Below are 55,857 nucleotides of genomic sequence, written 5' to 3'. Positions count from 1 at the left end.
CGACTTCAGGGCGGCGAACGTGGAGGGCACGTTGTGGATGGCGTTGGCGAAGGAGACGACGGCCTCGGTGTCGGTGGTCAGGTACTTCACCAGTTCCCAGGCGGCGTTCTGCTTCTCGCTCTGCGGGGCTATGCCGATGATCGTGCCGGAGAGGAATCCCTTGCCGTACTCGTCGGCCTCGTCGTCGGCGACGGGCATCGGGGCGGTGCCGATCTCGAAGTCGACGCCGGCGTCCTTCGCCATCCCGAGCCGCCACTCGCCGTCGAGCTGCATGGCCACCTGGCCGGTCTGGAACGGGTGCTTGGCGCCCCACTCGTCACCGAAGGTGTTGCGGTACTTCTCCAGCTTCGCGAAGCCGCCGAGGTCGTCGATGAGCTTCTTCTGGTACGTGAACATCTCGGCGAAGGCCGGGTCCTTGGCGATGTTGGACTTGCCGTCCTTGTCGAAGTAGGCGTGGTCCCACTGGGACATGTAGTGGTCCACGACCGTCTCGTAGCCGTGGTACGTCGGCATGAAGCCGAGCTGCTCGTAGCTGTCGCCCTCGGTCTTCGTCAGCTTCTTGGCGTCCTTCGCGAACTCCGACCAGGTCTTCGGCGGCGACTTGATGCCCGCCTTCTCGAAGGCGTCCTTGTTGTAGTAGAGGCCGTAGGCGTCGCCCAGCAGCGGCAGCGCGCAGCGGGTGCCCTCGAACTGGGTGTAGTCCAGCATCGGCTTCGGGACGATCTTCTCGAGATCGAGCTTCGACTTCTCGATGAAGGGCTTCAGGTCGAGGAAGGCGCCGGAGGAGCAGAACTTGCCGACGTTGGAGGTCGTGAACGACGACACCACGTCCGGTCCGTTCGAACCGCCCGCGCGCAGCGCCTGGTTGAGCTTGTCGTCGTTGATGTTGCCGACGACCTTCACGGTGATGTTCGGGTGGGCCTGCTCGAAGCGGTCGACGTTCTCCTGGATCGCCTTGACCTCGGCGGGCGCGCTCCAGCCGTGCCAGAAGGTGATCGTCGTGCTGGCGTTGGGGTCGTCGTCGGCAGCGGACTCCGACTGGCCCGTACAGGCCGTGGCGAGCAGGGCCAGGGAGGCGGAGGCGGCGAGTGCGGCAGCGGTCTTGCGGGATGCTGAGGGTATGACTTTCCAGGACTTTCCGGGCATGGCGAGGTCTCCCAGGGGCGGGACGGGGTGGGTGAAGGGAAGGCGGGGGGGGGGTGAGCTGAGGTGTGGGTGAGGAGATGAGTCGGCGGGGCGGGCGGTCAGCCTGAGGTGTTGAAGACCTCGTCGCGTGTCGTCGCGAGCGCGCTCTCCAGCGCGCCCCGCAGCACGGGGTGTTCACGGACGTCGCCGACCACGAGCCGGGGCCGGGACGCGGCCAGTTCCTCCAACTCGGCCTGGACCAGGGCGCGCAGCACCTCACCGCCGTTGGTGAGGGAAGCGCCGCTGAGGACGACCAGTTCGGGGTCGAGGACGGAGACCAGCGAGGCCAGACCGGTGGCCAGCCGGGTCGCGTAGGTCTGCAGGAGCAGCCGGTGCAGGACGGTGTCCTCGGCGGCGGCCCGTGCGACAAGGGTGGCGGCGGCCTCGGCGTACGGCGTCGACGGGATGCTCGTCATGCCGATCTGGCGTGCCAGCCGGGGGATGGCCTGGGAGCCGGCCAGCTCCTGATAGCCACCACTGTTGGCTTTCCTGACCTGCCGGACCAGGGGCGTGCCCGGAACCGGCAGGAAACCTACCTCGCCCGCGCCGCCGGTCCAGCCGCGGTGCAGCCGGCCGCCGAGGACCAGGGCGGCACCCAGGCCGCCCTCGTTCCACAGCAGCACGAAGTCCTCGTGGCCGCGGGCCGCGCCGAGCCGCTGCTCGGCCACCGCCACGAGGTTGACGTCGTTCTCGTACTCGACCGGCATAGGCAGGGCGGCGGCGAGTTCGTCGAGCAGCGCGGGGGTGTGCCAGCCGGGGAGGTGGGAGGCGTAGCGCAGCCGGCCCGTGTTGGGGTCGAAGGCGCCGGGGGTGCCGATGACGAGTCGGTGGACGTCGTCGCGGGCCAGGCCCGCCGCCTTCACCGCGCCGTCCAGGGCGTCGGTGACCTGCCGGACGACGGGCTGGGACGGGCGTCTGCCGGGGGTGGGCAGTTCGTACGACCCGACCGTGCGGCCCGTGATGTCGGAGACGGCGGCGAGGATGCGCTCGGGGGTGACGTCGAGCCCGGCGGCGTACGCGGCGGTCGGATTGACCTCGTACAGCTGGGCGTTGGGGCCGGGGCGGCCCTCCGTCGTGCCGGTCGCCAGGACGAGGCCGGCGGCCTCCAGGCGGGCCAGCAGCTGGGAGGCGGTCGGCTTGGACAGGCCGGTGAGCTTGCCGATCCGCGTGCGGGACAGCGGCCCGTGCTCCAGGAGGAGGTCCAGGGCGGCACGGTCGTTCATGGCGCGCAGGACGCGCGGGGTGCCCGGCGTACCGGCGGTTCCTGCCATGAATCGACACCTGCCTCTCAGCTGACCAGCTTCTCAGTGATCTACGACCGAAGTCCATCCAGGCACCTCTGTCGATCACCGTTGGGAAAGTCGTCGGGAAAGTTGTTGGGAAAGTGGTTGGAAGTGAGTTGTTAGGAAAGTTTCCTATTCGCTGCGGAGGAACGTAAGCCCGGCGAGAAGGTGACGTCAAGAGAAGGCCGGCAGGCAACAGAGTCGTTACTTGAGGGCGTCGACCCGCGTTGCGTGCTCGTGCCACGGGAGCAGGAGCGGCGTCGCCAGCAGCAGGAGCCCGGCGAGGGCGATCGCGGCGCGCGGGCCGGCCGCCGTCGCCAGCAGGCCCCACAGCGCGGTCATGGCCGCCGTCGTCATCCGGACGGTGATCGTCCATGCCGACAGGGTGCGGGTCACCCGGTCCGGTGGGGTCTGGTCGAGGCGGTGGGTGGCGAGCACCGGGGTGAAGACGCCCGCGCAGGTGATCAGGCCGAACTCGACGGCCATGACGAGGACGAGGCCGGGTGTGCCCGGGCCGACGAAGGCCAGGCCGACGGGCCAGCAGGCGCGCAGGGTGCCCGCGACGAGCAGGATCCGGTGCCGGCCGTGCCGGGCGGTCAGGCGCCGGGACAGGCGTGAGCCCAGCAGACCGCCGAGGCACGGCACGGCGAACGCGAGGCCGTACTGCCAGGGGGCGAAGCCGAGTCGGCCGAGCATGAGGACGGCGAGCAGGGGGGCTTGCGCCATGATCAGGGAGTTGACCAGGGCCGTGTTGAGGAAGAGCGGACGCAGGGTGGGGTGGGTGAGGATGTGCCGCCAGCCCGCCCGGAGGTCGGCCGCCCGCAGGCCGCTCGCCCGTGAGCCCGAGGGTGTGTCGGCGGGTGTGTCAGCAGGGTTCTGTTGGCCTTCCTTCCCCTCGATCGCCCGGATCCCCAGCGCCGACAGAAGGAAGCTGACCGCGTTCGCCAGCACCGTCGCCATCGGGCCGAACACCCCGACCGCCGCCCCGCCGAGCGGTGGGCCGAGCGCCGTGGCCGTCCACATCGTGGCCTCGAAGCGGCCGTTGGCCACCAGCAGGTCCTCCGGCGGCACGAGGGACTTCACATACGCCCCGCTCGCCGCGTTGAACGTGATGTCCGCCGCGGCGACTGCCACCGACACCACCAGCAGCTGACCGAGGTCGAGCGCGTCCAGCGCGAACGCGACGGGGAGACTGAGCAGCGCCGCGCACCGGACCAGATCCGCCGCGACCAACACGGGCCGCTTCGGGCGGAACTCCACCCACGCCCCGAGCGGCAGCGCCAGCGCCGCCCCCACCGCGAGCCCCGAGGCCGACAGCAGCGCCACCTCGGTCGCACCGGCGTGCAGCACGACGACCGCGATCAGTGAGAACGCGTCGAAGGCCAGCCAGGTGCCGAACGCGCTGACCGCGTAGGCCGCCCACAGCCACCCGAACCGCCGCCCCAGCGACCGCCCGCCCGCCCCCGCCACGACCCCGCTCGCCTCGCCTCTGCTCCGCTCCGTACCGCCCGGCCGTGCGCCGTCCTGCTCATGCGCGACGGCCTGACGTCGACCCGAGCATCCAAGCCAGCCAGGAGCGGCAGATCAAACAACCGCTGCGCGGCCCCACCACAACCGCCGGTTGTGCGCGTACGAAGCCCGGCCGCGGTGGCTCGACTGAGGCTCGCCTACTTCGTCACGCTCGGTGGCGTCAGTGGCGTGGCCGCCTGGGACTGGGGCGAGGTGGTGCTGGCGTAGGCCGAGGGGGCGGCCATGCCCGCCGTCGGGTCGGTCGTGGCCTCCTCGTCGATCATCAGCGGGGTGCGGCCGACGATCGGGATGTCCGCGGCGTCGAAGGCGCGCTTGATGCGCCAGCGCAGTTCGCGTTCCACCGTGAGGGCCTTGCCCGGCATGGTCTTGGCCGAGACGCGCACGACCATCGAGTCCAGCAGGACACTGTCCAGACCGAGCACCTCGATCGGGCCCCACAGGAGCTCGTTCCAGGGCTCTTCCTTGCTCATCTTCTCGCCGACCTCGCCGATGGCGCTGCGGACCTTGTCCAGGTCCTCCGAGGAGCGGACGGTGACGTCCACACCGGCCGTCGACCAGCCCTGCGAGAGGTTGCCGATGCGCTTGACCTCGCCGTTGCGGACGTACCAGATCTCGCCGTTGTCGCCGCGCAGCTTGGTCACGCGCAGGCCGACCTCGATGACCTCGCCGGAGGCCACGCCCGCGTCGATCGAGTCACCGACGCCGTACTGGTCCTCCAGGATCATGAAGACGCCGGAGAGGAAGTCGGTGACCAGGTTGCGGGCGCCGAAACCGATCGCCACACCCGCGACACCGGCGGAGGCCAGCAGCGGAGCCAGGTTGATCTCGAAGGTGGCCAGGACCATCAGCGCGGCCGTGCCCATGATCAGGAAGCTGGCCACCGAGCGCAGCACCGACCCGATCGCCTGCGAGCGCTGACGACGGCGCTCGACATTGACCAGCAGGCCGCCCAGAGCCGTGCCGTCCACCGCCTGGGCGGTGCGGTTCATCCGGTCTATGAGCTTGGTGATCGCCCGCCGCACGGCCACTCTCAGCACCGCCGCTATCACCAGGATCAACAGGACCCTGAGGCTGATCGCGAGCCAGGTCGACCAGTTCTGCTCGACCCAGCTGGCGGCCTGTGTCGCGCTCTCGTGGGCGTCCTGGAGCGAGGGGACCGCAGGGGTCGTCGTCTCCGAGGGTGTCGGGGACGGCGACGAACCGGCGGCCAGTAGGACGGCGGGCAGGGACACGGCAGGTACCTCCAGTGCAGCGGCCCGCCCCACCGGTAGGCGGTCAAGGTCGGTCAGGGTCACGAAAAGGTCACCGGCGGGGCAGGCCCACCACACTATCGGGGCATCGTGTGTGGGTCGTCGCGATGTTCGAGGGAGGAATCGTGCCCACGTGGGGATGAACTGGAGGGATGAACCGTTCATCGCCCAGGGGATGAATCAGATGTGGTTGAAAACACTCCCGGCCCGTTACCGGGACATGGTGGCGCTTTCACCAGGTGAGAGTGGAGACTGACTACAGATCGTCCCGGCGCGAGCCACGCGCCGCCGACGCCCAAGGAGGCATCCGTGCCGCATGTCCTGGTCCTCAACGCGTCGTACGAGCCGCTCGGCGTCGTACCGCTCCGCCGCGCGCTCGTCCTCGTCCTCGAGAACAAGGCCGTATGCCTCGAGGAGACCGGCGCCTTCATGCACAGCGCAACCGTCACAGTCCCCGCACCCAGCGTGGTCCGGCTCAAGCGATTCGTTCGGGTTCCCTATCGGGGGCCCGTTCCTCTTACCCGCAGGGCGCTCTTCGCGCGCGACGGGGGCCGGTGCATGTACTGCGGTGGCGTCGCAACCAGCGTCGACCATGTCATTCCGCGCAGCCGCGGGGGCAAGCACGTCTGGGACAACGTGGTGGCGTCCTGCCGCCGCTGCAACCACGTGAAGGCCGACCGACACCTCTTCGAAATCGGCTGGCGGCTGCGCCACAAACCTGCCCCACCCACCGGTCTCGCCTGGCGCATCATCGGCACCGGGCACAGGGACCCGCGCTGGCTGCCGTACTTGCAGCCGTTCGGCGCGGAGGACGCCATGGCCCGGATCGACGGCATTTCCGCCTGACGATCCGGGCCTTCGCACACCCGGCGTACGGCATGTGCGCCACCCGGCCCCGAGGATCCCCCGTGCCCTCGGGGCCGGACGGCTGCCCGGGCACCCGAGCGGGGTGTCGAGCAGGCCGTACACCCTGCTCACCCGTACCGCAGGCGCCGCGGGCCGCTCAGACGTACCGCAGCTCCGCCGGCCGCAGCGCCCGCCGCAGCAGCGGCAGTGACGTGGCCGAGGCCAGCAGACAGGCGGCGTAGACGGCGACCGGGACCAGCAGAGTCAGGTACGGCACGTCCGGCGTCGTGTGCTCCGTGGTGATCGCGGCGTACCACGCGCCGATCGTCATGCCGCCGAGGCCCGCCACCGCGACCGCGGGTGCCAGCGGCAGCGCGGTCTCCAGCAGCAGCGCCCGCCGCAGCACCGCGCTCGGCACCCCGGCGGCGAACTGCGCGGCCAGCCCCCGGCGCCGGGTGGCCAGCGACTCGGTGGTGCCGACGGCCAGCGCCGACAGGACGAGGGCGAGGGCGACGAGGATCGCGGCGCCCGTCAGGCTCATGCCGAGTCGACCTCCGCGGTCAGGGTGGTGAGCCGGGCCGCCGTGGTCGTCATCCAGCGGAGGTCGGCGTCGAGGTGGTTGAGGGCGTAGTCCGCCGAGAGCACCGTCGCGAGATCGGCGCCGGGCGCTGTCTTGACCGCCGTGAGCTCCCGCATGCGCTCCATGTGGGCGGCGCGCTGGGCCCGTAGATAGGCCTCGGGGTCACCGCCGGACAGGATCGACACGACGACCTTGGCGAAGATCTCGTTCGTCACGAACGGCGCCGGCGGCGCGATCTCCCCGGCCCACTCGGCCAGTTCGCGCGTCCCGTCGTCCGTCGAGCGGTACATGGTCCGTTCCGGCCCGCCGTCCGAGTCGATGCCGTCGACCTCGGCGAGCCCGTCGCGGACCAGCCGCTGCAAGGTCGTGTAGACCTGCCCGTAGGCCAGCGGACGGGCCTGCGGGAAGCGTTCGTCGTGCCGCCGCTTGAGGTCGTAGCCATGGCTCGGCCCCGTGGCGAGCAGGCCCAGCAGAATGTGGCGGGTGCTCATGCCGATCATTATGCACTCAGTACATGTACTGAGTGAATAGTGACGACTGAATCGACCTCTGCAAAGGCGCGGCGACGGAAAATATGCGGAACGGAATGTGATGACACGCACGTTGTTCCCATCCGTACGTCTGCCGACGCTCCCGCTGGGTAGGGCTGCGGTTAGCCGTGATGCCGTACTCGAAGAGGAGGCCCCGTGCCCACAGCATCGGCCCTTTCCAAACCTGAGGCGCCCATCGAGCCGGAGATGCACGCCTGCGTCTTCAGCGCCGAGGGCGCCTGCGTCGAAACCCCCCTCACCAGCGAACCTCCCCACCCCGACGCCGAGCCCCTCACCAGTGAGCCGCCGCTCGCCGACGCCGCGCCGCTGACGAGTGAGGCAGCGACCTGGGACATGGGTATGGACATCGGTATGGACATGGACATGGACTCCCTGAGGTCGTAGATGACAGGACAGCGGTCGGCCGAAGCCCCTGCCGAGGATCCGGAGGGCCCCGAAGGCCTCCCCTCCGACGACCTGTCCCGGCTCGCCGAGCTGCACGGCGTGGCCACCTCCTACCAGCCGTCCGCCGACCGCACGGTCACGGCCTCCGCGACCGCACTCACCCGCGCCCTGACCGCCCTCGGCGTCGACACGAGCACACCCGCCGCCGTCGGTGCCGCGCTCGCCGCTCGGGAGCGGGAGCTGGCCGAACGGCTGCTGCCGCCGACGTTGGTGTGCTGGAGCGGGGCCGAGCCCGAGGCGCTGGCCGCACTGCCGTCCGGCACCCGGCTGCACATCGAGACCGAGCAGGGCGAGACCCGCGCCGCCGCCGACCAACTGCCGCCGGGCGTCCACCGTTTGACGGTGACCACCCCCGGCGGCCGTACGGCGACCAGCCACCTGGTCGTCGCCCCGCCCCGCCTGCCCGCACCCCCCGGCCGCTCCTACGGTCTGCTGGTCCAGCTCTACTCACTCCTCTCCCGTCGCTCCTGGGGCATGGGCGACCTCGGTGACCTCGCCGAACTCGCCGACTGGGCCGGCCGGGCGCTCGGCGCCGGATTCGTCCAGGTCAACCCACTGCACGCGGCCGTACCCGGAGCCCCGACCGACCCGTCCCCCTACCGCCCGTCGTCCCGCCGCTTCCCCGACCCCGTGCACCTGCGGGTCGAGGACGTGCCCGAGTTCGTGTACGTCGAGGACCGCGAGCGCGTGCGGGGGCTGCTGGAGCGGGCCGGGCGGCTGCGGGAAGCGGTGCTGGAGAAGGGGGCGCTGATCGACCGGGACGCGGTGTGGGAGGCGAAGCGGGAAGCGCTGGAACTGGTGCGCGAGGTTCCGCTCGGGCCGGGGCGGCGGGCCGCCTACGCCGACTTCCTCGCGCGGGAGGGACAGGCCCTGGAGGACCACGCCACCTGGTGCGCGCTCGCCGAGGTGCACGGCTCCAACTGGCGGCGCTGGCCGGAGGGGCTACGGGATCCCCGGTCGCCCGAAACCGCCCACGCGCGGCGCGAGTTGATGGACCGGGTCGACTTCCACTGCCGTCTCGCCTGGCTCACCGACACCCAGCTGACCGCCGCTCAGCGGGTCGCCCGGGAGGCCGGGATGCCGGTGGGGATCGTGCACGACCTCGCGGTCGGCGTGCATCCCGAGGGCGCCGACGCCTGGGCGCAGCAGGAGTACTTCGCGGCCGGGATGTCGGTGGGCGCCCCGCCGGACGCGTTCAACGCGCGCGGCCAGGACTGGGGGCTGCCGCCCTGGCGGCCGGACCGGCTGGCCGAGTCGGGGTACGAGCCGTACCGCCGACTGCTGCGGGCGCTGTTCCGCTACGCCGGCGCCCTGCGCATCGACCATGTCATGGGGCTGTTCCGACTGTGGTGGGTGCCGCAGGGGCAGCCGCCGACGGAGGGGACATACGTCCGCTACGACGCCGAGGCCATGCTCGCGATCCTGGTGCTGGAGGCCTCCTTGGCCGGGGCGGTGGTGATCGGGGAGGATCTCGGCACCGTGGAGCCGGGGGTGCGGGAGAGGCTGCGCTCGCGGGGCGTGCTCGGCACCTCGGTGCTGTGGTTCGAGCGGGACTGGGACGGCGACGGCCGTCCGCTGCCGCCGCAGTCCTGGCGCGCCGACTGCCTCGCCACCGCCACCACCCACGACCTGCCGCCTACCGCGGCCCGCCTCACCGGCGAACACGTCGAACTCCGCGACGGCCTCGGCCTGTTGACCCGGCCTCTGGAGCAGGAGCGCGCGGAGGCGGCGGCGGACACCGGCGAGTGGCTGGAGCTGCTGTCCCGGCTGGAGCTGCTGCGGGGAACGCACGGCGGGCACTGCGCCTCGGAGGAGGAGGCCGAGATCCAGGCCGTCCACCGCTTCCTGCTGCGCACCCCGGCCCGGATGGTCGGCGTCTGGCTCCCGGACGGCGTGGGCGACCGACGGCCGCAGAACCTGCCCGGGACCTGGGACCAGTACCCGAACTGGCGGCTGCCGATCGCCGACGCGGAGGGGAGGCCGGTGACGCTGGAGGAGTTGGCGGAGTCTCCGAGGGTGCGGGCGTTGGTGGAGGTGCTGCGGGGGGAGGCCGGCCGGCAGGGCTAGCCCGTTCGCGCACGGCGTCCGGGCCGCCCGGTGCGCCTACGGCACCCCCGGACGCGCGGCCCTCGGCGGCGTTCGGTACTTTTGGCCCCGTGGACAAGAAGAACGCCCTGCGCGCCGGCGCCCTGGCCGCCGGTACGACGCTGATGATGCTGCTCATGTCGTCCCCTGCGCTCGCGCTCGCGCGTGACGACGGCGACGACCCCGGGCAGGGCCTGAGCGTCATTGAGACGCTGGCCCAGTTCGTCATTGCCCCGACCGTGATCTTTCTGGTGATCGCGGGTCTGGTCATGGTTCTGGACAAGTCACACAAGCAGCGGGACACGACCAGCTCCAACATCAGCACCAAGGCTCAGGCGAAGGCCTGACGCACGGCTCTTCGAGCCTGCCGCGCGCTTTCCGAGGGCGCCTGCCCCGTCGTGCGTACGCGCATCCGCCGCCGTACGTACGCCGAGGTCGGTGCCCTCTGCGTTTTTCTGTCGGCGCCCTCCGTGTTTTCCATGGGCGGGCGACCTATCCCCGTTCCGGGTACGGCGCCGTCAGATACCGCTGCACCGTGGGCGCCATCCAGGCCACGATCTCCTCGGGCGCCAGTGCCACCGTCGGCGGAAACCGCAGCACGTAGCGCGTGAGCGCCAGCCCGAGCAGCTGGGACGACGCCAGTGCGGCCCGGGTCGGGGCCTGCTCGGGATCGGGGCACACCCGGCGGGCCAGCGGCAGCAGCTGGTCCGCGAAGACGCCCTGCATCCGCTCGGCCCCGGCCTGGTTGGTCGCGCCCACCCGGAGCAGGGCCGTGAGCACCTCGTTCTCCTCCCACATGTCCAGGAAGTGCGTCACGAGCGCCCGGCCGGCCTCTTCGCGGGACACCGACGCCGGGGCGGGCAGCCGCAGATCGATGGCGACGGCCGCCGCGAACAGGCCCTCCTTGTTGCCGTAGTAGCGCATCACCATCGACGGATCGATGTTCGCGTGCTTGGCGATGGCGCGGATGGTGGCGCGCTCGTACCCGTCGGCAGCGAAGCGCTCGCGCGCCGCGTCGAGGATCGCCGTGCGCGTGGCGTCGGAGCGGCGGGGCGGGGCGGGCGGTTCGGGCGGTGCGGGTGGCTTCGGGCTGCTCTGGTTCATGCCCACAAGCGTAGGTCAACACATGTAGGCCAACAACTGTTGACTCCGGTGGTGTGCCGTCCTATGGTTGCCAACAAGCGTTGACCAACAAGCGTTGGCAAACAAATGCTGGCCAACAAGTGTTGGCGAACAGCTGTTGGCACCCAGGAGGCCCTCCATGAACGGCACCGGCACCAACAACTCCGTGACCATCGTCGGCTCCGGCCCCACCGGCCTCCTTCTGGCCGGTGACCTCGCCGCCGCCGGCACCCCGGTCACCGTCGTCGAGCGGCGCCCCCGCGAGATCAGCAACCTCTCCCGCGCCTTCGGCGTGCACGCCCGCACCCTGGAGCAGCTCGACGCCCGCGGTATCGCCGACGAGCTGATCGCCACCGGCAGCACCATCACCCGGCTGCGTCTGTTCCGCCGCCTCTCCCTCGATCTCGGCACGCTTCCGTCGCGCTTCCCGTTCCTGCTCATCACCCCGCAGTACGAGGTCGAGCGGCTGCTGGAGCGGCGGGCGCGGGAACTCGGCGTGGAGTTCCGGCACGAGAGCGAGGTCGTGGGCCTGCGGCAGGACGACGACGGGGTCGACCTGGATGTACGCGGCCCGGACGGGACGGTCGTCACCCACCGCTCGGCCTACGTCGTCGGCACGGACGGCCACCGCAGCGCCGTACGCCAGGCCCTCGGACTGCCCTTCCCCGGCGTCGCCGTCATCAGGTCCCTGCTCCTCGCGGACGTCCGGCTCGCCGAGCGGCCCGACAGCGTGCTCACCGTCAACGGCGCGGGCGACGCCTTCGCGATGATCGCCTCCTTCGGCGACGGCTGGTACCGCGTCATGGGCTGGAACCGCCACCACGAGGTCCCCGACGACACCCCGCTCGACCTCGACGAGGTCAGGGAGGTCACCCGGCGCGCCCTGGGCACCGACTTCGGTATGCACGACGCCCGCTGGCTCTCCCGGTTCCACAGCGACGAGCGCCAGGTGCCGCGCTACCGGGTCGGCCGGGTCTTCCTGGCCGGTGACGCCGCGCACGTCCACTCGCCGGCCGGCGGCCAGGGAATGAACACCGGCCTCCAGGACGCGGCCAACCTCGGCTGGAAGCTCGCAGCGGTCCTCAAGGGCCGGGCGCCCGAGGGCCTCCTCGACAGCTACCAGGCCGAGCGCCACCCGGTCGGCAGGTCGGTACTGCGCAGCAGCGGCGGGCTGGTCCGGCTGGCCCGGGCACAGAACCCGGCACTGCGCGCCGTGCGCGGCCTGGTCTCGGCCCTCGTCAACGCGGCCCGGCCCGCCCGGACCAAGGCCCTGGCCCAGATCTCGGGCATCGGCTACAAGTACCCGGCTCCGGGCGGCTCCCACCGCCTCGTCGGCACGCGCGTCCCGGACGTGGCTCTGGAGAGCGGACGGCGCCTGTACGAGGCGCTGCGCGGCGGACGGTTCGTACTGATCACGCCGAAGGCGCTGGAGGCGGCGGGGCGCGAGGGTGCCGGTGAGGACTGGCTGACCGTGGAGCGCTGGGCGAGCGACCGCCGTACGGCCCTGCTGGTGCGGCCCGACGGATACGTGGCGTGGGCGGCGGACGACGCGGACGCGGCGGCGATCGAGACGGCCCTCACCTTTCAGCTCTCCTGACGGGGAACGCACCTTTCAGTTCTTCTGAAGGGAATGGTCGAAAAGATTCGATGGACGTGACAGGTGTGCCGCTGCGACGGTGGATCCACCGAGATCACCGACCAGCGAAGGGACCTGAGTGACCGTCGTCCTCGAAAGGACCGCACCCCGCACCACCCCGATCCCGAAGGCAGCCGCCCTCGGGATCGCGTTTGCCGCCGTCGCCACCATCGCGAGGGCGGGGCCGCGGTGGGGAGGGTGCTGTCGGCTTTGGAGGGCGTCGCTGCCGGGCTCGCCTGACGGCGACCGGCGCTGAGACCGGCCGGGGGCGCGAGCACCCGTCCCGCAGGCCAGGTACGGAAAGAGGGCGCCCGGTGCAGACCGCACCGGGGCGCCCCCCCACTACTCACGTCCTACGACGGCTACTGCCCCGCCGCCGCATCCGCCTCCTGTGCCCTGAGCGCGCGCTCCACGCCCGCCCGGGACTCCGAGACCAGGCGTCGCAGCGCCGCGTTCGGCTGCGCCGAGGTCAGCCAGTCGTCCGTCTTGCGGAGCGTGTCCTCGGAGATCTGGAGTGCCGGGTAGAGGCCGACCGCGATCTGCTGGGCGATCTCGTGGGAGCGGGAGTCCCAGATGCCCTTGACCACCTCGAAGAACTTGTCGGTGTAGGCGGCGAGCAGTTCGCGCTGGTCGGTCTGGACGAAGCCGGAGATCACCGCTTCCTGGACGGCGTTCGGCAGCTTGTCGGAGTCGATGACCGACGACCAGGCCTCGTCCTTGGCCTCGGCGGTCGGGCGGCCCGCGCGGGCCGTGGCGGCGTGACGCTCGCCGGCCGCGGTCTTGTCCCGCTCGTACTCGCCCGCGATCTCGGTCTCGTCGTAGCGGCCCACCGCCGCGAGGCGCTGCACGAACGCCCAGCGCAGCTCCGTGTCGACGGCCAGGCCCTCGATCGACTGGGAGCCGTCCAGCAGCCCCTCCAGCAGATCGAGCTGCTCAGGCGTGCGGGCCGCCGCCGCGAACGCCCGCGCCCACGCCAGCTGATGGTCACTGCCCGGCTCCGCCGCACGCAGATGGGCCAGCGTGGCGTCGGTCCAGCGGGTCAGCAGGGCCTCGCGGGTCGCCGGGGCGGCGTACAGCTCGATCGCCAGCTTCACCTGGCGCTGCAGCGACTGCACGACGCCGATGTCGGACTCCTTGCCGATGCCCGACAGGACCAGGGAGAGGTAGTCGCGGGTGGCGAGTTCGGCGTCGCGGGTCATGTCCCAGGACGAGGCCCAGCACAGGGCCCGCGGGAGGGAGGCGTCGAAGTCGCCGAGGTGCTCGGTCACGAACGCCAGCGACTGCTCGTCCAGCCGGACCTTCGCGTACGACAGGTCGTCGTCGTTGAGGAGGATCACGTCAGGGCGGCGCTTGCCCACGAGCTGCGCCACGGCGGTCAGTTCGCCGTCCACGTCCAACTCGATGCGCTCGTCGCGCAGCAGCTTGCCGGTCGCGTCGTCCAGGTTGTAGAGGCCGACGGCGATCCGGTGCGGACGCAGCGTCGGCTCGCCCTTCGCGCCGGCCGGCAGCGCCGGGGCCTCCTGGCGGATCGCGAAGGACGTGATCACACCGTCGGCATCCGTCTCGATCACGGGACGCAGGATGTTGATGCCCGCCGTCTCCAGCCACAGCTTCGACCAGGTCTTCAGGTCACGGCCGGAGGTCTCCTCCAGGGCGCCCAGCAGGTCGCTCAGGCGTGTGTTGCCGAACGCGTGCCGCTTGAAGTACGCCTGGACGCCCTGGAAGAACTCGTCCTGGCCGACGTACGACACGAGCTGCTTGAGGACGGAGGCGCCCTTGGCGTAGGTGATGCCGTCGAAGTTGACCAGGACGTCGTCCAGGTCGCGGATCTCCGCCATGATCGGGTGCGTGGACGGCAGCTGGTCCTGGCGGTACGCCCATGTCTTCATCTGGTTCGCGAACGTCGTCCACGCGTGCGGCCAGCGCGTCCCCGGGGCGTGCGCCTGGCAGGCGATGGAGGTGTAGGTGGCGAACGACTCGTTCAGCCACAGGTCGTTCCACCACTCCATGGTGACCAGGTCGCCGAACCACATGTGGGCCAGCTCGTGCAGGATGGTCTCGGCCCGGCCCAGGTACGCCGCGTCCGTCACCTTCGAGCGGAACACGTACTGGTCGCGGATGGTCACCGCGCCGGCGTTCTCCATCGCGCCCGCGTTGAACTCCGGCACGAACAGCTGGTCGTACTTCTTGAACGGGTACGCGTAGTCGAACTTCTCCTGGAACCAGTCGAAGCCCTGCCGGGTGACCTCGAAGATGGCGTCCGAGTCGAGGAACTCGGCGAGCGAGGGACGGCAGTAGATGCCGAGCGGGACCGACTGGCCGTCCTTCTCGTACACGCTGTGCACGGAGTGGTACGGGCCGACGATGAGCGCCGTGATGTACGTCGAGATGCGCGGCGTCGGCTCGAAGGACCAGACGTTGTCCTGGGGCTCCGGGGTGGGCGAGTTGGAGATGACCGTCCAGCCCTCGGGCGCCCTCACGGTGAACTGGAAGGTGGCCTTCAGATCGGGCTGCTCGAAGGAGGCGAAGACGCGCCGGGCGTCGGGCACCTCGAACTGGGTGTACAGGTACGCCTGCTGGTCGACGGGGTCGACGAAGCGGTGCAGGCCCTCGCCGGTGTTGGTGTACGCGCAGTCGGCGACGACCCGCAGGACGTTGGGGCCGTCAAGCAGGCCCGGCAGGGCGATCCGGGAGTCCTTGAACACCTGGTCCGGGTCGAGCGAGTCGCCGTTGAGGGTCACCTCGTGGACGGCAGGTGCCACGAGGTCGATGAAGGAGTCGGCGCCGTTCTCCGCGACGTCGAAGCGCACCGTGGTCACGGACCGGTAGGTGCCGCCCTCCTGCGCGCCGGAGAGGTCGAGATCGATCTCGTACGAGTCAACGGTCAGCAGCTTCGCCCGCTGCTGCGCCTCTTCGCGAGTCAGGTTTGTGCCAGGCACGCGGTCATCTCCTCGATATGTGTGGGTTCGGTCATCCTTCCATGGGACGCGTCCACAGCGCGATGTCCGTTTACCGCCGGTGGCCGGGCCGTGCGCGGGTGAGGCTGGGAGCATGACGACTCATCTCGCACGTGCCATCGAACCGACGGTCCTGAAGGAGCTGCGTTCCGCCGACGACGCGGGGCGCCGCACGGTTCCCGTGACCGACGACGAGGGCGGGGCGCCCCTGCGCTGCTGCCTGCGCCGCAGCGCTCCCGGCGAGCGGATCGCGCTCGTCTCGTACGCCCCGCTGCGTCGGTGGGCGGCGGAGAACGGGGTCGACCCGGGGGCGTACGACGAGCAGGGGCCGGTGTTCGTCCACGCCGAGGAGTGCGGCGGCCCGCACGGGGACGCGCTGCCCTTCGCCCACGCCCACCGCACCGTCCGCCGCTACTCGGCCGACGGGCGGATCCTCGGGGGCCGGCTCGTGGACCCGGGGGCTTTCGAGGAGGCCTTCGCACAGGCCTTCGCCGACCCCGCGGTGGCGGTCGTACATGTGCGGGCCGTGGAGTACGGGTGCTTCCTCTATGAGGTGCGCAAGGGTTAGCTCCCGATCGGCACCGTGCCCCGCCAGCGCATGGCCGAGATCGACGTGGCGCTGCGGCGGCACCTGGCGCTGTGAACGCCAGAAGGGGTGCCCACCGGTGAACGGTGGGCACCCCTTCTCGCGCGTGCGGGCGTCAGCCCTTCAGCTCCGCCGCCACCAGCTCCGCGATCTGCACCGCGTTCAGCGCGGCGCCCTTGCGGAGGTTGTCGTTGGAGACGAACAGGGCCAGGCCGTGCTCGACCGTCTCGTCCTGGCGGATACGGCCCACGTAGGACGGGTCTTGGCCGGCCGCCTGGAGCGGGGTCGGGACCTCGGTGAGGGCCACGCCGGGGGCGCCGGCGAGCAGCTCCTTGGCGCGCTCCACGCTGATCGGGCGGGCGAAGCGGGCGTTGATCTGGAGGGAGTGGCCGGAGAAGACCGGGACGCGTACACAGGTGCCGGAGACCTTCAGCCCGGGGACCTCCAGGATCTTGCGGGACTCGTGGCGGAGCTTCTGCTCCTCGTCGGTCTCGTGCAGGCCGTCGTCGACGATGGAGCCGGCCAGCGGAAGGACGTTGTACGCGATCGGCGCGACGTACTTGTTCGGGGCGGGGAACTCCGCCGCCGAGCCGTCGTGGGTCAGGTTGGGCGCGTCGTCGCCGACCTTCTTGACCTGCTCGAACAGCTCGTCCACGCCGGCCAGACCGGAGCCGGAGACGGCCTGATAGGTGGCGACGACGAGGGCCTCCAGGCCCGCCTCGGCGTGCAGCGGCTTCAGGACCGGCATCGCGGCCATCGTCGTGCAGTTCGGGTTGGCGATGATGCCCTTGGGGCGGTCGGCGATCGCGTGCGGGTTCACCTCGGAGACGACCAGCGGCACCTCGGGGTCGCGGCGCCACGCCGAGGAGTTGTCGATCACCACGGCGCCCTGCGCGGCGACCTTGGGCGCCAGCGTCTTCGAGGTCGAGCCGCCCGCCGAGAACAGCACGATGTCCAGGCCGGAGTAGTCGGCCGTCGCCGCGTCCTCCACGGTCACGCCGTCCAGGACCGAGCCCGCCGAGCGGGCCGAGGCGAACAGACGCAGCTCGGTGACCGGGAAGTCGCGCTCCTTGAGGATCCTGCGCATGACCGTGCCGACCTGACCGGTGGCTCCGACGATTCCGACCCTCACGGCGACTCCTTCTACGTGGCTTGTCTGTGTCTGCGGCATGGCTGAGGCGTTTCCATCATGCGGTCAGCCTTGGTCCGCCTGTCCAATCCTTTGACCGGGATGCCCGAACAACGGAACGCGACGGACCCCGGGGCCAGGCTCCGGATCTACGGCTCCCACCCGGGCTGAGCTGGAGAAATTCACCCTACGGCGGCCCCGCGCCGCAAGCTCGCCTGCCCGCGCGCCACGGACCTACGCGGCGGTGTGACGTACGCCTCTGTACTCCACCGTCCGCCACCGTCGTCCTCCACCGTCCGTCATCGTCGTCCTCCACCGTCCGTCATCGTCGTCCTCCACCGTCCGCCATCGGGAGATCGCGCCGAACGTTTTGGCCCGCCCCGGCGTCATAGGCACAACACGGCGAGGGGAGGGGTGGCTGTGCTGCGCAGAAAGGCCCGCCGCGGCCAGGGGGGCGGTGCCGTCCGGGACGTACTGGGGGATCCGCTGGACGCGGCCCAGGAGCGTCGGGTGCGGGCGGTGCTCGCGCTGGGCGGGGTGCCGCAGGCGGACCTGCCGGACGGGGTACAGCAGGTCCGCCTGCGGTTGCTGGAGCGGGCCGCGAGCGGCCATGAGGCGCCGCGGGACGTGTCGGCGTGGGCGGCGGTCGTCGCCTCCAACCTCGCCATGGACTGGCACCGAGCAAAGAAGCGCCAGGAGCGCCTCGGCGAGCGGCTCGCCTCCCTGCGCCAGCTGGAACACCCCTCCGGCGAGGACAGCAGCCTGCTCTCCCTCGCCGTCGCCCGGGGCCTGGACGAGCTGCCCGACACCCAGCGTCAGGTCCTGGTCCTGCGCTTCTACGGCGATCTCCCGGTGCGCGACATCGCCGAGGAGCTCGGCATCCCGGAGGGCACGGTCAAGAGCAGGCTGCACACGGCGGTACGGGCCCTGCGCGCCCGCCTGCACGAGGACGAGGTGGTGTGACGTGACCGCCGAGAACGAAGGCCGTACCGGCGCGGACGCGCTGATGGCCGCGATCACCGACGAGCCGCTCACGGACGAGGCCCGCGCGGACGCCGCTTTCATGGCCGAGCACCGGTCGGCCGCGGCCGACGTGGCGCTGCTGCGGGAACAGCTGGGCCTCATCGGTGACGCGCTCGCCGGACAACCGGCCCCCGTCCCGGAGCGCGAACCCGCCCCCGTACGGCAGTCCTCCCGCGCCCGGCGCCGGGTCTTCGCCGTCGCTCTGGGGAGCCTCGCCGTCGCCGTCGCCGCGTCCGTGCTGGTCGGCATGGGGTGGCTGCTGACGCGGACCGGGTCCGACGACACGATGAGCTCGGGCGGGGACGCGGCCGCCGACAAGCAGTCCTCGCCGGAGGGCGGCACCGGCTTCGGCAGCCCCCGCTATCTCGCGTGCTCCCGCGTGGTCGCCGAGGGAAGGGCCAGCTCCGTCGAACGGGTCCCCGGTACGGAGTCGCTGCGTGTCACCCTCCGGATGACCCGCTACTACAAGCCGGACAAGGGCGATCGGGAGCTGACCTTCGTGGTCGACGAGAACCTCGTCCCCGGCCTGCGCGAGGGCGACGAAGTGCTCATCGGCATCCCCCGGGGCGCCCGCCGGCCCGACTTCTGGGCGGTCGGCGAGCAGGACATCGCCCCCGAACGGGCCTGGATCACCGCCTCACTCCGCGAGGCGCGCGAGCTGACCTGCTGACGAGAAGAGGGCGGGCGCCCGCACGGACGCCCGCCCTCAAAGCCGTACCAGGGACTACGGCGTGACCTTCTCGATCTTCACGCTGCCGGTGCCCGCGACCGTGCCGCGCGCGTTCAGCAGCTGGACCTGGCCGAAGAACTCACGGCCCTCCGGCGCGGGCGCCAGCGCGGTGACGCTGCCGGCGACCGTGGCCGACTCACCCGTGCCGAGCTTCACCGGCGACCCGTCGACCGTGACGGAGCCGAGCGCGGCGGAGAAGAACACGTCCAGGTAGTCGTACGCCGTCGAGCCGCTCGGCACCGCGTAGCCGATCACCTCGACGCTGTACTTCCCGGCGGCCGGCTTCGCCACCGAGACCGCCTCCTCCGAGTCACCGTCGGCGGAGCTGCCGACCTCGGTGCCGGACGCGTCGCGCACGACCAGGTCGAGGTCAGCGGCCGCGTCGGAGACGTTGCCGATGGAGACGTCCAGCGACGTGGCGCCCTCGGGCACGTCGACCGTGGTGGTCTGCGTGACGCCCTCGGTGATGGTCGGGCGCGCCGTCTTCGACGAGCCGAGCGGGCCGCCGGCCAGCTTGCCGTCGAGCGCGGCGTAGTTGTTGGTCACCTTCCAGGAGGCGGCGGTCGGCGTGCCGACCTTGGCCTCGGGGATGGTCACGGTCTCCGGGTCGAAGGCCGCGCCGAGGACGGTGACGTCCAGCTTGTAGGGGTTGTCGAGCAGCGGCGACGTACGGCGCGACTCGACCTCGATCTCCCAGACGCCGGGCTGCGGGTCGGCGTAGGCACGCACGTCCGGCTTGCAGCCGTTGCCGGCGAGGTAGTTGTTGTAGCAGTACGGGGTGCCTGTGGTGTCCGACGGGGTGCCGTACGGGTGGATGGCGATGAACCGGGTCTGGCTCTTGTCCTTCAGCCCGCCGATCGCGACCTCCAGCGACTTCGCGCCCTCGGGGACGGTCACGAAGTACGACTTGGTGCTGTTGCGCTGCACCGAACCGGACGCCGAGTAGCTGTACTTGAGCGGCTCGGAGACCACGACGGTGTTGAGGACCTGCTTGTCGATGCCCTCGGTGCGCGGGTCGTCGACCTCCAGGATCGCGCTCTTGATGCCCGCCGAGGACGGCTTGGCGGCGACCTTGACGGTGACCGGCTTGTTCAGGCCGAGGCTGATCTCGTCGGAGCCGACGACGGAGAAGGTGCCACCGGCGTTGTTCTCGAAGTACAGCTCGTGCCGGATCGCCCTGTCCGCACCGGACGTACGGGTGATGGTGACGTCGTACGTCCTCTTCTGCCCGGCCTTCAGGCCGCCCTCACGGTCGTAGACGCCCGTGCCGAAGCCCGGCGTCTTCAGGAACTGGTCTATGGCGGTGTCGACCGGCGCCTTGACCGTGTACTCGTGGGCGGTGGCGCCGTCGCGGATCGAGTCCCAGGCGTCCACGATGTTGATGAGGCCGGCACCCTCCTCGTACGCCTGAACACCCGTGATGTGGTCGGCGGTCGAGGTCAGCGCGGTGCGCAGCTTCGCCGGGGTGAGGGCGATGCCCTTCTGCTTGGCGGCCGACAGGAGCAGCGCGCTCGCGCCCGCCGCCTGCGGGGACGCCATCGAGGTGCCCTGGAGCATGCCGTAGCCGGCCGGCAGCGAGTAGCCCGACTCGGCGACCGGGGCGCCCGGCAGCCAGGTCTGGATGGTGTTGATCGCGGCGCCCGGCGCGGACAGCGTCGGGGTGAAGCCGCCGTCCTCACGCGGACCGCGCGAGGAGAACGGCATCATCGCGTACGGCTTGGACACGACCGAGCCGTAGTTGGCGGCCCAGGTCTCCTTGGAGATGGTCGCGCCGACCGAGATCACCTTGCTCGCCAGGCCCGGGTCGCCGATGGTGTTGGCGCCGGGGCCGGAGTTGCCGGCGGATATGACGAGCTGGACGCCGTAGGTGTCGATGAGGCGCGTGTACAGCTCGGCGCGGGCGTTGTTGCCGTCGTTCAGCGCCGGGAGACCGCCGATGGACATGTTGACGATGTCGACGCCACGGTTGACGACGAGGTCGATCATGCCCTCGGTGAGCGCGACGTTGGTGCAGCCGCCGGTCCAGGTGCAGGCACGGGACGCGACGAGCTTCGCGCCCGGCGCCGCGCCGTTCATCCGGCCGCCGAACAGGCCGTTCGCGGCGGTGATGCCGGCGACGTGGGTGCCGTGCTCGGACTCGATGACGCCGATGTTGACGAAGTCGCGCTTCTGGCCGACCCAGTCGCCGCCCAGCGGGTCCATCGGCACGTCCTTGCGGATCTGCACGACGAACGGCTGGCGCTCGGCGACGTCGGTGGCCGGGTCGTCGGTGCCGAAGTACCCGATCTGGTAGCCGTCCTTGTACGGCTTCATCGGGGTGTCGTCACCGAAGTCGTTGTTGTTGTTCAGGTCGACCCGGACGGTGCCGTTCGCGGCGTCGTACAGGACGCCCCAGGAGTCGGTCTTGTCGCCGTCGCGGTTGGCGTCGCCCGCCGCGTCGCCCCCCGTGGTGTACGACTCCAGGAAGGTGCTGACCTGGTAGGAACCGGCCGGCGCGGTCCAGGTCTTGCCGCCGTAGGTGAAGGTGGGCCCGGAGACGGAGGTCACCATCGGGCGCCAGGTGCGGTCGCTGTCGAGCAGCGGGTCGGTGGCGGTGACCCAGTCGACTATCTTCCGCTCGCCGGTCGTGGTCTTCTGCAGCGCCGGGTGGGCGAGGTCGATGCCGGAGTCGAGGATGCCGATGGTGATGCCGCGGCCGTCCGCCTTCGGATTGTCCTCGACGAAGTCGACGGCGCCCGTCTCGAAGGACGGGTTGTACGGGTTCTCGGCCGGGGTCCGCTTGCCGGGTGCCGGATACGAGGTCGCCGCGGCCGTCGACGCCTTGGTGTCGACGGCGGGGTCCTCCAGGGGTATCTCCTCGCGCAGGTCGATGCCGTGCACCGAGGAGAGCTTCGCGGCGGCCGCGATGGCCTTGTCGGCCTTGCCGGTGGGGACGGTAGCCCGGACATAGCCGAGCTTGTCGTAGGTACGGCCCACAGAGCCGACCGCGTCCAGCTCCTCGGCGACCTGCTCGGTCTGGCCGGGAGCGGTCGCGATCATCATCGTGACGTTCTTGTCGCCGTCGGCCTTGGCCTCGGCGAGCAGATCGGCGTCGTCCGAACCGAGCTTGTCATGGGCGGACTTGACACTCGGGTCCGTCGCGGCGGGCGTGGGGTCCGCGGCTACGGCCATGGGTATCGGCCCGGCCGCGGAGAGCGCGGCGACGAGACCGGCGGCCACGGCTATGCAGGCCGCGCGTCTCGCGCCCGGCCTCGGTTCGCGCTGGGGGCTGTTGATCATCGGCATCCCTTGTAGGTAAAGGAGCATCGGCCGTCCGGAATGCGATCCCGGACGACCGCACAGCTTTATGCAAGGGAAGGATGTTTGGGAAGAGTTGACCGAATCGAAATGGACGGATGGGGAAAACCCGCGATAGATAAGGGGCAGATGACGTAAAAGGGGTGAGCAGCCCGTACCACCGGAAATTCATCTGCAGATTCTGCGCCGACCGACTAACGTCCCCACGTGCGGAAGAAGTTGAGGGTGGCGGCCTACGCCATATGCGTTCGTGACGGACAACTCCTCCTCGCCCGTTCCCCGGCGCCCCGCGGCGGCTTCGAGTGGGTGCTGCCCGGCGGCGGCATGGAGCACGGCGAGGATCCCTACGACACGGTCGTGCGGGAGGTGGAGGAGGAGACCGGCTACCTCGTCGAACCCACCGGGCTGCTCGGCGTCGACTCCTTCCACCACGTCTTCCCGGGCCGCCTCGGGCGAAGCGTCGACCACCACGGCGTACGCCTCGTCTACGAGGCCCGGATCACCGGCGGCGAACTGCTCCCCCACCCTCGAACCGGCTTCGCACGGCTCGGGCGGGAGGTACCCCCATCGAGGCCAATGGCTCCACCGACATGGCGGCCTGGCATCCGATGGACCGGGTGCCGGAGCTGACCCGTGTCTCCATGGTCGACAAAGGGCTGTCCCTGTGGCGTGAGCGGCCGGCGGCGGGGCGGATCCAGGTCGCCGGGAATTAGCTTCACTACCCCGAAAGATGAACACGGAGTGACCGCCTCCCGGCCGTTCGAGGAGCGGCCGTGGACGCGGAAGGTAGCCCAAGATCCACGTACGGTGATCGGCGCTGCCCGTTGCCGTCATGTTCATGCGCAGGTCATTCCCGCTGCCAACGATCCACAGTGAGCGGGCCGTTCGCGAGAGCGACTGCCCGTGACCACTGCCGACGCGTTCGCACTCGGGGGGATCGCGCCATGCCGCGCATACGCTCTGTCGCCAGCTCCGCGCTGGGGGTCCACCGCCGTACCCTGCTCGCCGCCACCGGAGCGGTGTCGCTCTCCGCGGGCCTCGGATACGCCCTGCGGCCCACGGACAGCGAGGCCGCCACCACCAACGGCGCCGCGAGCGCGCCGGGCGCCGGTACGGCCGACGCCGCCGCCGCGGAGGCGCCCGTCGGTGCCTCCCGCAGGGTGCCGGTCGCGCTCGCCCCGTACACCAGGGGCACCACCGTCGCGAGCGTCGCCACCGCGCAGGGCAGCGGCGGCTACCGCCGGCTCGGCGACGGTCCCGGCTGGAAGCGGGTCGTCCGCGAGAACCTGGCGGCCGCCAAGTCGGGGCGCGAGAGCCGGCGCACGGCGCTCGCCGCCTTCGTACAGCTCACCGATCTGCATCTGATCGACGCCCAGCACCCGCTGCGCCTGGAGTACCTGCGCTCCACGGACGTGCACGCCTGGCGCCCGCAGGAGGCGCTGACCGTGCCGGGCGCCGTCGCGCTCGTCGAGCGGATCAACGCGCTGCGGGGCGCCCCCGTCACCGGCGCCCCGCTCCACTTCGCCATGACCACCGGCGACAACACGGACAACAACGCCAAGTCCGAGCTGGAGTGGTTCCTCACGGTGATGAGCGGTGGCCGGGTCACCCCCAACACCGGTGACCCGCGGCACTACGAGGGCGTCCAGAACAGCGGCCTGAAGCTGTACTGGCAGGCCGACGACAGCGTCCGCGACGCCGACAAGCAGCTCGGCTTCCCGCACATCGACGGCTTCCTGGCCGCCGCGATCCGTCAGTTGCGCAGCCCCGGCCTGAGCATCCCGTGGTACTCGACGGTCGGCAACCACGACGCGATGCCGCTCGGCACCTACGCCTCGCACAGCGACTCCTACCTCACCGACCTGGCCGTCGGCGGCAAGAAGCTGATGAACGTCTCGGCCGCCGACGCCAAGAAGCTCCAGGACTCCCTCAAGCAGGACAAGGACCCCAGGGGCACCGTCTTCAAGGACTTCCTCAAGGCCCACGCCCGTTCCATGCGCTCGGTCACGCCGGACGAGAGCCGGGCGCCGTTCACGCCGAAGGAGTACGTCCGCGCCCACCTGGACCCGGCCTTCCGCGGCCACGGCCCGGTCGGCCACGGCTACTCCACGGCCAACCTCGACGCCGGCACCCAGTACTACAGCTTCCGGATCGCCGACGACGTCATCGGCATCAGCCTGGACACCACCGACGCGGGCGGCCACTACGAAGGGTCCATCGGGGCGGCCCAGTTCAACTGGCTGGACAAGACGCTGCGCGACAACAAGGACTCGTACGCGATCGTCTTCAGCCATCACACCAGCGGGACGATGGACAACCTCCGCCGCGACCCGGCCCGCCCGAACGAGCGGCGCGTGGGCGGCGCCGAGCTGGTCCAGCTGCTCGGCAGCCACCGCAACGTCCTGGCCTGGGTGAACGGCCACATCCACAAGAACGTCATCACCCCGCACTCCGCCGCCGGCGGGCGCGCCTTCTGGGAGATCTCCACCGCCTCCCACGTGGACTTCCCCCAACTCGCCCGGATCATCGAGGTGGTGGACAACAAGGACGGCACGATCTCGCTGTTCACCACGCTGATCGAGTCCTCGGCCCCGCACCGCACCAGCTTCACCGACCTCTCCCAGACGGGCCTGGCCGCCCTCTACCGCGAGCTGTCCCTCAACGCCCCCGGCGCGAGCACCAAGCTGGCCGGCGACCGCAAGGACCGCAACACGGAACTGGTGCTCAAGAAGGGCTGAATCATGCTCAACTGCCGTATCTCCGTTCAACCTTCGTAGCAGGCGCCCGGTCTCTCCCCCCGACCACGCTCGATGAGAGCGCGCAGAAGGGGGAGAGACATGAGCGTACGTACGACCCGCACGACCCGCACGGCTCTCGTGGCGACGACGGCGGTGGCGCTGTCGGCCGCCCTCGCGGCGCCCGCGCTGGCGGCGGCACCCGCCGCAGCCGGCCACGAGGCGACCCGCGAGGCCGTCAAGGCCGCCGTGCGGGCGGGCGTCCCCGGGGTGACGGTGACGGCGAAGGACGGCCACGGCACCTGGTCGGCCACGGCGGGCGTCGGCAACCTGAGGACGGGGGAGCCGCGTTCGGCGGAGGACCGCTACCGGGTGGGCAGCATCACCAAGACCTTCGTCGCCACCGTGCTGCTCCAGCTGGAGGGGGAGGGCAGGCTGTCGCTGGACGACACCGTGGACAAGTGGCTGCCGGGCCTGGTGCGGGGCAACGGCCACGACGGCGGCCGGGTCGCCCTCCGCCAGCTCCTCAACCACACCAGCGGCATCTACAACTACACGGCGGACGAGGACTTCGGCCGCACGTACTTCCTCAAGGACGGCTTCTTCGAGCACCGCTACGACACCAAGAAGCCCGAGGAACTGGTCGCCGTCGCCATGACCCACAAACCGGACTTCGAGCCGGGCACCTCGTGGAACTACTCCAACACCAACTACGTCCTGGCCGGCATGGTGATCGAGAAGGCCACCGGCCGTCCCTACGGCGCCGAGGTCCACGACCGCATCGTGGGGCCGCTCCACCTGACCGGCACTTCCCTCCCGGGCACGCGCGTGACGGTACCGGGGCCCAGCAGCCGGGCCTACTCCAAGCTGGCCGAGACGGCGACGGGACCGACGTACGACGTCACGAGGATCAACCCGTCCATCGCCTACTCGGCCGGCGAGATGATCTCCACCTCCACCGACCTGGGCCGCTTCTACACGGCCCTGCTGCGCGGCAAGCTCCTGCCCCGCAAGCAGCTGGCCGAGATGACCACGACCGTCCCCGTCAACGAGCGCAACGGCTACGGCCTCGGCCTGATGAAGTCCGAGCTGTCCTGCGGAGTCACCGTCTGGGGCCACGGCGGCGGCATCCACGGCTCGACCTCCGAGGCGGCCACCACCAAGGACGGCCGCCACTCCCTCGCCTTCAACCTCAACGGCGACTGGTCGGGGGACACGGGGGCGGTGATCGAGGCCGAGTTCTGCGGAGGGGGCCGGTGACGTCAGGCGCGGTCGTGGAGAGTGACGTGGTAGCCGTCGGGGTCGGCGAAGGTGAAGGTCCGGCCGAAGGGGCCGTCAATCGGGGCGGAGACGATGGTGTGACCGTCGGCGACGAGAGCATCGTGGATGGCCTGGACGTCGGTGGCGTGGAGCCAGATCGCGGCACCGATGCCGGGCTGGGCAACGGACTCGAGATCGGTGCCGGGAATGACGTCGCGGAGTGCGAACGCGATCGGCTTCGTCTCGAAGACGACGGCGTGCGGAGGTCCGGCCTGCGACCGGACGAGGCCGAGGTACTGCTCGTAGAACGCCTGCGAAGCGTCGAGGTCGCGCGCCTGGAGCGAGATGAAGTCGGGGCCGGTGGCGGGCATGATGATGCTCCTTCTCTTCGTGTCAGATTCCTGACACAGGCCAATGTATGTCAGACTTCTGACATGAGTCAAAACGGTGCCGGCGTCGACCTGGACAAATCACTGGGCTACCTGCTGAAAGAGGCTTCGAGCGCCCTGCGCGCAGCCATGGAGGAGGTGCTGCGGCCACTCGGGATGAGCGTGACGCACTACTCCTGCCTCGAGCTGCTGGCTCAACGGCCGGGCCTGTCGAACTCCGAGCTCGCGCGGGGCGCGTTCGTGACGCGGCAGACGATGAACGTGCTGCTCCAGGCCCTGGAACGGGACGGCTACGTGACCAGGCCCGCGGAGGCGCCCGTCGGGAAGGTTCTTCCCGCGCGGCTCACGCCGCGCGGCCGACGGAGCCTGGAGAAGGCGACCGTGGCGGTCCGGTCCGTCGAGGTCAGAATGCTGGCCGGCATGACGGAGGCCGAGCAGTTGGACGCGTTCCGGATCCTGCGGAGCATGATTCATTCCCTGCGCGACGGCAACGAGGGTGCATAGTCCGGGACCGTGGCCTGATCGTCGAGGTGCCGGCGGTCAGTGACGTGACCGGGTGGGCTTCGTGCCGGCGGCACGAAGAGGGGCCGCCGGTGCAAGGCCCGGCGGCCCCTCCTCTCCCCTCCTGATGCTGCCTTCGCGGTCCGTCACTACCTCGGCAGCACCACGACATACGCGGCCGGATCACGGTCCGCCGCCGCCATCAGGGCCGTACGGACCACCGCGGCCTGCTGTTCCATCGCGTCCCGGAGCTTCTTCGGTGTGACGTACACGACCGTGATGCCCAGGCGCTCCAGGTGCTCACGCTTGCGGGCGTACTCGGACCACAGGGCGTCGTCGTCCTGGCGCGGGGCCCGGGTGTCCAGTTCCACCGCCACCGCCTGCTCCGGCCAGTAGGCGTCCAGGCCGCCGAGGTGGGGGCCGCCCGGCAGGCGCAGGTCCACGTTCCAGACCGGGTCGGGCAGGCCGTACTCGTGGACCATCGTGTACAGCCGGTCCTCCGCGATCGCCCGGCCCTCGGCGAGCAGGGAGTCCACCGCGTCCACCACGTGCGGGCGGCTCAGCAGCTTCGCCTGGCTCAACTCCCGTACTACCGACGCCGGTTCGCAGTGGCCGCCGCGCACGGCCTCGGTCAGCAGCCGGCGTACGGCGCTCGCGTCCGTGAGTTCGGCGACCGCGTCGGCCAGGGCGCGCGGCACCGGGGCCACCGGGAGGCCGGTGACCTGCTGGGGCGTGGGCAGCGCGCCGGTGCGCAGGATGCGGGCGCAGCCCGTGGAGCGCAGCCGGCGCATCCGCGGGACCAGCACGTCGATGGTGTCCAGGGCGGTGAGCGGCGGCGTCGCGGAGAAGCCGTGCAGGGTCAGTGCCGCGAGGCCCGTGATCATCGCCTCGGCGTAGGCGGGGGCCGCGTGTCCCTCGCCCGTGTTCGGCTGGGGCGGCACCCCGGACGTGCGGTCCCGTGCCGCGTACATGAGCACCGCGTGCAGGCGCTCCTCGCTGGTCGGCGGGCCGGGGTGGAGCAGGAAGACGCCGGGGAGGATCTGCTGCCAGGGGCCGCCGGGGCGGCACTGCGCGCCCATCTCGGCGGGCGCGACGCCGTGCGACTTCAGCTGAGCGGTCGTCATGACGCGGCGGCGGACTTCGGAGAGATGACGCAGGGGGCGGGGGGACAGCGGGGAGAGCGGGGTGTTGTGGTTCATGACCCGGAGGTTCCCGCGCTCGATCCGGCCTTTAACCGCTGTTACACGCCCGTCGACAAATGCGGACAACATGGCACTAAAGGACGGGTGTTCGGGTGCCGAGTAGGCACCGAAAACCCCTGGTCCGATCGGGTGGGACCAGGGGTTACGGCTGCTATTGCCTGAATTCCGTAACGGTCACGCAGGGCCGAGACCGTTGGCCAAAGGTCTTAGTCGGTTGACGCCGCCGCGTCACACGCCTGGCCCCGCAGCCCCCGCGCCAGATCGTCCCGCGCCTCCAGCACCAGCCGCCGCAGCGCCGGAGCCGCGTCCTCGTGCGCCGCCAGCCACGCGTCCGTCGCGTCCAGCGTGGCCTGCGACTGCTGGAGTCCCGGGAACAGCCCGCGGACCACGTCCATGCCGATCTGGATGGACCGTTCGGCCCACACCCGCTCGATGGCCGCGAAGTACTTGTCGGCGTACGGCGCGAGCAGCTCCCGCTGCGACGGCTGACCCCAGCCCCCGATCGTCGCCTCGACCAGCGCGTTCGACAGCGCGTCCGACTCCACGACCTGCGCCCACGCCTGCGCCTTCACCGCCTCCGACGGCCGCGCGGCGAGGCAGCGGACCTGGTGGCGCTTGCCCGAGGCGGTGTCGTCACGGGCCAGTTCGGCCGCCAGCAGCGACTCGTCGGCCGCCCCGTGTGCGGCCAGCGGCTCCAGGAACGCCCAGCGCAGTTCCTGGTCGACCGCAAGTCCCGTGATCGTCTCGGTGCCTTCCAGCAGACCGCGCAGCAGCTGGAAGTCCTGCTCGCCGGTCGCCGCCGACGCGAAGAAGCGCGCCCACGCCAGCTGGTGCTCGCTGCCCGGCTCGGCGGCCCGCAGCTCCCGCAGCGCGCCCTCGGCCACCAGGCGCCGGCCCTGCGGTCGCCACCGCGGTGCCGCGTAGTGGACCAGAGAGGAGTTCGCCCACGCGTGCAGCATCTGGAGCACGCCGATGTCGGACTCGCGCCCCGCGAACCGCAGCACCAGGTCCACGAAGTCACGGGCCGGCAGCAGCGCGTCCCGCGTCATGTTCCATAGCGCCGACCAGCACAGGGCGCGGGCCAGCGGGTCGGTCATGTCGCCGAGCGCGGCACGCAGCGTCGCCAGCGACGTCTCGTCGAAGCGGGTCTTGCAGAACGTCAGGTCGTCGTCGTTGACCAGCACCAGCTCCGGCGCCTCGGCACCCGCCAGCTCCGTCACCACCGTCCGGGGCCCGTCGACGTCCACCTCGGTGCGCGCGTACCGCTCCAGGGCCCCGTCGGCGCCCCGCCGGTACAGCCCGACGCCGATCCGGTGCGGCCGCAGCTCCGGGTGCGACTCGGCGGCCTCCTGGAGCACCGCCAGCTCGCTCACCCGGCCCTCGCCGTCCAGCAGCACCTGCGGGGTCAGCGAGTTCACGCCCGCCGTCTGCAGCCAGGACCGCGCCCACGCGCCCATGTCCCGGCCACTGGTCTCCTCCAGCACGGACAGCAGATCGCCCAGGCGCGTGTTGCCGTACGCGTGCCGCTTGAAGTAGCGCCGCGCACCCTCCAGGAACGCGTCCTGGCCGACGTACGCCACCAGCTGCTTCAGGACGGAGGCGCCCTTGGCGTAGGTGATGCCGTCGAAGTTGAGCTTGGCGTCCTGGAGGTCGCGGATGTCCGCCGTGATCGGGTGCGTGGAGGGCAGCTGGTCGGCCCGGTAGGCCCACGCCTTGCGGCGGTTGGCGAAGGTGATCCAGGCGTCCTTGAAGCGGGTCGCGCCGACGTTCGCGAACGTGCCCATGAAGTCCGCGAAGGACTCCTTCAGCCACAGGTCGTCCCACCACACCATGGTGACCAGGTCGCCGAACCACATGTGCGCCATCTCGTGCAGGACGACGTTGGCCCGGCCCTCGTACGACGCCCGCGTCACCTTGCCGCGGAAGATGTACTCCTCGCGGAAGGTCACCATCCCCGGGTTCTCCATCGCGCCGAGGTTGTACTCGGGCACGAACGCCTGGTCGTACTTCCCGAAGGGGTACGGGTAGTCGAAGTGGTCGTGGAAGAAGTCCAGGCCCTGCTTGGTGACCAGGAAGATGTCGTCGGCGTCGAAGTAGGGCGCGAGGCCCTTGCGGCACATGGCGCCGAGGGGGATGTCGAGTGTCGTGCCGTCGGCGAAGGTACGGGAGTACGAGTCCGTGACGTAGTGGTACGGACCCGCCACGACACAGGTGATGTACGTCGAGATCGGCTTGGTCTCCGCGAACTTCCAGATCCCGTCGGCCAGTTCACCGGCCCCGTTGCTCCACACCGTCCATCCCTCGGGCGCCCGCACCTCGAAGCGGAACGGCGCCTTGAGGTCCGGCTGCTCGAAGTTCGCGAAGACCCGGCGGGAGTCGGCCGGCTCGTACTGCGTGTAGAGGTAGACCTCGCCGTCCTCGGGGTCGACGAAGCGGTGCAGGCCCTCACCCGTGCGGGAGTAGGCGCACCGGGCGTCGACGACGAGCTCGTTGTCCGCGGCCAGGTCCTCCAGGGTGATCCGCGAGCCGTCGAAGACCTCGCTGGGATCCAGGTCCTTGCCGTTGAGGGAGACGGCCGTCACGCTCGGCGCGATCAGATCCGCGAAGCTCGTGGCGCCGGGTTCGGCGCAGCGGAAACGGATCGTGGTGACCGAGCGGAAGGTGCGCGGCGCCCCCTCTTCCCGGCCCTCGTCGCCGAGGGCGGAACGCACGTCGAGGAACACGTCGTACCCGTCGACGGACAGCAGGGCGGCCCGCTCCCGGGCCTCGTCGCGGGACAGATTCTCACCGGGCACGGGTGGCACTCCCTGGGTGTGTTCAGTATGCGGACAGCCCGATCCTGCCATGCGCCCCCGCCGCGCGGCACGGGGGAATGGCCGGGCGAGCAGCGGTGTTCCCCGAGAGGTTCAGCTGAGACCTGCTTGCCTCATGAGGAGAGACATGTCGGACAAGACCCCCGTCGACTTCTGGTTCGACCCGCTGTGCCCCTGGGCCTGGATGACCTCGCGCTGGGTGCTGGAGGTGGAGAAGGTCCGCGACATCGAGGTGCGCTGGCATCTGATGAGCCTGGCCGTCCTCAACGAGGACAAGCTCGACGAGCTGCCCGAGCAGTACCGCGAGCTGCTGGAGACCAAGGCGTGGGGCCCGGTCCGGGTCGTCATCGCCGCGCAGGAGGAGCACGGCGCCGAGGTCCTCGGCGACCTCTACACCGCGCTCGGCACCCGCATCCACAACCAGGGCGAGGGCCCGTCCAAGGATGCGGTCGCCGCCGCCGTGAAGGAGGTCGGCCTGCCCGACTCCCTCATGGACCACTGGGACGGCACCCCCTACGAGCCCCAGCTGCGCGCCTCCCACAAGGAGGGCATCGACAAGGTCGGCCAGGAGGTCGGCACCCCGGTCATCGCCGTCCCCGGCGCCGACGGCGAGCAGATCGCCTTCTTCGGCCCGGTCGTCACCCCGGCCCCCAAGGGCGAGGACGCCGCGAAGCTGTGGGACGGCACCCTCGCCGTGGCCTCCGTGCCGGGCTTCTACGAGATCAAGCGGACGCGCACCAAGGGCCCGGACTTCAGCAACCTGTAGGGGTCACTTCGCCTCTGTGACGGCGGCCTGGATCTTCAGCTCCTCCGGGAGCAGGCCGCCGTCGCTCTGTTTGTACCAGGGCTGGTACCAAGGGCAGCCCTCGGCGGTGCAGCGCCACAGATCTCCACGATCCGCCTTGATCGCGGCCAGCTCCTCGCGGGTGAGCGGCCTGAACACCTGCGGGCGGCTGCCACCACACGTCCGGCAATGCTTGTCCCGGAAAAACATCAGCCCCTCCTAGCCATCACCGCCAGATCCGGGAAGTCGCTCACCACCGCGTCGACCCCCAGCCCGTAGTACAGCGCGTACTCGGCGAACGCGTCCCCGAAATCGTTCGCTCCGGTACCGCGCCGCAGGTCCGCCGGCAGGAACTGGTTCTCCGCCCGGAAGGTGTACGGCCCCACCCGCAGCCCCGCCGCATGCGCGTCCGCGACGAGGGACGTGCCGAGCACCGACGACTTGTCCGGCCCGATCCACTGCGCGTACCCGGCGATCCGCGCCAGCCCCGCCGGGGTCATCATGTCCCGGTACGTCGTCGGATCACCGGCCGAGACCAGGTCGTACGGCCCACCCGTGGTCCCCAGCGCCTGCCACAGCGGCACCCCCAGCCGCTGCGCCGCGATCCGCTTCAGGCTCGTCGGCTCGAAGGACTGCACGACACACTCGCGCGGGCCCAGCCGGTTCCGCCGGATCGCCCGCGCCAGCTCCGGCTCCAGGGGCAGGCCCAGGGCCCGGAAGTACGTCGGATGCTTGGTCTCCGGGAAGACGGCGATCGTCCGGCCGTACGCCTTCGACAGCCCGCGCGCCAGGTCGACGACCTCTTGGAAGGTGAGGACCTGGTCGCGGCCGTCGAACACCGTGTTGCGGTTGCGGACCAGCGGCAGCCGCTCCACCGCCCGCAGCGTCCTCAGCTCCGCCAGCGTGAAGTCCTCGGTGAACCAGCCGGTCACCGCCCGCCCGTCCACCGTCTTCGTCGTACGGCGGTCCGCGAACTCCGGGTGCGCGGCCACGTTCGTCGTCTGCGAGATCTCGTTCTCGTGCCGGACGACCAGGACGTGGTCCTTCGTCGGGACGAGGTCCGGTTCGATCCAGTCGGCTCCGGTCTGCACGGCGTAGGTGTAGGAGGCCGCCGTGTGTTCGGGGCGCCAGCCGGCCGCGCCGCGGTGACCGATGACGACCGGCCGCGTCGGAGGGCGGGGGCCGGCGGTCGCCGGCGTGGGTACGGCCGCGGCCGCCGTGGTGCCGGCGGCCGCGAGCAGCAGGGATCTACGTCTCGGATGCATGCGACTCCCTTTCCTCATACGGCTCTTCAGGCGCGTCGTGCCCGGTCGCGCGCCTCGGTCAGTCGGGCCAGGTGGTCCTCGTACGCCCGCGTGTAGTACGCCGCCCGCGCCCCGTCCGGCTCGACGACCGCCGTCGGCCGTGTCCACGCCTCGGCGTCCAGCGCCACCCCGTACCGCTCCGCCGCCGCCAGCACGGCCCCCCGCGCGCCCACCTCGCCCTCGACAACCCTGAGCGGGCGCCCGAGGACGTCCGCGAGCAGCCGCATCCAGGCCGGGCTGCGCGTACCGCCACCGCACACGGCCAGCGTCCCGCTGAGCCCCGCCGCCTGAAGGCAGTGCCGGGCGGCGTAGCCGATGCCCTCGCAGGTCGCCCGGACCAGATCGGCACGGGTCGACTCCAGGGAGACACCGGTCAGTTCGGCGCGCAGCCGGGGCTCGACGAAGGGCGCGCGCTCACCCGAGGGCGCGAAGTACGGCAGCACCCGCACTCCGTGCGCCCCCGGCGGGGTCTCGGCCAGCAGCCCGTCGACCTCGTCGTGCCGGACGCCCGTCGTCGACAGCACCCAGTCCAACGCCGCCGTACCGACCATCGCCGGCATCGCGCGCAGCCAGTGGTCGGGGCGGTCGGTGTTGATGTACAGGCCGGCCGGTTCGCCGGTCAGGTCGAGGTCGGTGGTCGCGACGAGGCTGGCCAGACAGGTGCCGACGATGAGCAGCCCGTCGCCGGGGGAGGTCACGCCCGCGCCCAGGGCGCAGGCCGGCAGATCGTAGGGCCCGTTCGCGATCCTCGTCCCGGCCGGGAGCCCCTCGCCGCGTGTGAGGGCGGTCGCGACCGGGTCGCTGACGGGGGCGAGGAGGCCGCGCCGGTGGGTGAGGCCGAGCAGCTCCACGACCCGGTTGTCGTACGTCCGGGTACGCGGGTCGAGGAAGGGCATCGAGGCGTCCGACACATCCGTCGTCGGCCCCGCCCCCGTCAGCCGCTGGAACACCATGTCCTTGCAGTACAGGGCGGCCCTGGCGGCATCCAGCGCCTTCGGCTCATGGCTGTCCAGCCACGCCAGCAGCGGCCCCGGACAGCCCGGGAACATCGCACTCCCGGTCCGCCGGAACACCGTTTCGAACGTGCCGTCCGCCAGCCAGCGGTCGACCAGTTCATGTGCCCGCCCGTCCATCCAGGAGGCCGCCGCCCGCACCGGACGCCCCTCGGCGTCCACCAGCCACACCCCGTCGCCCTGTCCGGTGAGCCCGGCCAGCTCGACCGGTTCGGGAGCGTGTTCCGTGACCTCGTCGAGGACGGCGACGACCGCCCCGTACACCTCCTCCATGTCCTGCTCGACGACCCCGCCGTGCAGGGCGAGCGCCACCGGGCGGGCGGCGACGGCCAGTTCATGGCCGGAGCCGTCGAAGGCCGCCGCCTTGACCGTGGACGTGCCCACATCGATACCGACGTACATAACGCCTCCCGGCTCAGGTCAGACAGTGCGCCAAGTGCTCCCCACGCGCCCAGCGCCCCACTTCCGCGGCCGCGATCCGCGCCGCCTTCTCCGCGACCGCGCGGGACGCTCCTCCCAGATGGGGGGTCAGTACGACGCGGTCGGCAAGGGCACGCAGTCGCGAGTCCGGTGGCAGCGGCTCCCGTGCGTAGGTGTCGAGCGCCGCCGCCGACAGGTGCCCGCTCGCCAGCGCGTCGCACAGCGCCTCCTCGTCCAGCAGGGGGCCGCGGGCCACGTTCACCACCACAGCGCCCTCCGGCAGCAGGGCCAGTTCGCGGGTGCCGATCAGGCCGCGCGTCTCGGGGGTGAGACGGGCGTGCAGGGTGATCACCCGGGACTGCCGGAGCAGGTCGTCGAGTGCGGCGACCCGCAGGCCGTGGATCTCACCGTGGACGTACGGGTCGTACACCATCACCCGCGCTCCGAAGGCGCAGAGCGCGCGCGCGACCCTGCTGCCCACCGCCCCGTAGCCGACCAGCCCGACCGGCAGGTCCTCCAGCTCCATACCGCTGTGCTCGTAGGTGTAGTAGGTGGCCCCCTCCCAACTGCTCAGCCGGGCGAGGAGGTCATGGGACTGGGGGATCCGGCGCAGGGCCGCCAGCATCAGTCCGACCGTGAACTCGGCCGTGGCGGCGGCGTTGCGGCCGGGGGCGAAGCACACCCGCACGTCCCTCCGCTTGGCCGCGTCCAGGTTGACGTTCACCGGGCCGCCCCGGCAGACGACCACCAGCCGCAGATCCGGGCAGGCGTCGAGGACGCGTTCCGTCACCGGGCCCATCTGGGTGACCAGCACCTGCGCGCCCGCGAGCGCGTCGATCAGCTCGTCCTCCGCGTCGCTCGCCTCCGTCACCTCGGCCACCGGACCGAAGGGTTCCAGCGGCCAGCCGAGGGTCAGTTCACCGATGTCGCAGGCGAGTTCACGGTCGAGCGCCTCCCGGATGAGCGACGGCAGGACGAAGTGGTCGCCGGCGGCCACCACGCGCACACGGTTCCCGTTGGTCATCGCAGGGAGTCTCCTGTCTCGGCGTCGAAGACATGGGTGAGGTGAGGGTCGGCGGTCACGTGCACACGGTCGTCGTGGGCGAGACGGACCTCGGGGTCGGTGAGGGCGACGAGGGGGTGTTCGACACCGTCGAGCGCGAGCGTCGCGATGCCCGACTCCAGGAGGGGCTCGTGGGCCACCACCCGGGCGCCGAGGCCGTTGTCGCCCGTCAGGGTCAGGTCCTCCGGGCGGATACCGACCACCACCTCCCGGCCCGCCGCCACCGGCGCCGGCAGCGCGATCCGCACGGTGTCGGAGAGGCGGGCGTGGGCGTCGTCCGTCGCCACGCCGGGGAGCAGGTTGATGGCCGGTTCGCCGACGAAGTCCGCGACGAAGAGGTTGGCGGGGCTGTCGTAGATCTCGTACGGGGTGCCGAGCTGCTGGATCACGCCGTCCTTCATCACGGCGATCCGGTCGGCCAGGGAGAGGGCCTCCTCCTGGTCATGGGTGACCAGGATGGTGGTGTGGCCCAAGTCCCGCTGGATGCGCTTGAGTTCGCGTCGTGTCGTGTCGCGCTGGGCGGCGTCCAGGTGGGAGAGGGGCTCGTCGAGGAGCAGGACGTCCGGTTCGCGGATCAGGGCGCGGGCCAGGGACACGCGCTGCTTCTGGCCGCTGGACAGGCCCGCGGGGTGGGCGTGGAGGATGGCGGTGAGATCGACGCGCTCGGCGATCTCCTTGACCTTGCGGTCGGTGTCACCGCGCTGAGCCCTCTTGCGCGCTCGCAGCCCGAAGGCGAGGTTCTCCGCCACCGTCAGCGGCGGATACAGCGCGTAGTTCTCGAACGCGACCCCGATGTTGCGCTGCTGCGCCGGTCGGTCGATCACCGACGCCCCGCCCACCAGGATGTCCCCGCCGGTCACCGTCTCCAGCCCGGCGATCATGCGGAGGGTGGTGGACTTTCCGCAGCCCGACGGGCCCAGGAGGCCGAGCAGCTCGCCGGAGCGCAGGTTCAGGTCGATGCCGCGTACGGCGTCCACCGCCGGGCGGCCCCGCGCACGGTAGGTCTTGCGCAGTTCACGTAGCTCCAGCTCGGTCATCGCTGCCCTTCGTCGCGCATACCTCATAACGGACCTTGTGCTCGTCCAGGTCCCGCAGCGCCTCCGCCGACGCCCCGTCGTCCACGAGGAGCAGGTCGAAGCGGGACAGGGGGACCACCCGGTGCAGGGCGACCCGGGCGAGCTTGGTGTGGTCGATCAGCAGGATGTTGCGGGCGGCCGCGTCGAGCATGGCCCGCTTCACCGACACGATGTGCTGCTCCTGGTGATAGGCGTAACCCCCGCGCACCGCCGACGTCGACGCGAAGCAGACGTCCACGCGCAGCTGCTCGATCGCCTCCACGCAGGACACGCCGAGGAAGGACGAGTGCAGCGGGTCGTAGTCGCCGCCGAGGGCCATGAGGTGGATGCCGCGCTGGTCGGAGAGGAGATTGATCGCCTCCAGGAAGTTGGTGACGATCGTGAGCGGCGTGATCTCGCCCAGCCGCAGCCCCCGGGCTATCTCCAGGGTGGTGGTGGAGTCGTCCAGCATGATCGCCATGCCGGGCTCGATCAGCTTCAGCGCGTGGTCGGCGAGGGCTGTCTTCTCGGTGCGCATGGTCTTCAGCCGGTACTGGACATTGGACTCGAAGACCCCGGAGGGCTGCGCGGTCACGCCGCCCCTGAACTTCCTTACGATGCCCTGCCGTTCGAGCTCGTCCAGGTCCCGGTGGATGGTCATCAGGCTCACCCCGAACCGCTCCGCCAGCTCGGCGGCCGTGGCCGACCCGTCGGCGAGGACCTGCTCGGCCATGGCGGCCTGACGGGCGGCGGGGCCCTGCTGTGCGTTGTTCATCGCGCGATCCTTCGTCCTGGACGCTCCGGCCGGTCGGCCTCGAACAGCAGCAGGTTCTCAGGCCGGACCGACAGTCGTACCGGATCGTCGGGACGAAGACCGGCCGCCTCGCCGCGCGGGGCGACCAGCGACAGATGCCGCTCGCCGAGCCGGACCGTGACCTCCACGGACCGGCCGAGCACCTCGGTGACGTAGACCGTGCCGGTGAGCTCGTGCCCGGACCCTTCGCCGAGGGTGAGATCGCGTGGCCGGACCCCGATCAGCACCTCCGTCCCGACGGGGGCCTTGGCGCCGAGCGGCAGCTCGACCTTGCCGTCCGCCGAGCGGAAACCGCCGTCGGTCGTGACGGCCCCCGGCAGCAGGTTGATCCGCGGGCGCCCGAAGGCCCGCGCGACCTCGGTGTCGTAGGGCTGGTACCAGATCTCCTCCCGGGTCCCCGTCTGCACGATCCGTCCGTCCCGGATGACCCCGATCCGGTCGCCGAGCGCGAGCGCCTCGACGGAGTCGTGGGTGACGTAGAGCGTGGTGGTGCGCTTCACGGCCCCGATCGCCTTCAGTTCCGCCCGCATCCGCTGGCGCAGCTTGGCGTCCAGATGAGACAGGGGCTCGTCGAGGAGGAAGGCACGGGCGGGGCGGACCAGGACGCGGCCGAGGGCGACACGCTGGCGCTGGCCGTTGGACAGCCGGCCGACCGGCCGGTCCAACAGCGCCGATATTCCGAGGAGTTCGGCCACCTCGCCGATCCGCTCCCGGGCCTGCGCGGCGGGGAGGCGGTGGCGTGGGGAGCGGAGCGGCGAGGCGAGATTGTCGTAGGCCGACTTGTGCGGGTAGAGGGCGTAGCTCTCGAAGCACATCGCCACGCCACGGTCGTAGGGCTCGACACCGTCCATGTCCTTGCCGTCGAGTTCGACCGTGCCGGCGTCGGGGAGTTCCAGCCCGGCGACGGTCTTCAAGGTCGTGGTCTTCCCGGCGCCCGACGGGCCGAGCAGGCAGAAGAACTCACCTTCCCGCACGTCCAGTTCCAGCCCGTCGAGCGCGGTGACCTTGCCGTATGTCTTCCGGACACCTCGGAGCCGGATCATGACTTCACCGCCCCGAACGACAGCCCGCGCACCAGATACCGCTGGATGGTGAGGGCCAGCAGCAGGGGCGGTACGACGGAGACGAGCGCGGCGGCGGCCGTGAGGTTGTACTTGGGGCGGTCCCCGCCGAGGAAGGACAGGGCGCCGACGGTCACGGTCTGGGCCTCGTTGGAGGTGAGGATCAGCGGGAAGACGAAGTTGTTCCAGGCGAAGATGAAGGCGAGCAGGGACACCGCCGCGACCCCCGGCTTGACCAGCGGGAGAGCCACCTTCACGAACGCCTGCTTGCGGGTGTATCCGTCCAGCAGCGCCGCCTGCTCCAGCTCGGGTGTGAGGTCGGCGAAGTAGGACCGCATGATCCACACGATCAGCGGGAGCGTGACCAGTTGCAGCACCCACACCATGCCGACGTAGGTGTCGAACAGACCGAGCTTCTGGTACAGCACGAACAGCGGGATGATCACGGTGAGTTCGGGCGCGAACCGGAACGACAGCAGCGTGAACATCAGGTTCTCGGAGCCCTTGAACCGCCAGCGCGCCGAGGCGTACGCGGCCGGCAGTCCGACCAGGAGCGACAGCACGACCGCTCCGACCGACACCACCAGGCTGTTGACGAAGAACCGCACGAACGGGATCCCCTCGCTGTCGCCGAGGACCGTGCGGTAGCCGTCGAGGGTGGGGGAGAAGGAGAAGTAGGTGGAGAAGAGCTGGTTCGCGGGCTTCAGGGACAGGATCACCATCCAGGCGATCGGGAACAGCGCGAAGACGAAGTAGAGCACGAGGGCGGCGTCGGCCAGCCACCCCAACAGGCGTTTCCTCATGGTCATTTCGCCTCGGCCGCCTTCCGCTGGATCTTCCCCAGGTGCTTCACCAGCACCATCGCGGCGAGATACACGACGGCCCACACCACGATCGTGTAGCTGATGCCGAACGAGTACCGCTGGAAGCGGATCGCCTCCAGATACGCCCGGATCTGGAGGACGACGGTCGAGTCACCGGGGCCGCCCTCCGTCAGGGCGTAGATGATGTCGAACACCTTCAGCGAGTCCATGAACCGGAAGATCACCGCGACCAGCACATACGGCCACAGCATCGGCAGCGTCAGCCGCCGGAAGGTGTACCACCAGCCCGCGCCGTCCACGGCCGCCGCCTCGAAGGGGGAGGTGGGCAGCGAACGCAGCCCGGCGAGGGCGAGGATCGCCACGAACGGGGTGTAGACCCAGACGTCCACGGCGATCGACGACAGCAGGGCGCCGGTAGGGGTGTCCGTCCACTGGACTCCGCCCAGCCCGAAGGGTTTCAGCAGGTGGTTGATCACCCCGACCGACGGCTGGAGCATCAGCTTCCAGATGATCGCCGCGATCACCGGCGCGATCATCAGCGGCAGGATGAGGATCTTCTCCAGCACCCGCCCGAGGATCGTCGACCGGTGCAGCAGCAGCGCCACGGCCACGCCCAGCACCGTCTCCACGGCGGCCGCCCCCACCGCGTACAGCACCGTCACCCACGCCGAGTTCCAGAAGGCCTCCTGTGTGAAGACGGTCTGGTAGTTCTCGAACCGCACCATGTCCGGCTGCGGTTTGCTCGCCGAGAAGTCGAACAGCGTGTAGTAGAGGCCGAGTCCGAAGGGGTAGAGGATCCCGCAGGTCAGCAGCAGGGCGGGGACGATCAGGACGTATGGGCGAAGGGCGAGCCGCCATCCCATCGCCTCAGTCCACCTTGTCGGCGAGGTCGCCCGCCAGCCTGTCGAGCACCGATTCGGCGCCCTTGCCGCCGTAGATCTCCTGGAGGGCGGCGGCCCAGCTGGTGGTCGCGTCGAAGAACTGGGCCTGCGGGGTGAACTGGATCTTCGTCTGGTCGACGACGGTCTCGAAGGTCTCGATGAAGCCGGGCAGGTGCCGCATCTTGTCCTTGTAGGCGCTGTCGTCGGCGACCGACTTCCTGACCGGATCGATGTGGTTGTGGGTGATCGCGCTCCTGCGCAGGTGCTCCTTGCCGGTCGCCCACTGCAGGAACAGCCAACTGGCGCTCTTCTTCCTGCTCTTGGCGTTCATGCCGAGCGACCAGATCCACATGTTGGTGGCGAGTGAGCCGTCCGGTCCCTTGGGCCCGGGGTGGAAGGCGATCTTCCCGGAGGCGGGGCCGGCGCCCTCGACCGCCTGGAAGTAGGCGGCCGTATCGGCGTCGAACAGCATCCCGGCCTTCTTAGCGCCGAGGTCGCTGGAGCACTGGTACCAGGTGTACGAGGTCCAGGACGGCGGCCCGCCCTGCTTGACCATGCCGGCCCAGTCCTCGGTGAAGGCGACGGCCTCCGGGGTGTTCATGGCGGGTGTGAGCTTCCCGCCCTCGACTGTGAAGTCCTTGAGCCCGTTGCGGGCGTACATGGTCATGAAGCCGGGGTGGATGGTGGCCCAGCTCCTGGAACCGCGCACGGCGATCCCGTACATGCCGTCGAAGCCGGCGCCCGGCGCCTTCCGCTTGATGACCCCGGCGGTCTCGCGCAGCTCGTCGAAGGTCTCGGCGGGCTTGAGGCCGAGCTTCTTGAAGACGTCCGTGTTGTAGGCGACGACGTTGGTCTCCCAGCCCCACGGCAGGGCGTACTGGCCGCCCTGTCCGAGCGGTGCGCCCGCCTTCAGGGACCACTGGTCGGCCTGGAGGAGGTTGGGGAAGAAGTCGGCCTGGTCCCATTCGGCGCCGGTGGCCGAGGAGTTGCGCATCCAGGGGCCGAGGTCCTCCAGCCAGCCCGGCGGCCCGTACTGCCAGACCATGTACGCGCCGAGCATGAAGACGTCGTACGAGGCGCGTCCGCTGGACAGGTCGACGGTGAGCTTGTCGAAGTAGTTGTCCTCCGGGAAGACGTCGTACTCGACCTTGATGCCGGTCTTCTCGGTGAACGACTTCAGGTCGGCGATGAGCGCGTCCGTGTACGGGTGCTTGTTGAGCAGCGCCTTGACGGTCGTGCCCTTCTCGCGCTTCCAGTCGAAGGAGCCGGTGACGTCGTCCGCCGCCGAGCCGTCGCTCTTGCTGTCGTCACCGCCGAACCCGGCACCGCAGGCGGTCAGGAGCGGCGTGGCGGCCAGGGCGGCGCTCAGGGCCAGGAAGCGTCGGCGGTCGTGCGCGTGCGTGTCCATCCGTGACCTCCACGTGGGGTTGGGCCATCCGGGTGCTCGGGTTAACACGGCGAGTCGACTCGTTAACAGAGGGTGGAACGGGGGAAGTTGGGCGTCAATCCCTCGCGCAGAGGAAAATCTCAGGGCAGAGTGTGAAGTTAACGGATCCAGATGTGCGGGAGGTCCGGATGGCAGCGGATGAGCATGACGCCTGGCTCGGGATCGACCTGGGCACCCAGAGTGTCCGGGTCCTGCTGGTCACCGGGGACGGCACCGTCCTCGGCAGCGGCTCGGCCCCGCTCGGCGGGCGGCGGGACGGGGTGCGGCACGAGCAGGATCCGGGGGAGTGGTGGGAGGCGCTGTGCGCGGCGTCCCGTGCCGCGCTCGGTTCCTCCGGGGGCGTACGGGTCGGCGGGCTCGCGGTGTGCGGGACGTCCGGGACCGTGCTGCTGACGGACGGGGCGGGGCGGCCGACGAGCCCCGCGCTGATGTACGACGACGGGCGCGCGACGGTGCAGGGGGCGCGGGCGCGGATGGCGGGGATCGGCGTGCAGGACACCTGGGCGCTGCCCAAGGCGTTGTGGCTGACGGAGGCCTACGGTCACGGACGGATCACCCATCAGCCGGACCTGATCGTCTCCCTCCTCACCGGCGAGCCGACCCCGGCCGACTCGAGCCACGCCCTGAAGACCGGCTACGACCTGGAGCGGGACGCCTGGCCGGCCATGCTGCCCCGGCTCGGCCTGTCCGACACGGCGATCCCGGACGTCGTACGCCCCGGAACCCCGCTCGGCGAGATCTCCGCGAACGCCGCCGACGCCACCGGCATCCCCGTCGGCACCCCCGTCATCGCCGGGATGACCGACGGCTGCGCGGCCCAGATCGCCTCCGCCGCCCTGCGCCCCGGCTCCTGGAACTCGGTGCTCGGCACCACGCTGGTCCTCAAGGGCGCGTCACCGACCCCGGTCCGGGACCCGACCGGCGTGGTCTACAACCACCGTGCGCCGGACGGGAGTTGGCTGCCCGGCGGGGCCTCCAGTGTGGGCGCGGGCGTGCTGACGGCGGCGTTCGCGGGCGCCGATCCGGCGGCGATGGACGCGCTGGCCGCCGGGTACGAGCCGTCCGGCGCGATCACATACCCCCTCGTCTCACCCGGCGAGCGCTTCCCGTTCCTCGCCCCGGACGCCACCGCGCTCGTGCTGGGCGAACCGGAGTCGGACGCCGATCTGTGGGCCTCGCTGCTCCAGGGCGTCGCCTTCGCGGAACGCCTGTGCCTGGACTATCTGCACCACCTCGGCGCCCCCCTCGACGGCCCCCTCACCTTCACGGGCGGCGCCGCCCGCAGCCCGTACTGGAACCAACTGCGCGCCGATGTCCTGGGCCGCCCGGCGCGGGTACCGCGGCAGACGGAACCGGCCCTGGGGATGGCCGCGTTGGCGGCGTACGGCACGGGCGCGACGCCGGGGCTGGCGGAGGTCGCGGAGGCCATGGTCAGCGTCCGCACGAGTGTCGAACCCCGCCCCGGCCGCACCGCCCGCTTCGCCGAGCCCTACGCCCGCCTGGTCGACGAGCTGACGACCCGGGGCTGGCTCCCGCCCCCGGTCGCGGCGCACGCGCACGCCCGGCTGGACGGGGATACTGCGCAGTCATGAGCACGAGCACCGGTACGACGCTGCTGCTGGCGCGGCACGGACAGACGATCTGGCACGCCGAGAACCGCTACGCCGGGGTCAGCGACGTGGCTCTCACCGACACCGGCCGCGCCCAGGCCGAGGCCCTCGGCCGCTGGGCCGCCGCCCACCCGGTGGACGCGGTCTGGACCTCGCCGCTCTCCCGCGCCGTCGCCACCGCCGACCCCGCCTGCCGGGCCCTCGGACTCACCCCGCGGCGCGAACCCGACCTGCGCGAATGCGACTTCGGCGTGCTGGAGGGCCGCACGCTCGCGGAGTTCGCGGCCGAGGACCCCAGGGCCGCGGAGGCGTTCCGCACGGACCCGGTGGCCCACCCGTTCCCGAACGCGGAGGACCCTGCCGCGGCCGCCGGGCGCGGCGCGGCCGCCCTGCGCCGGATCGCCGCCGCCCACCCCGGCGGGCGCGTCCTCGTCGTCGCCCACAACACCCTCTTCCGTCTGGTGCTGTGCACGCTGCTGTCGATCCCGGCCGGGGAGTACCGCAGAGTGTTCCCCCGGTTGCGCAACGCGGCGATCAGCGAACTCCTCGTAAAAACCGACGGATCCGCCGCACTTCTCTCCCTCAATGTGCCCTGCGGGGCCGACCAGCCGTAGCACCATGGGCGCATGACGGAGATCGACACCTCGGTACCGCACTCGGCCAGGATCTGGAACTACTGGCTGGGCGGCAAGGACAACTACCCCGTGGACGAGGCGGCCGGCGACGCGTACACCGCCGTCTTCCCCGGCATCGTCACCATCGCGCGCAGCAGCCGCGCCTTCCTGGGCCGCAGCATCCGGTACCTGGTGACGGAGGCGGGCGTCCGCCAGTTCCTCGACGTCGGCACCGGGCTGCCGACCGTCGACAACACCCATGAGGTCGCCCAGCGCCACGCCCCCGAGTCGAAGATCGTCTACGTCGACAACGACCCGCTGGTCCTGGCCCACGCCCGCGCCCTGTTGACCTCGACTTCGGAGGGCGTGACGGCGTACGAGGACCTGAGCCTGTACGAGCCGGAGAAGATCCTGGAGGCGGCCTCCCGCACCCTCGACCTCTCCCGCCCCACGGCCCTGATCCTCAGCGGCATCCTCGGTCATGTCGCCGACTACGACCAGGCCCGCGACCTCGTCCGCGGCCTCCTCGCCGGGCTCCCCTCGGGCAGCTACCTCTGCGTCAACGACGGCTCGCGGGGCACCGATCCGGACTACGAGAACGCGCAGGACGCCTACAACGAGACCGGCGCCGTGCCGTACTTCCTGCGCCCGGTCGACAAGATCGAGGCGTTCTTCGAGGGCCTGGAGCTGGTGGAGCCGGGTATCGTCTCCGTCCCGCTGTGGCACCCCGAGGCCTCCGGCGAGGAGCCCCGTCCGATCGGGCAGCACGGCGGGGTGGGCCGCAAGCCCTGACGCCCTCCCGGCAAGGGGAAGCCCCCGCGAGTCACGTCCTCGCGGGGGCTTCCTTCATCGCGCCTGCCGTTCGTGAAAGGTGAGAAGACGATCACGAGGCAGGACGACCGGTACGGCCGTTCGCCGTCAGGGGGCGAGCAGCAGGACGTCCGTGCGGGACTTGGCGGCCGTGTAACGCCGGGCCACGTCCTGCCAGTTGACGACCTGCCACATCGCCTCGATGAAGTCGACCTTCTGGTTCCTGTACTGCAGGTAGAAGGCGTGCTCCCAGGCGTCGAACACGAGGATGGGCGTGGCGCCCTGGCCGACATTGCCCTGGTGGTCGTAGACCTGCTCGACGATCAGCCGCCCGCTCAGCGGCTCGTACGCCAGCACACCCCAGCCCGAACCCTGGGTGGTCGCGGCGGCCTTGGACAGCTGCGCCTTGAAGCGGGCGAAGGACCCGAAGGACTCGGCGATGGCAGCGGCCAGCTCGCCCACGCCGTCCTCCTCCAGCGGCTCGCCGCCGCCTTCGCCGGTCATGTTGTGCCAGTAGATGCTGTGCAGGATGTGCCCGGAGAGGTGGAACGCCAGGTTCTTCTCCAGGCCGTTGACCGACCCCCACGACTCCTTGTCCCGCGCCTCGGCCAGCTGCTCCAACGTGTCGTTGGCGCCCTTCACATAGGCCGCGTGGTGCTTGTCGTGGTGCAGCTCGATGATCTCGGGGCTGATCACGGGTGCGAGCGCGGAGTAGTCGTACGGCAGTTCCGGGAGTGTGTAGACGGGCATGGAAGGTCCCCTCAGAGCTCTTATTGCAAGTAGCTTGCAACAACAAGCTAACAGCAAAAAGCCCCCGGTGGATCACGCGGGGGCTTTCGTGCCGTCGGGCGGCGCGGGAGGGCTGCGGCGGGCGTCAGCTCTCGGCGCGGGTCTTCTGCCAGGCGTAGCCGACGACAGCCAGGAACACCGTCATCCCGCCCGTCGAGTACAGCTGCACCCGGGTGTCAGGCTCGCGTGCCATGAGGACGAAGATCGCCACCATGCCGGCCAGCGCCACCCACGTCAGCACCGGGAACGCCCACATCCGCACGACCAGCTTCTCCGGTGCCTCGCGCTCCAGGCGGCCGCGCAGACGCAGCTGGGAGACGGCGATGAAGATCCAGACGACCAGGATGACCGCGCCGATCATGTTGAGCAGCCAGGGGAAGACGTCGTCGGGCCGCCAGTAGCTCAGGACGACGCAGACGAAGCCGAAGACGGAGGAGGCGAGGACGGCGATCCGCGGGACGCCGCCCGACACGCGGCCCAGCGCCTTCGGGCCCTGTCCGCGCTGGACGAGCGAGTACGCGATGCGCGAGGAGCCGTAGATGTTGGCGTTCATGGCGCTCAGCAGGGCGACCAGGACCACCACGTTCATCAGCTGGCCGGCGCCGGGGATGTCCAGGTGGTCGAGGGTCGCGACGTACGGGCCCTTCTCCACGACCTCCTTGGAGTCCCAGGGCACGAGCGTGACGACGACCGCCATCGAGCCGATGTAGAAGAGGGCGATGCGCCACATGGCCGTGCGGACCGCGCTCGCCACGCCGCTGACCGGGTTCTCCGACTCGGCCGCCGCGATGGTGACCGTCTCCATGCCGCCGTAGGCGAAGACCGAGGCCAGTAGGCCGATGATCAGTCCCTCGGTGCCATTGGGGAGGAAGCCGCCCTCGCCGGTGAGGTTCGCGGTGCCCGGGGCGTCCGTGCCCGGCAGGACGCCGGCGATGGCCAGGCCGCCCAGGACCAGGAACAGCGCGATCGCGCCGACCTTCAGCGCGGCGAACCAGAACTCGAACTCGCCGAAATTCTTCACGGCGGCCAGGTTCGCGCCGCAGAAGACGACCATGAAGAGGGCCACCCAAGCCCACTCGGGAGTGTGCGGAAGCCAAGTCGTGACGATCTTCGCGGCGCCGATGCCCTCCAGGCCGACGGCCGTGCAGAGCAGCACCCAGAACGACCAGCCGGCCGTGAAGCCGGCCCAGGGGCCGATCGCCCGCTCGGCGTGCGCGGAGAAGGAACCGGAGGAGGGGTAGGCGGCCGACATTTCGCCGAGCATCCGCATCACCAGCATCACGAGGAGGCCGGAGACGACGTAGGCGATGACGATCGAGGGGCCGGCGGCGGCGATACCGGCTCCGGACCCGACGAACAGGCCCGCGCCGATGACACCACCGAGGGCGATCATCGACAGGTGGCGCTGCTTGAGACCGTGGGAGAGGGAGACGTCGTCCGCTGTCGGGGGCGTCTCGGTGGTGCTGTTCTGCATGGGCGCGGCTCGTCCAATGCGTGAGAGGGCAAAAAACGCCCACAGTCTGGGCAGCCTCTCCGTTCGGAAGGAGAGGCTGCCCACTATGCGGACACTTGCCGCACCCTGTGTGATCCGACCGCTACGCGGCGACGGGTGTGTAGTGGGACGCGTCCCCCTCGATCGAGTAACTGGCCTTGCCCTCGATACCGACCGGCACATCACCCGCGACGGTCACTCGGTGCAGCCGGCGCGGCAGGCCGTCGTAGTTGTCGATGGCGTAGTGCTGGGTGATGCGGTTGTCGAAGACGACCAGCTGGTTCTCGGACCAGCGGTGGCGAAGGATGTTCTCCGGCCGGGTGACATACGCCTGGAGCAGGTCCAGGATCTTGCGGGACTCACCCGGGGACAGGCCCACGATCCGCTGGGCGAACCCGCCGATGAACAGACCGCGTTCACCGGTCAGCGGATGGACGCGGACGACCGGGTGGACCGTGCGGTACTTGATCGAGGTGAACTGGGCGCGCTGGGCGGCCTGCTGGTCGTCGACCTCCTCGTCCGGTACGGCGTAGTCGTAGTCGTTGGTGTGCTCCGCCCACAGCGTGTCGGCCAGCTTCCGCAGCGGCTCGGGCAGCTGCCGGTAGGCGGCCGCCGAGCTCGCGATCAGGGTCTCGCCGCCGTACGGCGGGATCGTGACGCTGCGCAGGGTGGTGGCCTGCGGCGGGTTGAGGACGAAGGTGACGTCGGTGTGCCAGTGGTTGGCGGCCCGGCCGCGCTCGCTGTCGACGGGCAGGACGTTCGGGACGCCGTCGACGGAGGAGACCGTCGGGTGGGCGGTGGTGACGTCGCCGAAGTGGCGGACGAAGGCCTGCTGGGTCTCGTCGTCGAGGTGGACGTCGTCGAAGACGAGCGCCTTGTGGACGTTGAGCGCCTCGCGGAGAGCGGCGACGGCGTCGGAGCCGAGGGGCCCGGAGACGTCGACGCCGACGACACGGGCGCCGATGTTGCCGGTGACCTTGTGGATTTCGATGCCGGACATGGGCGGGTCCTTTCAGACGAGGGCGTTTTCCCGGACGGTGTACTGGTTGGCGGGGCGCGGGAGGCCGTAGCGCTCGCGCAGGGTCCGGCGCGGGCCGTATTCGGTGCGCAGCAGGCCGCGGGCGCGCAGGATCGGGACGACGTGGTCGACGAAGGCGTCGAGGCCGGAGGGGAGAACGGGCGGCATGATGTTGAAGCCGTCGGCGGCGCCCCGCGTGAACCAGGTCTCGATGGCGTCGGCGACCTGCTCGGGCGTACCGGCGAAGGTGAGGTGACCGCGGCCGCCACCGAGCCGGCCGATGAGCTGCCGTACGGTGAGCCGCTCGCGCCGGGCCAGTTCGACGACGAGGGTGTAGCGGCTCTTGGCGCCCTCGACGGCGTCCTCCGACGGCAGGCCGTCGGGGAGCGTGGCATCCAACTCCAGTGCTCCGGGCTCCAGTTGCAGCAGCTGCTCCAGCCGGCCCACACCGTGCGCGTACACGATGTGGTCCTCCAGCCTCTGCTCCAGGGCGAGCGCCTCCGCCTCGGTCGAGCCGATCACCGGGACGATGCCGGGCAGCACCTTGATGTGGTCGGGATCGCGGCCCGCTTGAGCGGTACGTGCCTTGAGGTCGGCGTAGAAGGCCCGAGCGTCCTCGATGGTCTGCTGCGCGGTGAACACCGCCTCCGCGTACCGGGCGGCGAAGCGCTTGCCGTCCTCGCTGGACCCGGCCTGCACGAGCAGCGGGTAACCCTGCGGGGTCCGCGGGACGTTGAGTGCGCCCTCGACACTGAAGTACGTCCCCCGGTGCCGGGGCGGATGGATCTTGGCGTCGTCGCCCCACACCCCGGCCGCCTTGTCGGCGACGATCGCGTCGTCCTCCCAGCTGTCCCAGAGCTTCAGGGCGACGTCCAGGAACTCGGCGGCGCGGGCGTACCGCTCGGCGTGCGCCGGCTCGGCGTCCAGCCCGAAGTTCCGGGCGGTCTCGGCACCGGCGGTGGTGACGATGTTCCAGCCCGCCCGGCCTCCGCTGAGGATGTCGAGCGAGGCGAACCTGCGGGCCAGGTTGTAGGGGGAGTTGTAGGAGGTCGACGCGGTGGCGATCAGGCCGATGTGCTCGGTGGCCGTCGCGAGCGCGGTGAGCAGCGTGAGCGGCTCCAGGGCTCCGGCGGGCCGCTGGGCGAGGTTGTTCCACAGCTGAGGGCCGTCGGCGAGGAAGAGGGAGTCGAAGGTGCCGCGCTCGGCGACGCGGGCCAGGTTGACGTAGTGGGCGAGTTCGACATGGGCGTGGGCGTCGCTCTCGGGGAGCCGCCAGGAGGCCTCGTGGTGGCCGGTGTTCATGAGGAAGGCGTTGAGATGGAGCTGTCTGGTCATGAGTGGGCCTCCGTTACGCCCAGCGCGGCCAACAGCCGCTCGCGGTATGCGCCGAGGAGCGGGTCGCGGTACGAGCGCGGATGGGGTCGGTCGATGGTCAGGTCGAGGCCGATGCGGCCCTGGTCGAGCACGAGCACCCGGTCGGCCAGCACGATCGCCTCGTCGACGTCGTGGGTGACGAGCAGTACCGACGGCCGGTGCCGTACCCACAGCTCCCTGAGCAGGGCGTGCATCTTGATCCGGGTGAGCGCGTCCAGCGCCCCGAACGGCTCGTCGGCCAGTAGCAGTTCGGGCTCGCGGACGAGGGAGCGGGCCAGCGCGGCGCGCTGCTGCTCGCCGCCGGACAGCTCGTTGGGCCAGGCGCGCTCGCGGCCTTTCAGCCCGACCTCGGCCAGGGCCTCACGGCCCTGGTGCTCCGCGTCCTTGCCGTCGAGCCCCAGCAGGACGTTGGCGAGAACGCGCCGCCAGGGCAGCAGCCGGGAGTCCTGGAAGACCACCGAGACCCGGTCCGGGGCGGTGAGCTGCCCGCTGCCGGTGCCTTCGTGGTCGAGGCCGGCGACCGCTCGCAGCAGGGTGCTCTTGCCGGAGCCGCTGTGCCCCAGCAGGGCCACGAACTGGCCCGCGGGGATGTCCAGGTCGATGCCGTCGAGAACGACACGTCCGTCGAACGAGCGGGTGAGAGAGCGGAGCTGGACGGCGGGGCGGGTCAGCTGCTCAGTGTGCGGCGCCACGACAGCACCCTCCGTTCGATGAGGCGGACCGTGCTGTCCGAGGCGAGGCCGAAGAGGCCGTAGACGACCAGGCCGACGAGGATGACGTCCGACTGGCCGTAGTTCGTGGCCTGGAACATCATGTAGCCGAGGCCGCTGGTGGCGTTGATCTGCTCCAGGACCACCAGGCCAAGCCAGGAGCCGGTCACGCCGAGCCGGAGTCCCACGAAGAACCCGGGGAGCGCGCCGGGGATGACGATCTCCCGGACGAAGCGTGGCTTCGACAGGCCCTGCACCTCGGCGAGTTCGACGAACCGGGTGTCGATGCCGGACAGCGCGGCATGCGTGTTGAGGTAGATCGGGATGTAGACGACGATGGCGATGATCGCGATCTTGAAGGTCTCGCCGATGCCCAGCCACAGGATGAACAGCGGGATCAGACCGAGGGTCGGAATCGCCCGGTTGAGGTTGACCGTGCCGTCGATCAGCGCCTCTCCGGTGCGGGTGAGCCCGGCGGCCAGGGCCAGCACGACACCGGCGGTCAGACCGATCGCGAAGCCGGACGCGGCCCGCTGGAGCGAGGTGAGGATGTCGGTGATCAGCGTCCCGTCGGTCCACAGATGGGCACCGGTCTCCACCACCGTCCAGGGTGCGGGTACGGCGGCGGGGTCGAGCGTTTCCGCGGCCGATGCGGCGGCCCAGAGGGCGAGCACCAGCAGGGGGCCGGTGAGCCGGGCGGCGGGCAGGCGTCTGCCGGGGGCGAGCCCGCGGCGGCGTTTGCGGGGCCGCTCGTCGGCGGCGACGGCGGTGGCCTTGTCCAGGGTGGTCGTGGTCATGGCGGTCACTTCCGGTACCCGGCCGCCACGGACTTCGCGGCGATGCCCTCGAAGCGGTGGTCGAAGAGCTCGCTGACGTCGAACTTCTTCACGAAGCCGCCCTCCGCGAGCAGGTCGGCGGTCTCCTGCTCCCAGGCGATGGCCTCGGCCCAACTCGGCGGGAACAGCGGCTTGTTGGCGAGCCGCGTGATCGCCTCGGCCTGCGCGAGGGTCAGGTTCTGGGTCTTGACGTAGAACTCCCGGTTCCAGACGTCCGGGTTCTCGTAGGTCCACACCTGGCCCTTGGCCCAGTACGGGATGTACGCGGCGATCGCGGCGGCCTTCGCGGAGTCGTTCAGCACGGAGACGGGCGCCCACAGCAGGTTGAGCAGGTCGACGACGTCGGTCGTGATGGTTCGGGCTCCCTTGGCCTCGTACTGCTTCAGATAGGCGGGCGCCTGGCTGTTGCCGAGCGGGGCGATGTCGACCTGGCCGGACTGGAGGGCGGTGAGGAACTGGTTGCTGGTCAGCGGGACCAGCTCCACCTCGTCGTACTTCAGGCCGGCCTTCTTCAGCGCCCGCAGCAGTACGACGCCCTGCGCCTGGCCCTGTGAGAAGGCGAGCCGCCTGCCCTTGAAGTCCGCGACCGAGCGGATGTCGCTGCCGGGCTTGGTGGCGAAGAGGTAGTTCGGCTTGCGGGTGATGTTGATCGCGACGATCTTCGCGTCGAAGCCCTGGTAGTGCGACTGGATCGGCGGGATGCCCGCGTTGTTGGCGAGGTCCAGGGAGCCGGCGCGGAAGGCGTTGATGACATCGGGCCCGGCGCCGATGTTCAGCCAGTTGCTGACCTTGAACGGTGGATCGCCCAACTTGGCCAGTCTGAACTGGAGTTGCTGGACGTTCTGGAAGGAGGCGATCTTCAGGCTCGTACCGGCGGGCACGTTCTTGGCCAGCGGGGCGGTCGAGGCGCCCTTGGCCGCGGCGGCCGCGCTGCCGTCGGCGCAGCCGCTGAGTCCGGCTACGCCGGCCGCGGCACCGAGCAGGGAGGTGAGGAAGAGCCGTCGGTCGACACCGGGCACGGGGGATGAAGGCATGGGAGGACTCCGTGAGTTCGAAAGAGAACGAAAGAGAAGAAGGCATGCGGAATTCCGGGCCGTAAGAAGCCGGGGAAAGGGAATTCAGGCAGGGAGAAATGAGCGCTTCACACGCGGCGGCGGGTCAGCAACAGAAGGTGCGACAGCTCACGAACAGGCTCATGAGCAGTAGGTTCCTGGCCATCGGTGTCCCTTGTCAACATTCCGAGTTTCTGAATTAAATAGCGTCAGGTGACGCGCCCAACGGATCCCGGTACAGCACGTCCAGAGCCACCGAACCACCGGCCACCGCAAGCACGGAATCGGCGAAACTCGTCGGCACGACGGCGGCCGCCCGCTCGCTGCCAACCGCGCCTCGCAGCACGGCGCGGCAGTCCTCCCGGCTCAGCACGCCCAGCTCGGTCACGACGACCGTCTCCGGGTTGAGCACGTCGAGCAGCAGCCCCACCGCCCGGCCGGTCATCCGCGCCCGCTCGGTCAGCAGCCGTACGGCCACCGGATCGCCGTCCGCCGCCGCGCGCACGACATGCCTCGGGTTCGTCCCGTCGATGACCCCCGCCGCCCGCGCCCGGCGGCACAACGTCCGCTCGCTCAGCTCGACCTGAAGGCAGCCGACGAGACCGCAGTCGCAGCTCTCCGTGCCGCCCGGCACCGGCAGATGGGCGATGGCGCCGGACTGGGAGCGGGGGCCGTGGTGCACCTCGTCGTGGGTGGCGAACGCCGCGTCGACCACGTTGCCGACGAACAAATGCAGCACGCTCCGGCAGTCGCGGGCCCGCCCGAACAGCCGCTCCGCGTTCACCAACGCCCGCGCGTGCCCGTCCACATGGACCGGCAGCCCGGTGTGCGCGCCGAGCACCTCCCGCACCGGCACCTCGCGCCAGCCCAGCAGCGGATGGGCGACGACGGTCCCGGAGTCCCGGTCCACCCAGCCGCCCGCCGCGAAGCCGACACCGAGCGGCCGGCTGCCCGGCGCCGCGTCCAGCAGCTCGGCCAGCCCGTCGGCTGCCCGCGTCAGGACGTCATACGGATCGATGGCCCCCGAGTGCTTCAACTCCCGCTCGGCGACGACCCGTCCGCGCAGATCGAGCAGCGCCACCGTGGTGTGCGGCACCGCCACATGCACGCCGCCCACCACGAACCGTGAGCCGTCCAGGTCGACGGGCACGTGCGGACGCCCGACGCCGCCCGACTGCCGGGGCGCGGCGGCCTCGCGGATGAGCCCCAGCCGGGTCAGGCGGGCACAGTGGTCGGTCACCGAGGCCGGTGACAGCCCGGTCAGCCGGGCGATGGTGCTGCGCGCGACCGGCCCGTGCTCCAGCACGGTCCGCAGGATGACGCTGGCGCTGGTCCGGCGCCGGTCGCGGTCGGCGACCCGGAGGATCGGGGACGAAAGGGTGGGTGCCGCGGTACGGGGCATGGGGAACTTCCTCGGGAGCCGGTCCGACACTGCGCCGTCTGATGCGGGCGAGTCGTGACCGGAGCTACCGGAGCTACCGGGGCCACCGGGGCCACAGCGGGTCGACTCACCCCGGACGGCGACAGGCGGCCGCGCCCACGCGCCGCAGGTCGACATGGCGACGCGACGAGAAGTTCCGGGACTGGGCGACCATGCGCTCGAAGCTAGCAAAGCGGACCGCCGCTGCCCAGACGGCGACCGACGGGCGAGACGGCTCTTCATACGCGGGCAACACTGTTGGCGCATTCCTACAGTTCGGCTCCGGGACCGTCATGTGAGCCGTGCGTCCCTGCCTCAGTGACCGGCATCACCCCGTACCCGGTGTAACCCCCACCTTTTGTCCGGAGCCAACGAACCCCACGATCCGGCCTTTGTCGACCACTGACGGTGAGCGAGCCGAACCCCCTGGGATAGCGTCACTGCGTCCCGTACCGCCTTCACCCTCGCGGAGTCCCCATGAGCACCGCAGCCGTCGCCCCCGCCCGCACCGGGCAGGTCCTCGCCGACCTCCTCCCGGCCTCCCGCGTCCGCGACATCGCGCTCGTCGTCGGCGGTGCCGCGTTCACCGGCCTCGCGGCCCAGATCTCCGTGCCCGTGCCGGGCTCCCCGGTGCCGGTGACCGGCCAGACCCTCGCGGTGCTGCTGGTCGGCACGGCCCTCGGCGCCGGGCGCGGCTTCCTCTCGCTCGCGCTGTACGCGCTGGCGGGCATCGCGGGCGTGCCGTGGTTCGCGGACGGTGGCTCCGGCGCCGCGGCCCCGTCGTTCGGCTACATCCTCGGCATGATCCTCGCCTCCACCGTCGTCGGCGCTCTGGCCCGCCGCGGCGCCGACCGCACCGCGCTGCGCACGGTGGGCGCGATGCTGCTGGGCGAGGCGATCATCTACGCCATCGGCGTGCCCTACCTGGCTCTGGCCCGCGACATGTCGGCGTCCACGGCGATCGCGCTCGGCCTCACCCCGTTCCTGATCGGCGACGCCCTCAAGGCGGCCCTGGCGATGGGCGCGCTGCCCACCGCCTGGAAGCTGCTCGAGCGCTGACGCCGTAGTACTTACCGCTGACGCCGTACTCACCGGCGGAAGTCGTAGTCACCGCGGAAGTCGTAGTCACCGCGGAAGTCGTAGTCACCGCGGAAGAGGCTCGCCAGGTCGTACCGCACCCGGCGAGCCTCTTCGCGTTTCCCGGTCGGACGGTGAGCCCGTCGGCTCAGTCCGCGTGCCGCTTCGGTCGCCGCAGCTGCGACCACCACAGCCCGGCCGCACCCACCGCGATCAGCGTCGCGCCGGCCGCGCCCAGCGGCAGGACGTCACGGCCGAGGCCGGTCCTGGGCAGTTCGTCGGCACCCGGTGCGACCGGCTTGTTGTCCGTACCCAGCAGCAGCGGGGTGGCCGGGGCGTCGGGCGACGGGTTCGTCGTACCGAACGGCACCGGGCCCTGCTGCCAGTACGTCTTCTTGCCGTCGCCGGTCTGGACGGGGAGGCAGATCTTGCCCTCCTTGCCGAGGTCGTACGTCGCCGCCACGGCGTACGACTTCGACTCACCGGCGGGGAGATTGTCCAGGGGGCAGGCGAAACCGCTGTTCGAGCCCTCCGGAAGATTGTTTTTGTCGATCGCCGAACAACCTTCGACATTCTTGACCGTCAAGCCGTCGAACCCGACGACCAAAAGCTGGATTTTTCCGCTGTCCTCGGTCCCCTCGTTCTTCACCGTGGCGGTGATCGCGGTTTTTTGCGAACTGTTGTTCACGGAGATTTTCTCGGGCAGTTCGGTGGTGAGCTTCACCCCCGACGGCGCCTCGTCGATGACCTTTCCCCCCTTGCTGCTCCCGGGTCCCTGGTCGTCCGCACTGGCAGTGAAGGAAAGGATCATCACTGCCGAAAAAGATGTCGCGACCAGCGATCCCGCGATGGCCGTCGTGCGACGAGAACTCATGTTCGTCCCCCTTGCCTGCGCCTGAATTCGCAGTACTTGAAGATCTACCACAAGATTTCTTCGCACTATGCTGGTACGGCACGAAGTGTGACCATTGTGTTTCAATGGCGGATGTCCGATGCGGCATCGAGGGGGGTGCAGTGGATTGCCGGGGAATACAAGGAGTGGCGGGGTTCCAGGTGTACTGGTGACGGGGCGCTATCGATTGGTCGAGAGTATCGGCCAGGGGGGAATGGGGCGCGTGTGGCGAGCGGTCGATGAAATTCTCGACCGGCTGGTCGCCGTCAAGGAAATGCGCATCGACGGCCTCGACCCCGAGGACACACGCACACGCCGTGAACGCACCCTGCGCGAGGCACGGGCGACGGCGCGGATCGACCA

At 70.7% G+C, this 55,857-nt stretch carries 48 protein-coding genes and 2 pseudogenes (2 of these 50 running past the window's edge); 18 read left to right on the top strand and 32 right to left on the bottom strand.

Annotated features, from left to right (window positions below; translation table 11 throughout):
- The 4 genes from ACZ7NC_RS21345 to ACZ7NC_RS21330 form a co-directional block, all read right to left on the bottom strand.
- Positions 1-1,146: the 5' portion of an ABC transporter substrate-binding protein gene (locus ACZ7NC_RS21345; protein ID WP_471490359.1), read on the bottom strand. Its footprint begins 216 nt before the window's first position; only the first 1,146 of its 1,362 coding nucleotides appear in the window; its start codon is at positions 1,144-1,146; its stop codon lies off the left edge, out of view.
- 98 nt (positions 1,147-1,244) lie between these two features.
- On the bottom strand, positions 1,245-2,456 hold the full coding sequence (locus tag ACZ7NC_RS21340; protein WP_471490357.1) for an ROK family transcriptional regulator: 1,212 nt from the start codon (positions 2,454-2,456) through the stop codon (positions 1,245-1,247).
- 216 nt (positions 2,457-2,672) lie between these two features.
- Positions 2,673-3,938 carry an MFS transporter gene (locus tag ACZ7NC_RS21335; protein WP_471490355.1) on the bottom strand — a complete coding sequence of 422 codons (1,266 nt, stop codon included), beginning with the start codon at positions 3,936-3,938 and terminating at the stop codon, positions 2,673-2,675.
- A gap of 197 nt (positions 3,939-4,135) precedes the next feature.
- Complete coding sequence (locus ACZ7NC_RS21330; RefSeq protein WP_471490353.1) at positions 4,136-5,230, bottom strand: mechanosensitive ion channel family protein; 1,095 nt, start codon at positions 5,228-5,230, stop codon at positions 4,136-4,138.
- Positions 5,231-5,557: 327 nt separating this feature from the next.
- On the opposite strand from ACZ7NC_RS21330, the gene ACZ7NC_RS21325 reads away from it, so the two are divergent.
- Positions 5,558-6,094, top strand: a complete 537-nt coding sequence (locus ACZ7NC_RS21325) for an HNH endonuclease (RefSeq protein ID WP_471490351.1) — start codon at positions 5,558-5,560, stop codon at positions 6,092-6,094.
- A 157-nt stretch (positions 6,095-6,251) separates the two neighbouring features.
- On the opposite strand, the pseudogene ACZ7NC_RS21320 reads toward ACZ7NC_RS21325, so the two are convergent.
- Positions 6,252-6,638: pseudogene (locus ACZ7NC_RS21320) on the bottom strand (FtsX-like permease family protein); the annotation flags it as partial.
- Positions 6,632-7,165, bottom strand: a complete 534-nt coding sequence (locus ACZ7NC_RS21315) for a PadR family transcriptional regulator (protein WP_471490350.1) — start codon at positions 7,163-7,165, stop codon at positions 6,632-6,634. The gene ACZ7NC_RS21315 and the pseudogene ACZ7NC_RS21320, both read right to left, overlap by 7 nt.
- A gap of 246 nt (positions 7,166-7,411) precedes the next feature.
- On the opposite strand from ACZ7NC_RS21315, the gene ACZ7NC_RS21310 reads away from it, so the two are divergent.
- From ACZ7NC_RS21310 to ACZ7NC_RS21300, 3 genes are all read left to right on the top strand, one after another.
- Complete coding sequence (locus ACZ7NC_RS21310) at positions 7,412-7,609, top strand: hypothetical protein (RefSeq protein ID WP_471490471.1); 198 nt, start codon at positions 7,412-7,414, stop codon at positions 7,607-7,609.
- Positions 7,610-9,736 (top strand): 4-alpha-glucanotransferase, encoded by a 2,127-nt coding sequence (gene malQ, locus ACZ7NC_RS21305; protein WP_471490348.1) that lies wholly within the window; start codon positions 7,610-7,612, stop codon positions 9,734-9,736.
- 89 nt (positions 9,737-9,825) lie between these two features.
- On the top strand, positions 9,826-10,101 hold the full coding sequence (locus ACZ7NC_RS21300) for a hypothetical protein (protein WP_471490347.1): 276 nt from the start codon (positions 9,826-9,828) through the stop codon (positions 10,099-10,101).
- A 145-nt stretch (positions 10,102-10,246) separates the two neighbouring features.
- Here the strand turns inward: ACZ7NC_RS21300 and ACZ7NC_RS21295 are convergent, their stop codons facing one another.
- Complete coding sequence (locus ACZ7NC_RS21295; RefSeq protein WP_471490345.1) at positions 10,247-10,858, bottom strand: TetR/AcrR family transcriptional regulator; 612 nt, start codon at positions 10,856-10,858, stop codon at positions 10,247-10,249.
- Positions 10,859-11,015: 157 nt separating this feature from the next.
- On the opposite strand from ACZ7NC_RS21295, the gene ACZ7NC_RS21290 reads away from it, so the two are divergent.
- Positions 11,016-12,473: an FAD-dependent monooxygenase gene (locus tag ACZ7NC_RS21290; RefSeq protein WP_471490344.1), complete on the top strand. Its 1,458-nt coding sequence runs from the start codon at positions 11,016-11,018 to the stop codon at positions 12,471-12,473.
- Positions 12,474-12,874: 401 nt separating this feature from the next.
- Here ACZ7NC_RS21290 and pepN (ACZ7NC_RS21285) read toward each other — a convergent pair whose 3' ends face one another.
- On the bottom strand, positions 12,875-15,451 hold the full coding sequence (gene pepN / locus ACZ7NC_RS21285) for an aminopeptidase N (RefSeq protein ID WP_471490342.1): 2,577 nt from the start codon (positions 15,449-15,451) through the stop codon (positions 12,875-12,877).
- Positions 15,452-15,563: 112 nt separating this feature from the next.
- On the opposite strand from pepN (ACZ7NC_RS21285), the gene ACZ7NC_RS21280 reads away from it, so the two are divergent.
- Positions 15,564-16,037: a DUF1203 domain-containing protein gene (locus tag ACZ7NC_RS21280; RefSeq protein ID WP_471490341.1), complete on the top strand. Its 474-nt coding sequence runs from the start codon at positions 15,564-15,566 to the stop codon at positions 16,035-16,037.
- 133 nt (positions 16,038-16,170) lie between these two features.
- On the opposite strand, the gene ACZ7NC_RS21275 is transcribed toward ACZ7NC_RS21280, so the two are convergent.
- Positions 16,171-17,187: an aspartate-semialdehyde dehydrogenase gene (locus ACZ7NC_RS21275; RefSeq protein ID WP_471490340.1), complete on the bottom strand. Its 1,017-nt coding sequence runs from the start codon at positions 17,185-17,187 to the stop codon at positions 16,171-16,173.
- Between the two features lie 411 nt (positions 17,188-17,598).
- Here ACZ7NC_RS21275 and ACZ7NC_RS21270 point away from each other — a divergent pair, with 411 nt between their 5' ends.
- Together ACZ7NC_RS21270 and ACZ7NC_RS21265 are read left to right on the top strand one after the other, a co-directional pair.
- The gene (locus ACZ7NC_RS21270) at positions 17,599-18,147 is read left to right on the top strand and encodes an RNA polymerase sigma factor (RefSeq protein WP_471490338.1); all 549 of its coding nucleotides are present in this window, start codon (positions 17,599-17,601) and stop codon (positions 18,145-18,147) included.
- 1 nt (position 18,148) lies between these two features.
- Positions 18,149-18,877: a hypothetical protein gene (locus ACZ7NC_RS21265; protein WP_471490337.1), complete on the top strand. Its 729-nt coding sequence runs from the start codon at positions 18,149-18,151 to the stop codon at positions 18,875-18,877.
- A 54-nt stretch (positions 18,878-18,931) separates the two neighbouring features.
- On the opposite strand, the gene ACZ7NC_RS21260 is transcribed toward ACZ7NC_RS21265, so the two are convergent.
- Positions 18,932-22,216 carry a S8 family serine peptidase gene (locus ACZ7NC_RS21260; RefSeq protein ID WP_471490335.1) on the bottom strand — a complete coding sequence of 1,095 codons (3,285 nt, stop codon included), beginning with the start codon at positions 22,214-22,216 and terminating at the stop codon, positions 18,932-18,934.
- 225 nt (positions 22,217-22,441) lie between these two features.
- On the opposite strand from ACZ7NC_RS21260, the pseudogene ACZ7NC_RS21255 reads away from it, so the two are divergent.
- The 3 genes and pseudogenes from ACZ7NC_RS21255 to ACZ7NC_RS21245 all read left to right on the top strand — a co-directional run bounded on the left by ACZ7NC_RS21255 (position 22,442) and on the right by ACZ7NC_RS21245 (position 26,229).
- A pseudogene (locus ACZ7NC_RS21255) lies at positions 22,442-22,947 on the top strand (NUDIX hydrolase).
- Between the two features lie 231 nt (positions 22,948-23,178).
- Positions 23,179-24,972, top strand: coding sequence for a TIGR03767 family metallophosphoesterase (locus tag ACZ7NC_RS21250; protein ID WP_471490334.1), 1,794 nt, complete (start codon positions 23,179-23,181; stop codon positions 24,970-24,972).
- A 99-nt stretch (positions 24,973-25,071) separates the two neighbouring features.
- Complete coding sequence (locus ACZ7NC_RS21245; RefSeq protein WP_471490332.1) at positions 25,072-26,229, top strand: serine hydrolase domain-containing protein; 1,158 nt, start codon at positions 25,072-25,074, stop codon at positions 26,227-26,229.
- Positions 26,230-26,231: 2 nt separating this feature from the next.
- Here ACZ7NC_RS21245 and ACZ7NC_RS21240 read toward each other — a convergent pair whose 3' ends face one another.
- Positions 26,232-26,600, bottom strand: coding sequence for a VOC family protein (locus ACZ7NC_RS21240; RefSeq protein ID WP_471490330.1), 369 nt, complete (start codon positions 26,598-26,600; stop codon positions 26,232-26,234).
- Positions 26,601-26,663: 63 nt separating this feature from the next.
- On the opposite strand from ACZ7NC_RS21240, the gene ACZ7NC_RS21235 reads away from it, so the two are divergent.
- Complete coding sequence (locus ACZ7NC_RS21235; RefSeq protein WP_471490328.1) at positions 26,664-27,122, top strand: MarR family winged helix-turn-helix transcriptional regulator; 459 nt, start codon at positions 26,664-26,666, stop codon at positions 27,120-27,122.
- A 146-nt stretch (positions 27,123-27,268) separates the two neighbouring features.
- Here the strand turns inward: ACZ7NC_RS21235 and ACZ7NC_RS21230 are convergent, their stop codons facing one another.
- Positions 27,269-28,318, bottom strand: a complete 1,050-nt coding sequence (locus tag ACZ7NC_RS21230) for a hypothetical protein (protein ID WP_471490326.1) — start codon at positions 28,316-28,318, stop codon at positions 27,269-27,271.
- 209 nt (positions 28,319-28,527) lie between these two features.
- The gene (gene pepN, locus ACZ7NC_RS21225) at positions 28,528-31,116 is read right to left on the bottom strand and encodes an aminopeptidase N (RefSeq protein WP_471490325.1); all 2,589 of its coding nucleotides are present in this window, start codon (positions 31,114-31,116) and stop codon (positions 28,528-28,530) included.
- 145 nt (positions 31,117-31,261) lie between these two features.
- Between pepN (ACZ7NC_RS21225) and ACZ7NC_RS21220 the strand changes: the two genes are divergently transcribed.
- The gene (locus ACZ7NC_RS21220; RefSeq protein WP_471490323.1) at positions 31,262-31,900 is read left to right on the top strand and encodes a mycothiol-dependent nitroreductase Rv2466c family protein; all 639 of its coding nucleotides are present in this window, start codon (positions 31,262-31,264) and stop codon (positions 31,898-31,900) included.
- Positions 31,901-31,903: 3 nt separating this feature from the next.
- Here the strand turns inward: ACZ7NC_RS21220 and ACZ7NC_RS21215 are convergent, their stop codons facing one another.
- From ACZ7NC_RS21215 to ACZ7NC_RS21170, 10 genes are read right to left on the bottom strand one after another with little or no spacing between them, the layout of a single operon-like run.
- A complete protein-coding gene (locus tag ACZ7NC_RS21215; RefSeq protein WP_471490321.1) occupies positions 31,904-32,077 on the bottom strand; it encodes a hypothetical protein in 174 nt (57 codons plus the stop codon).
- 50 nt (positions 32,078-32,127) lie between these two features.
- Positions 32,128-33,183, bottom strand: a complete 1,056-nt coding sequence (locus ACZ7NC_RS21210) for a glycerophosphodiester phosphodiesterase family protein (RefSeq protein WP_471490320.1) — start codon at positions 33,181-33,183, stop codon at positions 32,128-32,130.
- A gap of 26 nt (positions 33,184-33,209) precedes the next feature.
- Positions 33,210-34,637, bottom strand: coding sequence for an FGGY family carbohydrate kinase (locus tag ACZ7NC_RS21205; protein ID WP_471490318.1), 1,428 nt, complete (start codon positions 34,635-34,637; stop codon positions 33,210-33,212).
- Between the two features lie 13 nt (positions 34,638-34,650).
- The gene (locus ACZ7NC_RS21200) at positions 34,651-35,679 is read right to left on the bottom strand and encodes a 2-hydroxyacid dehydrogenase (RefSeq protein ID WP_471490317.1); all 1,029 of its coding nucleotides are present in this window, start codon (positions 35,677-35,679) and stop codon (positions 34,651-34,653) included.
- Positions 35,676-36,755, bottom strand: coding sequence for an ABC transporter ATP-binding protein (locus ACZ7NC_RS21195; RefSeq protein ID WP_471490315.1), 1,080 nt, complete (start codon positions 36,753-36,755; stop codon positions 35,676-35,678). Before ACZ7NC_RS21195 ends, ACZ7NC_RS21200 begins: the two co-directional genes overlap by 4 nt.
- Positions 36,733-37,548: a DeoR/GlpR family DNA-binding transcription regulator gene (locus tag ACZ7NC_RS21190; RefSeq protein ID WP_471490314.1), complete on the bottom strand. Its 816-nt coding sequence runs from the start codon at positions 37,546-37,548 to the stop codon at positions 36,733-36,735. The genes ACZ7NC_RS21195 and ACZ7NC_RS21190 overlap by 23 nt, the downstream gene beginning before the upstream one ends.
- Positions 37,545-38,630: an ABC transporter ATP-binding protein gene (locus tag ACZ7NC_RS21185; protein ID WP_471490313.1), complete on the bottom strand. Its 1,086-nt coding sequence runs from the start codon at positions 38,628-38,630 to the stop codon at positions 37,545-37,547. The genes ACZ7NC_RS21190 and ACZ7NC_RS21185 overlap by 4 nt, the downstream gene beginning before the upstream one ends.
- Complete coding sequence (locus tag ACZ7NC_RS21180) at positions 38,627-39,451, bottom strand: carbohydrate ABC transporter permease (protein WP_471490311.1); 825 nt, start codon at positions 39,449-39,451, stop codon at positions 38,627-38,629. The genes ACZ7NC_RS21185 and ACZ7NC_RS21180 overlap by 4 nt, the downstream gene beginning before the upstream one ends.
- Positions 39,452-39,453: 2 nt before the next feature.
- Positions 39,454-40,335 (bottom strand): carbohydrate ABC transporter permease, encoded by an 882-nt coding sequence (locus ACZ7NC_RS21175; protein WP_471490309.1) that lies wholly within the window; start codon positions 40,333-40,335, stop codon positions 39,454-39,456.
- A 4-nt stretch (positions 40,336-40,339) separates the two neighbouring features.
- Complete coding sequence (locus tag ACZ7NC_RS21170; protein WP_471490307.1) at positions 40,340-41,761, bottom strand: ABC transporter substrate-binding protein; 1,422 nt, start codon at positions 41,759-41,761, stop codon at positions 40,340-40,342.
- Between the two features lie 167 nt (positions 41,762-41,928).
- On the opposite strand from ACZ7NC_RS21170, the gene ACZ7NC_RS21165 reads away from it, so the two are divergent.
- The 3 genes from ACZ7NC_RS21165 to ACZ7NC_RS21155 are packed head-to-tail and all read left to right on the top strand — an operon-like array spanning position 41,929 to position 44,816.
- Positions 41,929-43,392 carry an FGGY-family carbohydrate kinase gene (locus ACZ7NC_RS21165; protein ID WP_471490305.1) on the top strand — a complete coding sequence of 488 codons (1,464 nt, stop codon included), beginning with the start codon at positions 41,929-41,931 and terminating at the stop codon, positions 43,390-43,392.
- On the top strand, positions 43,389-44,024 hold the full coding sequence (locus ACZ7NC_RS21160) for a histidine phosphatase family protein (RefSeq protein ID WP_471490304.1): 636 nt from the start codon (positions 43,389-43,391) through the stop codon (positions 44,022-44,024). The genes ACZ7NC_RS21165 and ACZ7NC_RS21160 overlap by 4 nt, the downstream gene beginning before the upstream one ends.
- 12 nt (positions 44,025-44,036) lie before the next feature.
- Complete coding sequence (locus tag ACZ7NC_RS21155) at positions 44,037-44,816, top strand: SAM-dependent methyltransferase (RefSeq protein WP_471490302.1); 780 nt, start codon at positions 44,037-44,039, stop codon at positions 44,814-44,816.
- 126 nt (positions 44,817-44,942) lie between these two features.
- Here ACZ7NC_RS21155 and ACZ7NC_RS21150 read toward each other — a convergent pair whose 3' ends face one another.
- The 8 genes from ACZ7NC_RS21150 to ACZ7NC_RS21115 all read right to left on the bottom strand — a co-directional run bounded on the left by ACZ7NC_RS21150 (position 44,943) and on the right by ACZ7NC_RS21115 (position 53,507).
- Positions 44,943-45,584: a superoxide dismutase gene (locus tag ACZ7NC_RS21150; protein WP_471490301.1), complete on the bottom strand. Its 642-nt coding sequence runs from the start codon at positions 45,582-45,584 to the stop codon at positions 44,943-44,945.
- Between the two features lie 124 nt (positions 45,585-45,708).
- The gene (locus ACZ7NC_RS21145; RefSeq protein WP_471490300.1) at positions 45,709-47,097 is read right to left on the bottom strand and encodes an amino acid permease; all 1,389 of its coding nucleotides are present in this window, start codon (positions 47,095-47,097) and stop codon (positions 45,709-45,711) included.
- 121 nt (positions 47,098-47,218) lie between these two features.
- On the bottom strand, positions 47,219-48,115 hold the full coding sequence (locus ACZ7NC_RS21140) for a TauD/TfdA dioxygenase family protein (protein WP_471490298.1): 897 nt from the start codon (positions 48,113-48,115) through the stop codon (positions 47,219-47,221).
- A gap of 12 nt (positions 48,116-48,127) precedes the next feature.
- The gene (locus ACZ7NC_RS21135) at positions 48,128-49,468 is read right to left on the bottom strand and encodes an LLM class flavin-dependent oxidoreductase (protein ID WP_471490297.1); all 1,341 of its coding nucleotides are present in this window, start codon (positions 49,466-49,468) and stop codon (positions 48,128-48,130) included.
- Positions 49,465-50,199: an ABC transporter ATP-binding protein gene (locus ACZ7NC_RS21130; RefSeq protein WP_471490295.1), complete on the bottom strand. Its 735-nt coding sequence runs from the start codon at positions 50,197-50,199 to the stop codon at positions 49,465-49,467. Before ACZ7NC_RS21130 ends, ACZ7NC_RS21135 begins: the two co-directional genes overlap by 4 nt.
- Positions 50,175-51,014 (bottom strand): ABC transporter permease, encoded by an 840-nt coding sequence (locus tag ACZ7NC_RS21125; protein ID WP_471490294.1) that lies wholly within the window; start codon positions 51,012-51,014, stop codon positions 50,175-50,177. The genes ACZ7NC_RS21130 and ACZ7NC_RS21125 overlap by 25 nt, the downstream gene beginning before the upstream one ends.
- A 5-nt stretch (positions 51,015-51,019) precedes the next feature.
- Positions 51,020-52,087: an ABC transporter substrate-binding protein gene (locus tag ACZ7NC_RS21120; protein ID WP_471490293.1), complete on the bottom strand. Its 1,068-nt coding sequence runs from the start codon at positions 52,085-52,087 to the stop codon at positions 51,020-51,022.
- A gap of 217 nt (positions 52,088-52,304) precedes the next feature.
- On the bottom strand, positions 52,305-53,507 hold the full coding sequence (locus tag ACZ7NC_RS21115; RefSeq protein ID WP_471490291.1) for an ROK family protein: 1,203 nt from the start codon (positions 53,505-53,507) through the stop codon (positions 52,305-52,307).
- Between the two features lie 495 nt (positions 53,508-54,002).
- Here ACZ7NC_RS21115 and ACZ7NC_RS21110 point away from each other — a divergent pair, with 495 nt between their 5' ends.
- On the top strand, positions 54,003-54,584 hold the full coding sequence (locus ACZ7NC_RS21110) for a biotin transporter BioY (RefSeq protein ID WP_471490290.1): 582 nt from the start codon (positions 54,003-54,005) through the stop codon (positions 54,582-54,584).
- 166 nt (positions 54,585-54,750) lie between these two features.
- On the opposite strand, the gene ACZ7NC_RS21105 is transcribed toward ACZ7NC_RS21110, so the two are convergent.
- Entirely contained in the window at positions 54,751-55,476 is a 726-nt protein-coding gene (locus tag ACZ7NC_RS21105) for a hypothetical protein (RefSeq protein ID WP_471490289.1), read from the bottom strand.
- A 232-nt stretch (positions 55,477-55,708) separates the two neighbouring features.
- Here ACZ7NC_RS21105 and ACZ7NC_RS21100 point away from each other — a divergent pair, with 232 nt between their 5' ends.
- Positions 55,709-55,857, top strand: the start of a protein-coding gene (locus tag ACZ7NC_RS21100) for a serine/threonine-protein kinase (RefSeq protein WP_471490287.1). Its footprint extends 1,966 nt past the window's final position; 149 of the gene's 2,115 nt are visible here — the first part of the coding sequence; it begins with the start codon at positions 55,709-55,711; its stop codon lies beyond the right edge, outside the window.

The sequence above is a fragment of the Streptomyces sp. NPDC111802 genome, assembly GCF_055634335.1.
The sequence above is the reverse complement of the archived record's forward strand: the minus strand, read 5'-3'. Positions and strand labels throughout refer to the sequence as shown.

What these genes read in the sequence shown, in the direction of transcription:
- ACZ7NC_RS21135 (WP_471490297.1), bottom strand. Translation starts at nt 49,468, where the DNA reads ATGACCAGACAGCTCCATCTCAACGCCTTCCTCATGAACACCGGCCAC.
- malQ (WP_471490348.1), top strand. Translation starts at nt 7,610, where the DNA reads ATGACAGGACAGCGGTCGGCCGAAGCCCCTGCCGAGGATCCGGAGGGC.
- ACZ7NC_RS21165 (WP_471490305.1), top strand. Translation starts at nt 41,929, where the DNA reads ATGGCAGCGGATGAGCATGACGCCTGGCTCGGGATCGACCTGGGCACC.
- ACZ7NC_RS21205 (WP_471490318.1), bottom strand. Translation starts at nt 34,637, where the DNA reads ATGTACGTCGGTATCGATGTGGGCACGTCCACGGTCAAGGCGGCGGCC.
- ACZ7NC_RS21295 (WP_471490345.1), bottom strand. Translation starts at nt 10,858, where the DNA reads ATGAACCAGAGCAGCCCGAAGCCACCCGCACCGCCCGAACCGCCCGCC.
- ACZ7NC_RS21175 (WP_471490309.1), bottom strand. Translation starts at nt 40,335, where the DNA reads ATGGGATGGCGGCTCGCCCTTCGCCCATACGTCCTGATCGTCCCCGCC.
- ACZ7NC_RS21220 (WP_471490323.1), top strand. Translation starts at nt 31,262, where the DNA reads ATGTCGGACAAGACCCCCGTCGACTTCTGGTTCGACCCGCTGTGCCCC.
- ACZ7NC_RS21180 (WP_471490311.1), bottom strand. Translation starts at nt 39,451, where the DNA reads ATGAGGAAACGCCTGTTGGGGTGGCTGGCCGACGCCGCCCTCGTGCTC.
- ACZ7NC_RS21245 (WP_471490332.1), top strand. Translation starts at nt 25,072, where the DNA reads ATGAGCGTACGTACGACCCGCACGACCCGCACGGCTCTCGTGGCGACG.
- ACZ7NC_RS21195 (WP_471490315.1), bottom strand. Translation starts at nt 36,755, where the DNA reads ATGACCGAGCTGGAGCTACGTGAACTGCGCAAGACCTACCGTGCGCGG.
- ACZ7NC_RS21250 (WP_471490334.1), top strand. Translation starts at nt 23,179, where the DNA reads ATGCCGCGCATACGCTCTGTCGCCAGCTCCGCGCTGGGGGTCCACCGC.
- ACZ7NC_RS21105 (WP_471490289.1), bottom strand. Translation starts at nt 55,476, where the DNA reads ATGAGTTCTCGTCGCACGACGGCCATCGCGGGATCGCTGGTCGCGACA.
- ACZ7NC_RS21140 (WP_471490298.1), bottom strand. Translation starts at nt 48,115, where the DNA reads ATGTCCGGCATCGAAATCCACAAGGTCACCGGCAACATCGGCGCCCGT.
- ACZ7NC_RS21155 (WP_471490302.1), top strand. Translation starts at nt 44,037, where the DNA reads ATGACGGAGATCGACACCTCGGTACCGCACTCGGCCAGGATCTGGAAC.
- ACZ7NC_RS21150 (WP_471490301.1), bottom strand. Translation starts at nt 45,584, where the DNA reads ATGCCCGTCTACACACTCCCGGAACTGCCGTACGACTACTCCGCGCTC.
- ACZ7NC_RS21160 (WP_471490304.1), top strand. Translation starts at nt 43,389, where the DNA reads ATGAGCACGAGCACCGGTACGACGCTGCTGCTGGCGCGGCACGGACAG.
- ACZ7NC_RS21240 (WP_471490330.1), bottom strand. Translation starts at nt 26,600, where the DNA reads ATGCCCGCCACCGGCCCCGACTTCATCTCGCTCCAGGCGCGCGACCTC.
- ACZ7NC_RS21115 (WP_471490291.1), bottom strand. Translation starts at nt 53,507, where the DNA reads ATGCCCCGTACCGCGGCACCCACCCTTTCGTCCCCGATCCTCCGGGTC.
- ACZ7NC_RS21190 (WP_471490314.1), bottom strand. Translation starts at nt 37,548, where the DNA reads ATGAACAACGCACAGCAGGGCCCCGCCGCCCGTCAGGCCGCCATGGCC.
- ACZ7NC_RS21280 (WP_471490341.1), top strand. Translation starts at nt 15,564, where the DNA reads ATGACGACTCATCTCGCACGTGCCATCGAACCGACGGTCCTGAAGGAG.
- ACZ7NC_RS21290 (WP_471490344.1), top strand. Translation starts at nt 11,016, where the DNA reads ATGAACGGCACCGGCACCAACAACTCCGTGACCATCGTCGGCTCCGGC.
- ACZ7NC_RS21110 (WP_471490290.1), top strand. Translation starts at nt 54,003, where the DNA reads ATGAGCACCGCAGCCGTCGCCCCCGCCCGCACCGGGCAGGTCCTCGCC.
- ACZ7NC_RS21170 (WP_471490307.1), bottom strand. Translation starts at nt 41,761, where the DNA reads ATGGACACGCACGCGCACGACCGCCGACGCTTCCTGGCCCTGAGCGCC.
- ACZ7NC_RS21235 (WP_471490328.1), top strand. Translation starts at nt 26,664, where the DNA reads ATGAGTCAAAACGGTGCCGGCGTCGACCTGGACAAATCACTGGGCTAC.
- ACZ7NC_RS21120 (WP_471490293.1), bottom strand. Translation starts at nt 52,087, where the DNA reads ATGCCTTCATCCCCCGTGCCCGGTGTCGACCGACGGCTCTTCCTCACC.
- ACZ7NC_RS21200 (WP_471490317.1), bottom strand. Translation starts at nt 35,679, where the DNA reads ATGACCAACGGGAACCGTGTGCGCGTGGTGGCCGCCGGCGACCACTTC.
- ACZ7NC_RS21185 (WP_471490313.1), bottom strand. Translation starts at nt 38,630, where the DNA reads ATGATCCGGCTCCGAGGTGTCCGGAAGACATACGGCAAGGTCACCGCG.
- ACZ7NC_RS21210 (WP_471490320.1), bottom strand. Translation starts at nt 33,183, where the DNA reads ATGCATCCGAGACGTAGATCCCTGCTGCTCGCGGCCGCCGGCACCACG.
- ACZ7NC_RS21260 (WP_471490335.1), bottom strand. Translation starts at nt 22,216, where the DNA reads ATGATCAACAGCCCCCAGCGCGAACCGAGGCCGGGCGCGAGACGCGCG.
- ACZ7NC_RS21340 (WP_471490357.1), bottom strand. Translation starts at nt 2,456, where the DNA reads ATGGCAGGAACCGCCGGTACGCCGGGCACCCCGCGCGTCCTGCGCGCC.
- ACZ7NC_RS21315 (WP_471490350.1), bottom strand. Translation starts at nt 7,165, where the DNA reads ATGAGCACCCGCCACATTCTGCTGGGCCTGCTCGCCACGGGGCCGAGC.
- ACZ7NC_RS21145 (WP_471490300.1), bottom strand. Translation starts at nt 47,097, where the DNA reads ATGCAGAACAGCACCACCGAGACGCCCCCGACAGCGGACGACGTCTCC.
- ACZ7NC_RS21310 (WP_471490471.1), top strand. Translation starts at nt 7,412, where the DNA reads ATGCACGCCTGCGTCTTCAGCGCCGAGGGCGCCTGCGTCGAAACCCCC.
- ACZ7NC_RS21230 (WP_471490326.1), bottom strand. Translation starts at nt 28,318, where the DNA reads ATGAACCACAACACCCCGCTCTCCCCGCTGTCCCCCCGCCCCCTGCGT.
- ACZ7NC_RS21125 (WP_471490294.1), bottom strand. Translation starts at nt 51,014, where the DNA reads ATGACCACGACCACCCTGGACAAGGCCACCGCCGTCGCCGCCGACGAG.